Source organism: Nocardia pseudovaccinii (assembly GCF_050942345.1).
In the GTDB taxonomy this organism is placed as follows: Bacteria; Actinomycetota; Actinomycetes; order Mycobacteriales; family Mycobacteriaceae; genus Nocardia; species Nocardia pseudovaccinii.
Genome location: NZ_CP192074.1, coordinates 1,263,333 through 1,319,040, shown reverse-complemented (window position 1 = coordinate 1,319,040; position 55,708 = coordinate 1,263,333). Strand labels below are relative to the sequence as shown.

The following is a 55,708-nucleotide window of genomic DNA, read 5'->3' as shown; positions in this document are numbered from 1 at the left end:
CCGGAGACACGCACGACCGGCGCTTCCTCGTCGAACTCCTGGGCGGCCAGCAGTTCGCGGACCTCCATCTCGACGAGCTCGAGGATTTCCTCGTCGTCGACCATGTCCGACTTGTTCAGCGCGACCAGGATGTAGGGCACGCCGACCTGACGGGCGAGCAGCACGTGCTCACGGGTCTGCGGCATCGGGCCGTCGGTCGCGGCGACCACCAGAATGGCACCGTCCATCTGCGCCGCACCGGTGATCATGTTCTTGATGTAGTCGGCGTGACCCGGGGCGTCGACGTGTGCGTAGTGGCGCTTGTCCGTCTGGTACTCGACGTGGGAGATGTTGATCGTGATACCACGAGCCTTCTCCTCCGGCGCCTTGTCGATCTGATCGAACGCGAACGCCGCGTTCAGATCCGGGTACTTGTCAGCCAGCACCTTGGTGATCGCTGCGGTCAGCGTGGTCTTGCCGTGGTCGACGTGACCGATGGTGCCGATGTTGACGTGCGGCTTCGTCCGCTCGAACTTCGCCTTCGCCACTTGGTGTCCTCCTGGACTTGTTGGTGCGTGCAGTTGCAGCAGTGCGGTTTACATATTGGGGGTCGTGCATTGACTCCCGGCTGATAGGGGCAAGTCTTGCACCTGCCCCCATCGGACTTATTCGCCGGTCGCCTTGGCGATGATCTCCTTCGACACGTTGGCCGGAACCTCCGCGTACGAATCGAACACCATGGAGTAGTTCGCCCGGCCCTGGGTCTTCGACCGCAGGTCACCGATGTAACCGAACATCTCCGAGAGCGGAACCAGCGCCTTGACGACACGGGCACCACTGCGTTCCTCCATGGCCTGGATCTGGCCACGGCGGGAATTCAGGTCGCCGATCACATCGCCCATGTAATCCTCGGGCGTGATGACCTCGACCGCCATCAGCGGTTCGAGGATCACCGGACCGGCCTTACGGGCCGCTTCTTTCAGGGCCTGCGAGCCGGCGATCTTGAAGGCCATTTCCGACGAGTCGACGTCGTGGTAAGCGCCGTCGAGCAGTGTGACCTTCAGGTTCACCAGCGGGTAGCCGGCGAGCACACCGTACTGCATGGCATCCTGCGCGCCCGCGTCCACCGAAGGGATGTATTCGCGGGGCACGCGGCCACCGGAGACCTTGTTCTCGAACTCGTAGGTCGCGCCGTCCTCACCGACGAACGGCTCGAGGGCGATGATGACCTTCGCGAACTGGCCGGAGCCACCCGTCTGCTTCTTGTGGGTGAACTCGAGCTTCTCGACCGGCTTGGTGATCGTCTCGCGGTAGGCCACCTGCGGCTTGCCGACGTTCGCCTCGACCTTGAACTCGCGCCGCATACGGTCCACGAGGATGTCGAGGTGCAGCTCGCCCATGCCGCCGATGACGGTCTGGCCGGTCTCCTGGTCGAGCTTGACCGAGAAGGTCGGGTCCTCTTCGGACAGACGCTGGATCGCGGTGCCCAGCTTCTCCTGGTCGGACTTGGTCTTGGGCTCGATCGAGACCTCGATGACCGGGTCCGGGAAGGTCATGGACTCGAGCACGATCTGGTTCTGCGGATCGCACAGGGTGTCACCGGTGGTGGTGTCCTTCAAGCCGATGACCGCGTAGATATGGCCCGCGACGGCCTCGGTGACCGGGTTCTCCTTGTTGGAGTGCATCTGGAACAGCTTGCCCAGACGCTCCTTCTTACCCTTGGTCGAGTTGATGACCTGGGCGCCGGAGTCGACCTTGCCCGAGTACACGCGCACGTAGGTCAGCTTGCCGAAGAAGGGGTGCACGGCGATCTTGAACGCCAGGCCCGCGAAGGGCTCGCTGGTGTTCGCGTCGCGGTGGATGATCTCCTCTTCCTTGCCCGGGACGTGGCCGTCGGTGCCACCATCGTCCAGCGGGGTCGGCAGGTAGTCGATCACGGCGTCGAGCATGGGCTGCACGCCCTTGTTCTTGAACGCCGAACCACACAGCACCGGGTAGAGCTCGGAGTTGACCGTCATCTTGCGGATGGCGCCCTTGATCTCCTCGATCGAGAGCTCCTCGCCGCCGAAGAACTTCTCCAGCAGCGCCTCATCGGATTCGGCGACCGTCTCCATCAGTTCCTGGCGGTACTGCTCGGCCTTCTCCTTGAGGTCGGCCGGGATCTCTTCGATCTCGTACTTCTCGCCGAGCTTGGTCTCGCCCTTCCAGACCTTGGCATTCATCTCGACCAGGTCGACGATGCCCTCGAAGGTGTCCTCAGCGCCGATCGGAAGCTGGATGACCAACGGCTTGGCGCCGAGGCGGTCCTTGATGGTCTGCACGGTGAAGTAGAAGTCCGCACCGAGCTTGTCCATCTTGTTGACGAAGCAGATCCGAGGCACGTCGTACTTATCGGCCTGACGCCACACCTGCTCGGACTGCGGCTCGACGCCTTCCTTGCCGTCGAACACCGCAACGGCGCCGTCGAGCACGCGCAGCGAGCGCTCCACCTCGACGGTGAAGTCGACGTGCCCGGGGGTGTCGATGATGTTGATCTGGTTGTCGTTCCAGAAGCATGTGGTCGCCGCGGAGGTGATGGTGATACCACGCTCCTGCTCCTGCTCCATCCAGTCCATGGTGGCGGCGCCATCGTGGACTTCACCGATCTTGTAGGTGATGCCGGTGTAGAAGAGGATGCGTTCAGTTGTGGTCGTCTTGCCCGCATCAATGTGGGCCATGATGCCGATGTTGCGGACCTTGTTCAGGTCGGTGAGCACGTCCTGTGCCACGGAAATCTTCCCCGCTCGTAGCTAGTTGGGATTTTCGGGGACGACCCTGTGGTCGTCTCTATGTCAACGCCGGAAGCGGCAGGTAAGTGCCGCATTCCGACTGTGCCTCCCGACCCAGAAAACGACGGGCCGGGTAGACGTCACCAGCGGTAGTGCGCGAAGGCCCGGTTGGACTCGGCCATCTTGTGGGTGTCCTCGCGACGCTTCACCGAAGCGCCGAGGCCGTTGCTGGCATCGAGCAGCTCGTTGGCAAGACGCTCGACCATGGTCTTCTCACGGCGAGCCCGCGAGTAGTTGACCAGCCAGCGCAGCGCCAGGGTGTTGGAGCGGCCGGGACGAACCTCGACCGGCACCTGGTAGGTGGCGCCACCGACACGACGGGGCTTCACCTCGAGCGCGGGCTTGACGTTGTCCAGCGCGCGCTTGAGGGTGACGACCGGATCGGTGCCGGTCTTCTCGCGCGCCTGCTCCAGCGCGCCGTAGACGATGCGCTCGGCGGTGGACTTCTTGCCGTCCAGCAGGATCTTGTTGACCAGCTGAGTGACCAGCGGCGACCCGTAGACCGGGTCGTTGATCAGCGGACGCTTGGGTGCGGGGCCCTTGCGTGGCATATCAGCTCTTCTCCTTCTTGGCGCCGTAACGGCTGCGGGCCTGCTTGCGGTTCTTCACACCCTGGGTGTCGAGCGAGCCACGGATGATCTTGTAGCGGACACCGGGGAGGTCCTTCACACGACCACCGCGAACGAGCACCATCGAGTGCTCCTGCAGGTTGTGGCCCTCACCCGGGATATAGGCCGTGACCTCGACCGCGCTGGTCAGGCGAACGCGCGCGACCTTACGCAGCGCGGAGTTCGGCTTCTTCGGGGTCGTGGTGTACACGCGGGTGCACACGCCACGGCGCTGCGGGCTCCCCTTGAGGGCCGCGGTCTTGGTCTTGGAGACCTTGTCGCGACGACCCTTGCGGACCAGCTGGTTGATGGTTGGCATAGACCGGCTTTCCTTAATTAGTTAACGCGGTGTCTGGAACTTCATGTCTTTGTCATCGAGCTTTCACCCGCACGTCCGGCCGCGTTTCTCGCGTCCCGAGGTCGGGCGTGTCGCGCGCAAGACATATCCCGAATTCCGGGCACGCCGGAAAGGTCAGCCGCTCTCGCTGGCCTACGTTTGCGCACGAACTTGCCCGCATGCTTCCGGGCACAGCGATCCACGATACTCGTGACCGCGACACAGGGTCAAAGTGGGGTCGGTCATCACGCCCTGGGGGCCATTACCACCTGCCAGGCTACCGCGCCAGATTCAGCGTCAGCTCGACCAATTTCTGCGCGCCCGCGCACGGATCGGGATGGCCACCGGGGTGGTAGTTGATCCACCAGCCGATGATGCCGGTGTCGGCGGCGCCCGCACTCACCCCGCACGAGTCGGGATCGTTCGGACGCGTCGTCTTCAGACCGCGCCGCCCCTGCACGGTGATGTTCTCGGTGTTGTAGCCGAGCTTGTCGTTATTGGACTTCTCGTTGTTCAGCGAGCCTTCCTCGTACCAATTGAGGGTCACCATGGCGTTTCCGCCGGGCGCACCGTCCACATCCCACATGCAGACGGCTCCGTAGAACGACGCTTCGGGGAAGGCACCGTCACCTACGGCCGCACCGATCTGATCCACCGCCACCGCATCGCATTCTCGCAGCAGCTTGTCGAAATTCGTGTTGATCGTCGTGCTTCCGCTTCCCCCAACTGGGTGCGCCGTACCCTTGACCGTCTTCCCACAACCCGCTGTGGATACGGCTATCGCGAGCACGGTGAGAGCGATGACGGCGGCCCGAATGCCTGATCGTGAACTCATGCTGTCGTCCCTCATTGCAGCCGCTGCACGGTCAACTCAGCAAGCTTGCGCATTCGATCACATGGATTTCCAGATGCGGCGAAGAACCCGAACGACATAGACCATTCGAAGAAGTCGTCATCGAGTTGCACAGCGAGATCGCACACTTGACCGTTGGGCTCGAGTGCCTGGAATCCAGTGCGGCCACCGACTTCGATCTTCTCGGGGCCACGCCCCTGGGTGCTCACCCACGCTCGCTCGCGGTCGATGGGGCTCCCTCGATAAGAAGCGAAGGTGACACTGGACGAACCTTGACCAGCCGATTGCCAATTACATCCGACCGAGTTCTTGAATGCCCGCGATATCTGCGGCAGTCCCGCGATGGTGCGGACCTCGTCATCGGTGACATGGCCACACTCGCCAGCGAACGGACCCAGCGACGCGACCTTCGGTGGGGGACGCAGCGACGGACCCGATGAATCGGAGTCGCCGCCCGAACCGCATGCCGACAACACCAACGCCAAGGAGGTGCCGATGACGATTGCCGACGGGATCCGCATGCCGTGAACTCTACCCACCAGGACTCGACATGTCCGCCAGGCACGGGCTCCGACCTCGCCGGGGTTTCACCGCACGCCCGCGCCCGCTACGCTGAAACTGCTTGACTACGTTAGTCATTGGGAGGGAACCATGTTGAAGAGGTTGGCTGTTGCCGTCTTGATCGTCGCGGGGTTGTCGGGCGCCCTCGCCGGAACAGCCTCCGCCGGAGGGAACTTCCTCGGCCGCTACTACTGGCTGAACGACTGCCTCGATGCCGCGAACCGACAGCAACGGAATGGGAATCCACATGCCCATTGCGAGCCAACGGTGATCAATGGCGTAGAGGTTTACAACCTCTACGCAAATTAAAAGGCCGCCACTTCGACTGAAATCCACCGGGCCAGGGTTGGAGAAAATGCCGGGTTATCCACCGGCGAGATCTAGCGCGACAAGTATCAATTGGGGAGGATCTCACATGAAGTTCATTGCATACTCGATGCTCGCACTAGGTGTGACAGGCGCTGTCGTCGCCGGGGCTACCGGAACGGCGGCGGCGGTCGGTGGAGTTGCCGGCATCTACAACGACTACGCCACCTGCGTGAGTCAAGGGCGAGCAAAGGGGTTCACTGATTCCGGTGGTGACCGCTTCTTCTGCCAGCAACTTTCTGACGGCAGGTACGCACTCCTGATGCCCGGAGAGCCCTGATCCTCTCGCTTCGCCAGGTACCACAGCTATGGCTGCGTTCGGCACGAGGAGTGCCGAACGCAGCCATAGCCTGGAACAGTGCCTCGAGCCCTACAGATTGCCGCGCGCCGCCTGTTCGCGCTCTATCGCTTGGAAGAGTGCCTTGAAGTTGCCCTTGCCGAAACCGAGTGAGCCGTGGCGTTCGATGAGTTCGAAGAAGACGGTCGGGCGGTCGGTGAGCGGTTTGGTGAAGATCTGCAGCAGGTAGCCGTCTTCGTCGCGGTCGACCAGAATGCCGCGGCGCTGCAGCTCACGCACCGGGACGCGGACGTGGCTGATGCGAGCACGCAGTTCGGGATCGGAATAGTAGGTGTCCGGCGTTTCGAGGAATTCGACGCCCTCGCGGCGCAATACATCGACGCATTCGAGGATGTCGCTGGTGGCCAGCGCGATGTGCTGTACGCCGGGACCGCGGTAGAACTCCAGGTATTCATCGATCTGGGACCGCTTCTTACCCATCGCGGGTTCGTTGAGCGGGAACTTCACCCGGTGGTTGCCATTGGCCACCACCTTGCTCATCAGCGCCGAGTATTCGGTGGCGATATCGTCGCCGACGAATTCGGCCATATTCGTGAATCCCATGACGCGGCGGTAGAACTCGACCCACTCGTCCATCATGCCGAGCTCCACATTGCCGACGACATGGTCGATGGCCTGGAACAGCCTGGTCGGTGTGCCGACGCGGGGCTGATATCCGGAGCGGCGGGCGACATATCCGGGCAGATACGGCCCGTAGTATTCGGAGCGGTCGATCAGCGTATGCCTGGTCTCGCCGTAGGTGGCCAGGGCGGCCGAGCGGACGGTGCCGAATTCGTCTGTGTCGTCATGTGGTTCGACCAGGACCCTCGCGCCGTGCGTCCGTGCCCATTCGATGCAGCGGTCCACATCCGGGACCTCGAGCGCGATATCGACAATGCCGTCGCCGTGCCGATCGTGGTGCGCGACCAGCGGGCTGTCCGGTGCGACCGCGCCGGTGACGACGAATCTGGCCGCACCGCTGCGCAGCACATAAGCCTTGTGATCACGGTTGCCGGTCTCCGGCCCCGAGTAGGCCTCCAGCCGCATACCGAAGGCGGATTCCAGGAAGTGCGCGGTCTGGGTCGCGTTGCCGACCACCCAGACCAGCGCGTCCCAGCCGATGACCGGGAACGGATCGATGCTGTCGTCGTGATCGACCAGCCCGACCAGGCGGCGCAACTCACCGTCGGTTGGCAGCGGGCCGCTCGGTCGTTGGGCATTCCGCAGATGCTCGATGGTCATGATCCAAGGAAATCGCCGCCCCATCGGATAGGCAACATCACCGATTTCGGTTAGACACTATGGCGAAATCGGCTAGCAAGTGACCCCTGATGCTGGACAATTTGAATAGCACCACAAGTGACCCGCACCACGCCGGTCGCGCCCCGAACGGAGGCCGTCATGTCGCGCACGCCCGCGAAACTGGATGAACTCGATCTCGCCATCCTCACCGCGATGCACGAGTATCAGAAGGCGGGCATTCTCGAGCTGTCCCGGCGCACCCGGGTTGCCAGGGCCACCGTTCAGTCGCGCATCGCGCGAATGGAGGAGTCGGGCGTCATCTCCTCCTACGATCCGCAGATCGATGTCACCGCTGCGGGTTTCGATGTGCAGGCCTTCGTCACCTTGGAGATCGCACAGGGCGCGCTGGATGCGGTGGCGGCCGAACTCGACGCGATTCCCGGTGTGCTGGAGGCATATGCGACCACCGGCTCCGGCGATGTGCTGTGCCGGATCGGCGCGGATTCACATGCCGGGTTGCAGGCGGTGCTGTTGAGCATCGATCGGACGAGTTCGGTGGTGCGCTCGCACAGTGTGATCGTGCTTTCGACGGTGGTCGCGCACCGGACGCTGCCGCTGTTGCGCACGCTCACACCGACCGGAACGACGAAAGCGCCCGCCTACCGGGACAACCCGGAGCGCTGAGTCCATCTAGGCTCGTACTTCCTGTGTCACCGGAGTACGAGATTTCGATGAGCGAGCCTGCCGAATCCACCACCGCAACACCCCATGCCCGCGCCACCTGGGCGGAACTATTCTTCGACCTGGTCCTCGTCTTCGCGGTCACCCAGACCGCGCATGTGCTCGGCCACCACACCTCGATCGGCACGCTGGGCCATGCGCTGGTGCTGCTGGCGCCGCTGTGGTGGGGGTGGGTCGGGGTCACCATCCTGGTGAATACCGTGGAGGAGAACAACGCTCAGCGCCTGGTGCTGTTCGGGTCCGGGCTGTGCATCTTCCTGATGGCGGTGGCCGCGCCCGCCGCACTGGACCAACCCCGAGGGGCCGCAATGGTTTTCGCGGGTGCGCATCTATTGCTGCGGATCGTCTTGTTCGTCGCGGTCACCCGCACGAACGGGTTCGCGACCACCATCAACCCCTTCAGCATCGGATTGGTCACCGGCATAGCGATTTTCGCGAGCGCGCCGCTGCCGGAACATGCACGCATCTGGGTCTGGACCGGGGCCCTTGTGGTGCAGTTGGGCGCTCCGCTGCTGTACAGCAGGGCCGTGCGCAACCGGACGATCGGGGTTTCGCATCTCGCCGAGCGGTTCGGCCTGTTCATCATCATCGCGCTGGGCGAATCCGTGGTGGATGCGGGTGCGCAGGCGTCCTCGACCGGCCTCGATCCGGCGGTGGTGACCACGCTGGTGCTCGCCTTCATGGTCGGCCTCGGACTGTGGTGGATCTACTTCCATCGATCCGCGCGGCTGATCGAACATGCACTGTCCACCATGCCCGCACCCGGGCTGATCGTGCGAGATGTGTTGAGCTACGGGCATTTCGCACTGGTCACCGGGCTGGTGGCGGTCGCAGTCGGGCTCGGACATTCGGTCGCCGACCCCGGCCATACCGCGCACGGCGTTGCCGCAGCGCTGGCGCCGGGTGGCGCTGCGCTGTTCATGGTGGCACTGGTGGTGAATCGGTGGCGAATGCTCGGCAATGTGGCGACCACACGCGTTGTACCGGCAATCGCATTGATCGCCATCGCGCTGACCTCGTCGCTGCTGCCCGCCATCGTCGTGGTCGCGCTGACCGCGGCCGTGCTGGTAACCGCCAATATCGTCGAGCAACTGGTGGCCGCACCCGGTCGGCCGCTGCCCGCGGTGCCCATCGGACGCCGCCGTTCGCGATAACGCCCCGGTTCAGGGACGCAGATCCCCGTTCACGTCGAGGATTTCCACGCTCGGCCGCTTGTCGGCCTCCAGGAATGCGACCAGCGCGTTGGCTTCGGCGTCCACCGCCGCGTATTCCGTGCCCGACCACTTCCGGGTCGGGGTGATGCGCAGACGGGCGACACCCTTCTCCAGAAAGATCTTGTAGAAGCCCGCGAGAAAGCCGTCGACCAGGACCGGGGATACCGCCGTGGCGAATGCGCGCAAGGGTGGGGCCGTGCCGTCGGGGACGATCCTGGTTCGGTCCTGGTGCGAGAGGATCGCATTGTCGTACCAGCCGAGCAGGCGGACCGGCGCGGGCAGGTCGGGATCGGCGAGTTCGCCCTCGGCGATGTCGTAGAGGGTGCGGCCGCGCTCGTCGGTGTAGGTGCGCAGGCGGTCGCCGAGCTGTTCGACGGCGGCCTTCATGCCGGTCAGCTTCGACCAGGTCTGCATATCCATGGTGCTGGCCGGACCGAAGGCGCGCAGATAACGAAAGACCAGCTCCGCCAACGGATAGCCATATTCGAGCGGTGCCCCGAGCCAGGGTTCGACGCGGGACCAGACCGGCCTGCTGTTGTCCTTCCATCTGCCGCGCGGCGGAGTCTGCAATACGGGCAGTTGGTACAGCCAGGTCTGCAGCACCGCACCGGCATCGCGATCCGGGTAGATCGCCGCGGCCTTGGCGCGCAGGTCCGCCGCCGACATCGGCTCGTCACCGAGCGCGGCCTCGCCGTGCTCGCGCACCTCGTCCGGATCCAGCCCGACCATCGCGCCGTAGTTGAAACCCTTACGGAAGGGGACCTTTTCGAGCTCGGGTTGGATATGCGGTGCGATGCGCAGCGCATCCGGTGGCGTGACCATATGAATCGTGCCGCGCATCAAGGTGATTCGCACCAGCGAGCGATCCTCCAGTCCCGCCGAAACCGTCGCGGGATCGAAATCCGCTATGCGGCTCCACAATCCGACGAACGGCGGCGGCGAATCCTGGGCCTGCAATCCCACCAGATGGTCACACATCTCCGGCACGGTCAACGCCGAACGCTCCAGTAGATGCTGGCGTGCCAGCAAGGTCCGATTCAGTACCCGATTAGACAGCATCTGCATAGCGATTCCATGAGGGGTGGTGGTCGGGCGACGGGTGGGCCAGCTCCATGATCAGATCACGGTACCGGCGCGCACGGTTTGCCGCGCCGGACATCGAGCAGTCGGGGAATTCGCACGCGGCGGCTCATGGTCAGCGCAGGGTGACGACGACCTTGCCTGCGGCGGTGCGATTGTCGAGGGATGCCACGGCCTCGGCGGCACGGTCCAGCGGGTAGAGCACCGGTTCGGGCGGCGCGATCTTGCCCGCGGCGAGCAGGGGCTCGACCTCTTCCCACTGCTCCGTCAGGTAGCCCGGATGGGTCATCACCCATTCGCCCCATGCCGCGCCGATCACCTCGACGTTCTTGAGCAGGAGTCGATTCACCTTGACCGTCGGGATCTCACCGGCGGTGAAGCCGACCACCAGCAGACGGCCCGCCGGAGCGAGGCTGCGGATGCTGTCGGTGAACCGGTCGCCGCCGACCGGATCGAGCACGATATCCACACCGCGACCACCGGTCAGCTCCTTGACGGCCGCGAGCCAGCCGTCGGTCAGCACCACATCGGTGGCGCCGTTGGCACGTGCGACCGCCGCCTTCTCCTCGGTACTCACCACCGCGACGACCCGGCTCGCACCCAGCGCGACCGCCATCCGCAGCGTCGAGGTGCCGACGCCTCCGGCGGCACCGTGCACCAGCACGGTCTCCCCCGCGGCCAGCCTGCCGCGGTTGCGCAGGCAGAAGTGCACAGTCAGGTCGTTGAACAGGATTCCGGCCCCGGCCTGCAGAGATACGTTGTCCGGCAACCGGAAAACCATCTGCGACGGCACCACGGCAACCTCGGCGAGGGCATTGCCGAGCAACGTCAGCGCGACCACCCGATCCCCCGCCGCGACCTGCGCACCCTCCGGCGCCTCCCGCACGATCCCGGCTACCTCGCCACCGACGACGAACGGCAGCTCCGGCTTCATCTGGTACAGACCCCGCGTCATCAGCACATCCGGAAACGCCACCCCGGCCGCATGCACGTCGATGACCACACCCCCGGGATACGCCGCGGGCTCCGGAATCTCGACGACCTCGATCGCCTCCGGCCCCTCCAGCTTGCTGACCTGGGCTGCGCGCATATGCCGACCTCTCTGTCCACTCGGCGACACTCACATCATCACCGACGCACTGACTTACCTAACCACGGCCCCTCACCGCCCTGTCCACACCACCCGTTTTTGCTATGCTGACCGCGACCTGAGGTGGGGACGAAGGGGGAGTTTTCGTGGTGGAGAAGACGGACGCGGGGACCCTGCGGGTCGACGCGGGCGCGCTGCAAAAATTCGCGAAGAATCTCGGGGATGAGGCGGGCGGGGTCAAGAAACTCAATGCCGGTAACGGCTTCGACATCGCGGCAAACGCACTGCCCGGCACTCAATTCGGCACCGCGGTGCCACCGGTGACCGATGCCGTCAACCGCAGCCTGACCCGAATCGGCGAGCGCCTCGAAAAGATCGCCTCGCTCACCCACAACGCAGCGGGCGCGTTCGAAGTCGCCGAGACCGACTTCGCGAACAACCTGAAGACGATCGGCCTGCAACTGCCATGACCCTCACCCTTGATGACGTAGCCAAGTGGGAGCCCGACCACCTCGATACCGCGGGCAATAACGCGGCCAAAATTTCGACGGACCTGGATGCCGCGGTCCGCAAAGGCACCGACGACACCGCGAAATTGGGGACCGACAAGACGTGGTCGGGCGCCGCGGCCGCTGCGGCCGATGCTCGTATGGGGACCGAGCAGACCCGCGCATCGACGGTGAGCCAGGCACTGCACGATCTGCAAACCGCCTTCACCTCCCAGGTAGACAATCTGAACAATGCCAAGCGCAATGTCCTCTCGCTGCGCGACCTGGCCACCAACCCGACTTGCCCGGCCCCCGGCACGAAAACCGAGCCGGGCTTCCACGTCGCCTCGAACGGAACCGTCGATGCCAATGACCGAATCGCGTGGTACAAGGCGAATCTGAACGAGTCCGAAGCCAACCGGCTCACCGATCAGGCCACCCGCGACGCGGCATACTGGCAATCGGAGATCGTCAACGCGCTGGCACAGGCGGAATCGGTGGCCGAGCAAGCGAAAAAGCAGGTGGATCAGGCCGTCTCGAAACTCCAGAGCGCCTTCGACGGCCTGGGCGACCCGAATATCGTTGCGTCACAACCGCAGAACACCGGCACAACACCGGCCGCCACCACCTCTACCACGAGCAAGCCCAGCTATGTGACGAGCAGCCACAACGGCAGCGGTTCCGGGACGTCCTCCGGCGGTTCGTATTCCGGAGCCACCGGTGGTACGCACAACGCCACCGGGGCGATGCCGACAGGCGACGTCGCGGAATGGATCAAGAAGGCCAAGGCCAAGTTGATCGAAATGGGATACAGCCCGGATCAGATCGATGAGCGGGCCTTGGCCATGATCATCGAGCACGAGTCCGGTGGCAACCCCTTGATCGTCAACGATTGGGACAGCAATGCCGCCGCGGGCCACCCGTCGAAGGGATTGATGCAGACGATCGACAGCACCTTCAACGCATATAAGGCGCCCGGCCACGAGAATATCTACGACCCGGTCGACAACATCATCGCCGGAACTCGCTACGCCATCGACCGGTATGGCTCCCTGTCCAATGTCCCGGGCGTAGCGGCCGTCAACAGTGGTGGGGCCTACCAGGGCTACTGACCGGGATAGCACCGGCGCGGGTGCGGTGCGTGCCGGGGTGGGGATCAGCCGAAGCTCTGGTTGCTTTCGGTCAAGGCGGCGCGGAGTTCGGCGATGGCGGTGGGACCGACGCCGTGCAGCGCGGCGAGATCACGTTCGGTCCATGCGGTCAGGTCGGCCAGGCGGTGGATTCCGGCGGCAGCCAAGGCGCGTTCAGCCGGTTTGCCGAGTTTTGCGGGGAGGTCGGAGTCGGGCATGGCCCCATACTGCCCCGCGGGACCGACAACTGTGAGTAGAGGCGGCTCGACGCGAGTGTGTGACGTACGCCCCGTAAAGTCGTCTCAGAACAGCAGCGTAAGAGAACGCGGCACACCGTGCAGCGCGAGGAGCACCAGTGTCACTCGATCAGCCACTCGCCCCGCTTCCCCAGGAGGGCATGGGGTTTGCTTCGGCGTGGCCCATCCGGGCTGGCGATGTAGATCCGTACAACCGCTTGCGGTTCGACGCCGTCGCACGTTATCTGCAGGACATTGCCTGGGAACAACTGCAACAGACGAATCTGCATACGACCGATCCGAGCTGGATCGTGCGTCGTACGGTCATCGACGTCATCCGCCCGATCCTGTGGCCCGACCAGGTGCGACTGCTGCGGTGGTGTTCGAGCATGTCCACCCGGTGGACGAATATGCGGGTGCGCATCACCAGCGCGAACGGCGGATTGATCGAGACCGAGGGCTTCTGGATCAATATCAGCGAGTCCAACAATATGCCCGCCAGGATCAGCGACGAGGGCCTGTCCTACCTGGCGCAGACCACCAAGGAGCACCGCCTGCGCTGGCGGCCCTATCTCACCGACGCCACCCCGCCGGAATCGGATACCGATATGCCGTTCCCGGTGCGGGCCACCGATATCGACCAGTACAACCACGTCAACAATGCCTGTTACTGGCAGGCGGTGGAACAGTTCCTGGTCGAATACCCCAAGCTGGTCGCCGGGCCGCATCGCGCGGTGATCGAGTATGTCGCGCCGGTGCTGGCTCGTCAGCATGTCACCGTGCGCAGCCGCTACGAACCGGGCGACCGCTCCGGACGGCCGGTGTTGCGGTTGTGGTTCGTGGTCGGCGGCACCACCACGACCGTCGTGCGCATCATGCCGCTGTAAAGAAAACCGGCTCCGTTCGCTGGGAACGGAGCCGGTCGCTGTTCAGCCGCGCGCGGCCTTGAGCAGATCCTCACGGGTAGTGAGCTTGACCCGCGGCCGACCCGACGCCTTACCCGCGGACTTCTCCGCCGTATCGATCGCCTTCCAGCCCTCACGGTCGACCAGATCGGCCTGCCGCTGTCCGATCAGCGCCTTCAACGCGGCCCGATCGGCCTGTGGCACACCGAGTTTGCCCGCGGTGAAGTCGGCGAGCAGGTGCTCGACGGTCTCCTCGGAGTCGATGCGGTTGGAGCCGATGACACCGCGCGGACCGCGCTTGATCCAGCCGCTCACGTACACACCGGGCAGCGGAACACCGTCTTCGCCGATGACGCGGCCGTGCTCGTTGGGAACGACAGCGCGGCGCTCGTCGAACGGCAGATCCTTGATCGCTTCGCCCTTGTAGCCGATGGAACGCAAAACCAGTCCGGCGTCCAGGGTTTCGCTGCGATCGGTCGTGCGTGCCACCAGTTGGCCACTCTCGCTGACCAATTCGTTGTGCGCGAACTCAACCGACTCGACGTGATCGGCACCGTGCACAGCCGTCGGCGAGACCAAGTAGCGGAAGACGATCCGCTTATTGGCCGGATCGCGCCGCCCCGCCGCGTATTCCTTGGCGAGGGTGTACTTCAGCTCCAGCGACGGCTCGACCTCGGGATCGTCCAGCAGCGCCTGACTGCCCGGGTCGAGCGTCAGATCGGCCTCCTCGACGATGACATCGACGCCCTTCAGATGCGTCAGCGCCAGGAACTCCGGCGAGGTGTAGGCCGCCTGCAGCGGACCGCGCCGACCGAGCACGACGACCTCGCGGATATTGCTGCCGCGCAGCGCATCCAGGGCGTGGTCGGCGATATCGGTCTTGGCGAGTTCGTCCGGGTCCACGGTCAGCACGCGGGCGACATCCAGCGCGACATTGCCGTTGCCGACGATCACCGCGCGCTCACCGGACAGGTCGAACTTGCGATCCGCGTAGTCCGGATGCCCGTTGTACCAGGCGACGAATTCGGTCGCTGAATGGCTGCCCGGCAGATCCTCGCCCGGCACGCCCAAACGGCGGTCGGAGGACGCGCCGACGGCGTAGATGACCGCGTGGTGGTGCGCGAGCAGTTCCTCGTGGCTGATGTGCGTGCCGACCTCCACATTGAGGTAGTACTGCAGCGTCTCGCGCCGGAAGGCCGACTCGAACAGACCGGAGACCGTCTTGGTGCCCGGGTGATCGGGGGCGACGCCCGCGCGCACCAGACCCCACGGCGTAGGCAGCCGATCGAACATCTCGACCTCGACATCGCAGCGGCGCAGCAGCTCGTCGGCCGCATAACAGGCCGCGGGTCCCGCGCCGACGATCGCGACGCGCAGCGTGCCGAGTTCCTTGGGCGGACGCGCGGGCGTGACGATCGGATCGAAGTTCGATTCGAGTGGATGCCGCTGGAAGTAGGCGGCGTTGATGTCACGGAACCTGGCCAGCGACGCGGTCAGATCATCCTCGGAGAAGATGGCCTCCACCGGGCACGCGTCGACGCAGGCACCGCAGTCGATACAGGTGTCGGGGTCGATGTAGAGCATCTCGGTCGTCGCGAATTCCGGCTGGTCCGGGGTGGGACGGATGCAATCGACCGGGCACTCAGTGACGCAGCTGGCGTCGTTGCAACAACGCTGCGTGATTACGTAGGCCATATTGTGCAGATCCTCGAAAATGTACCTGGGCTATAGCCACCCAAGGGGGTCGGGAGTGGTCGGGAGCGTCATCGTCACGGTGCCGGCGGGGGTGCCCCATGAGGCGCCGTGATTGTGATGCCGCTTTCAGTTTGCCTCGAGTGTGTTCGAGGCCTCTCCTCCGGAGGGCTTACGGTATCTCCATGGTGCGGACTCTGATCCTCATGCGGCACGGTAAGTCGTCCTATCCCGACGGTATCTCCGATCACGAACGCCCGCTCGCTCCGCGTGGTCAGCGCGAGGCCGGACTTGCCGGTCAGTGGTTACGCGAGACCCAGCCGCCGATCGATGCGGTACGGTGCTCGACCGCCACCCGCACGCGGGAAACGCTGGACGCGACCGGAGTTACCGCGCCGGTGGTCTACGAGGCGGGCATCTACGAGGCGTCGCCGCGCACGCTCATCGAATTGGTCCAGCTCAGCGATGACGATGTCACGACGCTGCTGGTCGTCGGGCATGCGCCCGGAATGCCGTGGACGGCATGGGAGTTGGCGAGCAATCGCGACTCCGATCCGGCGATCGAGCTCAGCCGGAAATTCCCCACGTCGGCGCTGGCGGTGCTCGAATTCGACCGGCCGTGGGCGCAGGTGGACGAGGGCACCGGCGATCTGGTGCGCTTCCACATTCCGCGCTGATCGCGGACGGCGTCAGTGCAATAGTTTGCCGCCGACGACCACGACGACGCCGAGGACGACGAGTAGCACGAACGCGGCGAATCCGCCGAGCAGCCACCACACGACGCCGAGCGCCAGCACGAACGGCGCCACCGCGATAGCGGTGATCACGGGGCTTTCCTTGACCGTGGCCCAGGCCGAGCGGGCCCTGATCCGGTCGATGTCCTTACCTGGCATGTCACCAGGGTAGGTGCGAAAACCCGTTCTCGCCGTCGAGCGGGTGGGATGCTCTCCGGATGGATTGGAAAATCGAACTGGTCGCGATTCCGGTGACCGACGTGGACCGCGCCAAGGACTTCTACACCAAGATCGGCTTCAACGCCGACCACGACCACCGCGTCGACGAGACCCTGCGCTTCGTTCAACTGACCCCACCGGGCTCCGGCTGTTCCATCTGCATCGGTGAGGGCATCACCGACGCCGCACCGGGCAGCGTCGAAGGCATGCAGGTGGTCGTCGCGAGCGCCGAGGACGCGTACCAGCAGTTGGTCGCGGCGGGTGTGGACGCGTCGCCGGTGGTGGATATGGGCTGGGGTCTGTTCACCTTCTTCACCGACCCCGACGGCAACAAATGGGCGGTGCAGGAGCTGCCCAAGCGCGACTGACTCCGCAGCGGCACGTTGGTCGTCGTCGTGCTTGGATGCGCGGCGATGACAGTGTCCGGGCACTACCCCAGCTGATCGAGCCGAATCGTCAGCGGGCACGGCGAGTTGGTCGTGAACTCGCCCGTCACCTCGCCGTTGTCGACATATCCGAGTTCATCGGTGAGCACGAAGGCGACCAGACTCAATGGCGTAGTCAGATCGATGATCCAGTAGTGCGAGATTCCCGCCTCTGCGTACTCGCTGCGCTTGGTGACATAGTCCGTGCGCCGAGAACCAGGAGAGACGATCTCGACCACAACGTGAACAGCCGACGCGCGCAACACTCCCCCCTCGGCCTCGACCCGCTGGTACTCGGAACTGTCGACAACCACCAGATCAGGCCGACGGACTGTGGCCGGTCCCTCCGCATTGACCAGTTGCAAATCAACATCGACGTCCGGGACGGCGACGAGCTCGTCCGGCAACTGTTCGTCCACCTGGCTGAAAAGTCGGGCCCCCAGCCTCATGTGACGTGGCTTCGGCGACGGCGACATCATCAGAATCCCCTCCTGCAGTTCCCAACGCGTCTGATCGTCCTCGCCGAGTGCCTCGTACTCGGCAATCGTCAACAGCCGCCATGGCTCAGGAAGTGCCGTCACCCTCGCTCCTCAGCTCGCCCCACCCTGGTCGGCTCCAGTGTCCCACGCAAGGTACCGGCACGGCTGCAAGCAAAACCGGTGTTCGGCAGAATTGAGGCTTGCTTGGAGTGCGCTCCAGGTTATTAACGTCGGTTGTGTTCATCGAGAAGGGCGAGTGCAGTGGGTGGAGCCGTAGGTCAGGTTGTCGGTGATCAGCAAGTTGTCGATGCGGATCGGGAGAAGCCGCAGTATTCGATCGGCGAGGCCGCCGATCGGTCGGGACTGAGTCGCGACACGCTGCGCTGGTACGAGCGGATCGGGCTGATGAACTACATCGGGCGCGATCACGCCGGGAAGCGGCGGTTCAGCAACCGCGATCTGGAGTGGTTGGCACTGATCGGCAGGTTGCGCACCACCGGGATGTCGGTGGCGGACATGGTCCGCTACGCCGAATTGGTGCGGGAGGGGGAATCCACCGTGCCCGAGCGGCTGCAGATGTTCCGCAATACCCGCGCGGAGGTGCTCGCCAAGATCGACGAACTCCGTCAGACCCTGGCCGTACTCGACTACAAGATCGACCTGTACGAGGGCAAGACCACCGCCGTCAAACCGGCCGCACTCACGCAACCATGCGAAGGGATCAAATTATGAGCTCACTTCCGACCGCGGCATTGGGCGCCAGCGGCATCCAGGTGGGTGCACAAGGCTTGGGCTGCATGGGAATCAGCGATTTCTACGGTCCCTCGGACCTCACCGAATCGCGGGCGACCCTGGATCGCGCACTGGAACTCGGCGTCACCCTGTTCGACACGGCCGATATGTACGGCTCGGGTCACAACGAGGAATTCCTGAGCGATTTCGTGCGCGCCAACCGCGACCGGGTGGTCCTCGCCACCAAGTTCGGCATCGCCCGCAAGGCCGACGACCCGACCTACCGCGGCATCGACAACTCTCCCGAATACATCCGCAAGGCGGTCGATGCCAGCCTGCGCCGCCTCGGCATCGACACCATCGACCTGTACTACATGCACCGCCGCGATCCCGCGGTCCCGATCGAAGAATCGGTCGGCGCGATGGCCGAACTCGTCGCACAGGGCAAGGTGCGGGCACTCGGCCTGTCCGAGGTGACCGGTAACGAACTGCGCGCGGCCCATGCGGTGCATCCGATCGCGGCCGTGCAGTCCGAATGGTCGCTGTTCTCCAGGGATGTCGAGCGCAGCGCGGTACCCACCGCCGCCGAACTCGGCGTGACATTCGTGCCGTACTCGCCGCTGGGTCGCGGATTCCTCACCGGATCCTTCGCCGCGGCAGGCGATTTGGCGGACGGCAAGGATTTCCGGCACATGCAGCCGCGCTACTCGGGCGATAACGCCGCACACAACGCCGAATTGCTCGCCCCACTGCGCGCCATCGCGGACGAGCGCGGAATCTTGCTCGCGCAAGTGGCATTGGCGTGGGTGCACGCCCAGGCGGGTGTGCACGGACTGACGGTGGTCCCGATTCCGGGCACCCGCAGCCGCACCCGGCTCGCCGATAACGTCGCCGCCGCAACCATTTCACTCACCGCCGACGAATTGGCCACGCTGGACCCGATCGCCGACAAGGTGGCCGGCGACCGGTACGCGGATATGTCTTTCACCTCCGTCGGCCGGGAATGACCGACCACGCAGCAGATCAGGAGGCATCGGTGTCCACACTGACGCTCAATGTCCGATTCACCGCCAAGCCCGGTCACGAGACCGAACTGCGCGAGACGCTCGAGGATTTGGTCGCGCCGACACTCGCCGAGGCGGGCTGCATCGCCTATGAGCTGTATCTGCACCCGAGCGATCCGAGCCGGGTGGTGCTGCTCGAGGAGTGGGTCGACGAGGCGGCGCTCGCTACGCATTTCGAAACCCCGCATCTGAAGGAGGCGGCGGTCGTATTGAACGAGATCCTGATCGAGCCGTTCCAACTCCGGCGGTTCCACGAGGTCGCCTGATCCCCGGCGCAGCACGGTGAACCGGACCGCAGTCCGGGCATCGTGCTGCTCTACTATCCGGACCATGGAGTCCTCCGGCAGACGCGTGTTCATCGATAAGCAGACACCCGAGGCGTTTCGAGCGCTGAACACCGTGGCCAGCACGGTCCGCGCGGCCGGCGCCGCAGCCGGACTCGACCGCAGGCTGATCGAACTGATCAATGTGCGCGTCTCGCAGCTCAACGGCTGCGCCTACTGCCTGGACGTGCACCATCGCGCCGCCGTCGCGGCCGGTGCCACCGAGCGCGAACTCGCCGTGCTGTCCGCGTGGCAGCGAACCGAGCTGTACACGCCGCTGGAGCGGGCCGCGCTGGCACTTGCCGAACTCACCACCACGCTGCCGGACGAGGCCACGCTGGACCGTGAGTACGCTCTGGCACGGGAACATTTATCGGATGAGCAGGTCTCGGTGATCCTCTGGGTCGCCACCACGATCGGCGCGTTCAACCGCGTGTCGATCCTGAGCAAGCACCCGGTACGCCCGACGAAGGAGAAGTCGACCATGACCGAATCGACCCCCGGAAACAAGGTCGCTCGCAACGACGAGAAGAATCGCTACGAGGTGTTCTACGGCGGCGAACTGGCCGGGTTCGCCGACTACGAGGAGCGCGACGACGAGACGGTGTTCATCCACACCGAGATCGATGGCGCGTTTTCCGGTAAGGGCCTCGGCACCGTCTTGGCCAAGGATGCGATCGAGGATGCGATCGGCCGCGGCCGGGTGATCCGGCCGCTGTGCCCGTTCATCAAGGCCTACCTGGAGAAGCATCCGCAATACGACGAGCATGTGGTCGGCAAGGGCGTCACCCGATGAGCGATTTGGATCCGCATCCGGAGGAAGCGGTGTGCGAGGCCACACCGGGTCCCGGTCCGGTGGCGGAGCTCTATCCGGCGCGCGAGGTCCCGCTCGGCGGGGTGCGCGGCGTTTATGTGGAACGCGTACTGCCGCAACGTGATCTGCCGACCGTCGGCGCCTGGTGCTTCCTCGATCACTTCGGCTCGCCCACGGTCACCAAGACGGGTGCGTCACCGGATATCGATCCGCATCCGCATATCGGATTGCAGACGGTGACCTGGCCGTTCGACGGACGCATCCGCCACCGCGATTCGATCGGCTCCGATGTGGAGATCGAGCCGGGACAGCTGAATCTGATGACCTCCGGCCGCGGCATCGCGCATTCCGAATACGGCGTCGCGGGGGCGCACGCCGGGCACGGACTGCAGCTGTGGATCGCGTTGCCCGGCAACAGCCTCGGGATCGATCCGCATTTCGAACAGCATCGTGAGCTGCCGGTCTACGAGGCACCAGGGGTGCGAGCGATCGTGCTGATCGGCACGTTCGCCGGACTCACCTCGCCCGCCAAGGCGTACACACCGATCGTCGGGGCGGATGTGCGAATCGAACCGGGCACCGACACCGCCATCGCCCTGGATCCCGATTTCGAGCACGCACTGATGGTGATCGAGGGCGGCGTCACAGCCGATGGCACCGAAATCGCCGCCGGCCCACTGCTCTACCTGGGCACCGGACGCGACCAGTTGCGGCTCAGCAGCGCCGAGGGCTCGCATTTCGCGCTCATCGGCGGCGAGCCGTTCGGCGAGGAATTGGTGATGTGGTGGAACTTCGTCGGCCGCAGCCACGAGGACATCGTCGAGGCCCGAAACGATTGGGAGAAAAACGTTGTCGAGCGTTTCGCCGATATCGCGGGCCACACACCGGAACAGCGCATTCCGGCCCCGCCCCTGCCCGGTCTGCATCTGAAGCCCCGCAAACGTCGCATGGGTTCGGCCAGGACCTGAATCCGAAGCACCACAAAACAATCGGGACTTTCTCTAATGCGTTGGGATTCGGGAAGGAAACCCTTCAACATCCGATCACGAAACGGTATCTTCGTTCGGAACAAACCGGACATTCCGCGCCGGTGGTCGGATGAAAGAGCAGGATGAGGATCTCCAGAATCACCGCGACGGCACTGCTTGCACTCGCGGCCAGCACGATCGGCACCGGCGTCGTACACGCGGAACCCGCACCGCCCGTACCGAATTCGACCGCCGACGTACCACTCGACCTGCAGGGCTTCTTCCAGCACATCGGCTATCACGTCGCGGCGACCGAGAACCGCCACGCCGTGGTGACGACAATTTCCGAGGGCCGCTGGGACCTGGTTCGCGACAACAAGGTCATCTCGCTGACCGATCCCAACGGACAGGTGGTCGCCGCGCTGCCGACCGCAGTGAAGATCGCCGGACATCGGATCGATCTGGTACCGGTCATCGATGAGGCGGGCACCAGGCTCTCGCTCACGCCGATCAGCACGACCGACGATCCGGTGCGCGAGGTGAGCACCGAGCAGCGCTTCTTCGATCAGGTCGAGAAGTCCATGCCGCAGGTGCTGACCGGTGCCGCGATCGGTGCGGCCATCGGATTCGTCCTCGGCTTCCCGCTCGGTCTTTTCGTCTTCGACTTCGTCACCGTCCCGGTCATGACCGTGGTCGGCGGGGCCATCGGTGCGTTCGCCGGTCTGTCCGCCGGTGGTGGTGAACCGGCCGTTCAGGCGGCGATGGATTACTTCGATCTCAATCCCTGAGCGAGCCGATATCGTCGTGCGGCAGCAGGCGCTGGGTCCCGATGACGCGCAATAGATCCAGCTTCTCCGCAGCATCGGTACCCGGACGCGGCATATAGACCAGTAGCCGCTGTGCCGCGTTCGGGGTCAGCAGGGTTTCGCAGACCGTATCGATCGCGCCCACCTCGGGGTGCAGGATCCGCTTGATATCCGAAGTCCGCACCGCCACTTCGTGTTCGTGCCACAGCTGCTCGAATTCCGTACTCGCGGCACGCAATCGGCTCACGAATTCGGTGACGTCGGCATCGCCGGATCGGCGCGCGGCGGTGGCGCGCAGATCGGCGACGTGGTTGCGGCCCAGCCGATCCCAGTCGTCCTCTGGGAACAGCGATCGCCCCTGCGGGTCGGTGAACCAGCGCCAGGCGTAGAACCGGTCCCAGCCACGCCGATTCGCGTGGTCGCCGACCAGCAGGGTGTGCATCCGGTTCTGCACCAGCACCTCGCCGAGGTCGGTGATGACGGTGGCCGCGGTGTCGTCGAGCTTGGCCAGCACATGCATGATCCCCGGAGCGACATGCTTATCGGCCACCTCGCGCCCAGGCGGTGCGTGATCGCACAGGTGGTAGAGATGGTCGCGCTCGTCATTGCTGAAACGCAGCGCCCGCGCCAGCGCGGCCAGCACCTGGGTGGAGGGCCGCGGGCCCCGGGACTGTTCGAGACGGGTGTAGTAGTCGGTGGACATCCCCGCCAGCATTGCCACCTCATCCCGGCGCAGGCCGGGCGTGCGCCGGCGCACGCCCGGTGGCAGCCCGACATCCGCGGGCGTCAACTGTTCGCGACGCCTGCGCAGGAAATCGGCCAGTTCGGATCGGTCCATGTCACCACTGTCCCGCAATACCCGCCGCCGAGCCAGGGATCGCCGGTCCCCCGATAAGCGATCTCTGCCGCAACCCTTCAGCAGGGGTCAGGCTTATCCCATGACGACATCGAAGATCACCACCAAGCTCGGCGACACCGGCCCGGCGGTCGGCCGCATCGGACTCGGCGCCATGGGCATGTCCGGCATGTACGGCACCGCTGACGACGCCGAATCGATTGCCACCATCCACGCCGCATTGGACTCAGGCGCCAACCTCATCGATACCGGCGATTTCTACGGCGCCGGTCACAACGAGATGCTGATCGGCAAGGCCATTGCCGAGCGTCCCCGCGAGGATGTGGTGCTCAGCGTGAAGTTCGGTGCACTGCGCGGGCCGGGCGGTACTTGGGGCGGCTCCGACAATCGACCCGTCGCGCTGCGCAACTTCCTCACTTACAGCCTGCAGCGCCTCGGCGTGGATTACATCGATATCTACCGGCCCGCGCGCTTGGACCCGAATGTCCCGATCGAGGAGACGATCGGCGCCATGGCCGAACTCGTCGAGGCGGGCTATATCCGGCACATCGGCCTGTCCGAGGTCGGCGTCGACACCATTCGCCGGGCCGCCGCCGTGCACCCGATCGCCGATCTGCAGATCGAATATTCGCTGATCTCCCGTGGGATCGAGGCTGAAATCCTGCCCGCGGTAAGGGAACTCGGCATCGGCATCACGGCCTATGGTGTGCTGTCGCGTGGTCTGCTCAGCGATTCGGTTCGCCCGGGTGTGACCTTCGCGCCGACCGACTTCCGCGCCCACAGCCCGCGCTTCCAGGGTGAAAATCTCGACCAGAACCTGAAATTGGTCGACGCTCTCGCGAATATCGCTGCGGAGAAGGACGTTTCGGTCGCACAACTGGCCATTGCCTGGGTGCTGACCCGGGGCACGGATATCGTGCCGATCCTCGGCGCGCGCACTCGTCAACGCTGGTCGGAATCCCTTGGGGCCGTGGATATCCAGCTCAACGCCGATGAACTGGCGACCATCGAGGCCGCGGTGCCCGCGGATCAGATCGCGGGCGAGCGTTATGCGCAAGCGCAGATGGCGCTGCTGGACAGCGAGCGCTGACGCGGTTTACGGGAGGGCGCGCGCTCAGGCACCCTCCCGACCGGGTCGATCGATCACATCCGCCGTGGCCGAATAACCGCCGTGAATGCCGATGCGGCAACGGACTTACCGGTGCTGTCGGTGATATCCACCGGCACCTCCAGCTCGACATCGACCCGCGCCGCGATATCGGCGCGGACCTTTTCCAGGGTTTCGGCGGTCAACTCGGAGGTCGCGAGAAACGGACCCGCCTCGCCCTTGGCCCGCGCCAGATATTCGATCCGGCCGTCGCGGGCGACGATGAACGTCTCACCCATGAGATCGACGATGCCCGAGATCGACGCGCCCATCGCCGCCGTCTCGGCCAGGCCGAACAGCACCGCGGCATGCAGATCACCGTTGTGGTTGAGATGTTCGGGCTTCGGCGCGATCGTCACGACATTGCGGCCCGCGCTGAACTCCACTCCTTCGATACCGGCGAACTGGATAAATCCCAGCTTCTGAAATCCGGCCATCACCAGATCGCCCATGGCCGCGTCGTCCATCGCATCTCCCACTGAACTGAAACGTGTTCTAATTTCATACCTCGGCGGGATAGCGGCTGTCCACCGGGTCAGGAAGAAGAGTGGGTGAGTGTGACGACCAGGTAGCCGAGTCCGAGTACCACGCACAGCACATTCGCCACCATGGCTCCGATTGCCCAGCCTCGCGCCTTCTTGGACGCGTCGATCGCGCCCGCGACGTCGCCCGCGATCCACTTCGAATGCACCTGGGTACCGAAGACGATCGCGACCAGCCCGACCGCCGTTCCCACCAGGCAGGTCAGCGTGCCGATAATCGTGGCGACGACCGCGAAGCCCAGATGTGCCGGTGGTTCGAACTGGGGCTGGGCAGGCGGGTAGCCATAGCCGGGCTGTTGTCCATACGTCATGGGTGGGGATCCCGTCTCGAAGTCGGCGGCCGGGCCCGGCATTTCGGGCTGTACCAGCCTACGAACACAACCTTGCACCGTGGCCGACGATCGCGCGATCGGCTCGGCTTGGGCACAATTGACATCGGTGGCATGTCTATCGCGATTGGATAATGCATGACGGCGTTGGCGCGGAAAGCGGCGGAAAAGCCGATGTGTCTGCGGCCGATCGGGCGGTAGGGCCGATGTACGACCCGACCTCCGATATCGATCGGATCATCGCGCAGCAGGTGGGTTGGTCCACGGCCGACGACCATCTGCTGTACACCTGCGGTGTCATCGACTTCCTGCTGCACGACCGGCTTGCGGAACTGCCGACCCGAGCCACCATGGTCCGGACCGAATCCGATGAAATATGCCTGGCCGAGGGCCCTGCCGTCTGGTTTCAGTGGCGGGCGGTCGGGGACGGAACCTGGAATCGCAACAGCGTGACGGCTGTCGGCACGCTGTCCTTCGTGGCGGCGGCCCATCTCGGCAATGCCATGGCGAACCGCTCGCGACGCCGCCAGGCCGAGGCCGGATTGCGCCCGCGCTGGGTGGCCGAACGCCCCGGCTCGGTAATGGTTTCGGACCGGCGGATGTACTGCTACAACGCCGATCATTCGTTCTCGGTGCATTGGTCGGGTCTGGAAATGGTGGATATGCCCGGCCCCGACCGGCTGATCTGCCGTTATCCGGACCGAAACGGCAATCCACATCTCCTCCAAGTCCAAAGCCCATGGGCCGTACTGATTTTCGCACTGGCGGCACACACTCAGTTCCCGAGCCACCCGCTCTTGCAATCGGGTAACTGGCTACCGGCGGGGTTCGAGGAAAAGTGCCACATCGCAGGCAAAACCTGCCCGCGAGTACGTCATCGGTGATATGCCCTTGGCAGCCGGTAGCCGCGTTCGGCGAGGATGGCGCGCAGCAGGTCCGGGCGGTTGGTGATCAGGCCGTCCACGCCGAGATCGATCAGCGCGGTCATGGTGGGGCGATCGTCGACCGTCCATGGCACCACCGTCATGCCGCGCTCATGTGCGGCGCGGACCAGTTCGGCGGTCGTGAATGCCGCGTAACCCGGATCCCGCACCGTGCCGTCCTGCGGACTGCCATGTACCGGTGACAGCACATTCGCGCCGAAAGACGCTGCGGCCGCGACGTATTTCTCCGGCAATGTGCCAGGGAAGTCATCTCGTCTCCGCCAGCTCGAAAGGGAATGGCGCCCTTAGCAAGAGGTAGCGGGTCGTCCAGCAGATCGAGCAGCGCCAATCGGACCCGAACGCGAAGTACGTCGGGCAGTTCGTGAACTTGTTGCTCGGCTCGGGGGCTAACCTCAATCAGAACTCTACGGCCGGTCAAAGATGTCGTCCCGTTGCAAGTCCTCACGAGTCAGGGTTCGAAATGTGCCGGGATCGGCGGCGAACTGGGCCATTCCGTCGCAGATCTGTGCGGCAACCTCGGTTCTGCGCTGCTCGGCACGCAAGCGGCGCAGTTCCTCGCGTTCAGCTTTGAGCTGCTGGTACTCGCTGAGGCTCACGATCACCTCGACGACCCCGTCGGGACCCGTGATGACACGATGCGGGTCACCGGCTGGTAGCGGGCTAGCGGGCGGCATCTGCCCATAGTAGGCGAATCTGCGTCCACCGCCCTGATCCCGAGCACAGCGGATAGCAGCTGGACGACGCAAAACGGCCCCCGCTCCAGGAGGGAGCGGGGGCCGAATGCTGTTAGCAGGGTCAGCGGTAGTCGCTGAAACCGTAATCGTCGAGCGGGACCGCGGCACCGGTGGTGGTGCCGAAGCTGTCGGGGCTGTAGTAGGTGTCGTCGTAGGACGGCACCGCGTACGCCGCGGCACGAGCCTCTTCGGTCGGCTGGACCTGGATGTTGCGGTAGCGGTTGATACCGGTACCGGCCGGGATCAGCTTGCCGATGATCACGTTTTCCTTGAGGCCGATGAGCTTGTCCGAGCGGCAGTTGATGGCCGCGTCGGTCAGGACTCGGGTGGTCTCCTGGAAGGATGCCGCCGACAGCCACGAATCGGTCGCGAGCGACGCCTTCGTGATACCCATCAGCACCGGGCGCCCCGCCGCGGGCTCATTGCCCTCGGCGACGACACGACGGTTGGAGGCCTCGAACTCGGAACGCTCGGTGAGCGAACCGGGCAGGAACTCCGTGGCACCCGAATCGATGATCGTCACGCGACGCAGCATCTGACGCACGATGACCTCGATGTGCTTGTCGTGAATCGACACACCCTGCGAGCGGTAGACCTCCTGGACCTCGTGGACCAGGTGGATCTGCACCTGACGGGGGCCCATCACGCGCAGCACCTCGTGCGGATCCGCCGCGCCTTCCAGCAGCTGCTGGCCGACCTCGACGTGGTCACCGTCGGAGAGCAGACGCTCGGTGCCGTCGTCGTGCTTGAACACACGCAGACGCTGACGCTTCGAGAGCTTGTCGTAGACAACCTCTTCGCCACCGTCATCCGGGATGATGGTGATCTTGTAGAAGCGATCGTCGTCCTCGAGCCGCACCCGACCCGAGACCTCCGCGATCGGCGCCTTGCCCTTGGGCACACGAGCCTCGAAGAGCTCCTGCACACGGGGCAGACCGCCGGTGATGTCGTCGCCCGCGACACCACCCTGGTGGAAGGTACGCATGGTCAGCTGGGTACCGGGCTCACCGATGGACTGCGCGGCGACGATACCGACGGCCTCACCGATGTCGACCAGCTTGCCGGTCGCCATCGAGCGGCCGTAGCAGGTCGCGCAGACGCCGGTGCCGGTGGTGCAGGTCAGCACGGAGCGAACCTTCACATCGGTGATACCCGCGTCGAGCAGCGCCTCGATGGCCGGGTCGCCGAGATCGGCGCCCTTACCCACCACGACGTTGCCCTTGGCATCCAGCGCGTCCGCCGCGAGGGTACGGGCGTAGGCACTGGTCTCCACGTGCGCGTCCCGGATCAGCGAGCCGTCGAGCTGCTTCTCCGCGATCGGCACCAGGATGCCGCGCTCGGTGCCACAGTCGTGCTCGCGCACGATGACGTCCTGCGAGACGTCCACCAGACGACGGGTCAGGTAACCCGAGTCGGCGGTACGAAGCGCGGTGTCGGCCAGACCCTTACGAGCACCGTGGGTGTTGATGAAGTACTCCAGCACCGTCAGGCCCTCACGGAAGGAGGACTTGATCGGCCGCGGGATGAACTCACCCTTCGGGTTGGTAACCAGGCCCTTCATACCGGCGAGGGTACGAGTCTGGGTGAAGTTACCGGTCGCGCCCGAGTCGACGATCGTGATGATCGGGTTGTCGGCCGGGTAGTGCGAACGCAGCGCCTTACCGACCTCTTCGGTCGCTTCCTGCCAGATCTTGACCAGGGCGTTGTTGCGCTCCTGGTGATCGAGCGCACCACGCTGGTACTTCTTCTCGATCTGATCGGACTGCGCCTCGTAGCGCTCCATGATCTCGGTCTTCTCCGGCGGAACGAGCACGTCCGACATCGAGACCGTCACGCCGGAACGGGTGGCCCAGTAGAAGCCCGCGTCCTTCAGCTTGTCGACGGTCTGCGCGACCACGATCATCGGGTAGCGCTCGGCCAGATCGTTGATGATCGTGGCCTGACGCTTCTTCGGCATCTGCTCGTTGATGAACGCGTAGTCCGCCGGGAGCAGCTCGTTGAACAGCACGCGACCGAGGGTGGTCTCGGCGATCCACGCGTCGCCGCGGTTCCAGCCGTCCGGGAACTGCTCCGCCTCGATTGCCTTCGGCGGGCGCTGGTCGGTGAGACGCACCTTGATCAGCGAACGCACGGTGAGCTCAGCGCGGTCCACCGCCATCTGCGCCTCGGCGGGCGAGGAGTACACGCCCTGCTCCGGTGCGTCCTTGGTGGCCGCCTGGTACTCGCCCTTCGCGCCCTCTTCCAGGCGGGTCAGGTAGTACAGACCGGTCACCATGTCCAGACGCGGCATGGCCAGCGGACGACCCGAAGCAGGCGACAGGATGTTGTTCGAGGACAGCATCAGGATGCGGGCCTCGGCCTGCGCCTCCGCGGACAGCGGCAGGTGCACGGCCATCTGGTCACCGTCGAAGTCGGCGTTGAACGCCTCACAGACGAGCGGGTGCAGCTGGATGGCCTTACCCTCCACCAGCTGCGGCTCGAAGGCCTGGATGCCGAGGCGGTGCAGGGTGGGCGCACGGTTCAGCAGCACCGGGTGTTCGGCGATGACCTCTTCGAGGACATCCCACACCTGGGGACGCTGCCGCTCGACCATCCGCTTGGCGGACTTGATGTTCTGCGCGTGGTTCAGATCGACCAGACGCTTCATCACGAACGGCTTGAACAGCTCCAGCGCCATCAGCTTGGGCAGACCGCACTGGTGCAGCTTCAGCTGCGGACCGACGACGATGACCGAACGGCCCGAGTAGTCGACGCGCTTGCCGAGCAGGTTCTGACGGAAACGACCCTGCTTACCCTTGAGCAGATCGCTCAGCGACTTCAGCGGGCGGTTACCCGGTCCGGTGACCGGGCGGCCGCGGCGGCCGTTGTCGAAGAGTGCGTCCACGGACTCCTGCAGCATCCGCTTCTCGTTGTTGACGATGATCTCGGGCGCGCCAAGATCGATCAGTCGCTTGAGGCGGTTGTTGCGGTTGATCACGCGGCGGTACAGGTCGTTCAGGTCGGAGGTGGCGAAGCGGCCACCGTCGAGCTGAACCATCGGGCGCAGCTCCGGCGGGATCACCGGAACGGCGTCGAGCACCATGCCCATGGGCGAGTTGCCGTTGGCCTGGAAGGCCGCGACAACCTTGAGCCGCTTGAGCGCGCGCAGCTTCTTCTGGCCCTTACCGCTGCGGATGGTCTCGCGCAGCGATTCGGCCTCGGCGTCGATGTCGAAGTTCTCCATCAGCTTCTGGATGGACTCCGCACCCATGGCGCCGGTGAAGTACTCGCCGTAGCGGTCGATCAGCTCGCGGTAGAGCACCTCATCGACGATGAGCTGCTTGACCGAGAGCTTGGTGAAGGTGCTCCAGATCTCGTCGAGCCGGTCCAGCTCGCGCTGGGCGCGGTCGCGCAGCTGACGCATCTCGCGCTCGCCGCCGTCCTTGACCTTGCGGCGGACATCGGACTTGGCGCCCTCGGCCTCGAGCTCGGCCAGATCGGCCTCGAGCTTCTGGGCGCGGGCCTCGAGATCGGCGTCGCGCTGATCGGCGACGGCCTTCTTCTCGACCTCCATCTCGGCCTCGAGCGTGGAGAGCTCGTTGTGACGCAGCTCCTCGTCGACGCCGACGATGACGTAGGCGGCGAAGTAGATGATCTTTTCCAGATCCTTCGGCGCCAGGTCGAGCAGGTATCCGAGGCGCGAAGGCACGCCCTTGAAGTACCAGATGTGGGTAACCGGAGCGGCCAGCTCGATGTGGCCCATCCGCTCACGGCGCACCTTGGCGCGAGTCACCTCGACGCCACAGCGCTCACAGATGATGCCCTTGAAGCGGACGCGCTTGTACTTACCGCAGTAGCATTCCCAGTCCCGGGTCGGACCGAAGATCTTCTCGCAGAACAGGCCGTCCTTCTCCGGCTTGAGCGTGCGGTAGTTGATGGTCTCCGGCTTCTTCACCTCGCCGTAGGACCACTGGCGGATGTCTTCGGCGGTGGCCAGACCGATCCGGAGTTCATCGAAGAAGTTGACGTCTAGCACGTAACTTCCTTTCCCCTATTCGGGTCGAATTCGAGCAAAAAGTTCACTAGTTGGTCGAGCGCGGAGGCCGGATGTCGTCGGCGTGCACGCCATCCGGCCCTACCGCCTAGTTCGCCAGATCGTCGACGGTCGCGGCTTCGTTCCTGGACAGGTTGATGCCCAGGTTCGCGGCCGCGCGCTCCAGATCCTCATCATCGCCGTCGCGCATCTCGATCGCCGCGCCATCCGAAGACAGCACCTCGACGTTGAGGCACAGCGACTGGAGCTCCTTCAGGAGCACCTTGAACGACTCCGGAATGCCCGGCTCCGGAATGTTCTCGCCCTTGACGATCGCCTCGTACACCTTCACGCGACCGACCACGTCGTCGGACTTGATGGTGAGCAGCTCCTGCAGCGTGTAAGCGGCGCCGTAGGCCTGCATGGCCCAGCACTCCATCTCACCGAAGCGCTGACCACCGAACTGCGCCTTACCACCGAGCGGCTGCTGGGTGATCATCGAGTACGGACCGGTCGAACGGGCGTGAATCTTGTCGTCGACCAGGTGGTGCAGCTTCAGGATGTACATGTAGCCGACGGCCACCGGGTACGGGAACGGCTCACCGGAACGTCCGTCGAACAGCGTCGCTTTGCCGTTGTCGTCGACCATGCGCTCACCGTCGCGGTTCGGCAGGGTCGAGGCGAGCAGACCGGTCAGCTCCTCTTCACGAGCGCCGTCGAACACCGGGGTGGCGATGTTGGACTCGGCCGGGGCCGCCAGCATCTCCTCCGGCAGCGCCCTTGCCCAGTCCGGACGGGAACCGTCCGAGGCACCGACATCCCATCCCGCCTTGCCGATCCACCCGAGGTGGGTCTCCAAGATCTGGCCGATGTTCATACGACGCGGCACACCGTGGGTGTTCAGGATGATGTCCACCGGGGTGCCATCCGGCATGAACGGCATGTCCTCGGTGGGGAGGATCTTGCCGATGACACCCTTGTTGCCGTGGCGACCGGCCAGCTTGTCGCCGTCCTGGATCTTGCGCTTCTGCGCCACGTACACCCGGACCAGCTCGTTGACGCCCGGAGGCAGATCGTCGTCGTCCTCGCGCGAGAACACACGGATGCCGATGACCTTGCCGGACTCACCGTGCGGCACCTTCAGCGAGGTGTCGCGCACCTCGCGCGCCTTCTCACCGAAGATCGCGCGCAGCAGCCGCTCCTCCGGGGTCAGCTCGGTCTCACCCTTCGGGGTGACCTTGCCGACCAGGATGTCGCCGTCACGAACCTCGGCGCCGATGCGCACGATGCCGCGCTCGTCCAGGTCCGCGAGGACCTCGTCGGAGACGTTCGGGATGTCCCGGGTGATCTCCTCGGCACCGAGCTTGGTGTCGCGGGCGTCGATTTCGTGCTCCTCGATGTGGATCGAGGTGAGCACGTCCTCTTCGACGAGGCGCTGCGACAGGATGATCGCGTCCTCGTAGTTGTGGCCTTCCCACGGCATGATCGCCACCAGCAGGTTCTTGCCGAGCGCCATCTCACCGTTCTCGGTGCAGGGACCATCGGCGAGCACCTGACCGGACTCGACGCGCTGACCCTCGTCCACGATCGGCCGCTGGTTCGCGCAGGTGCCCTGGTTCGAACGGGCGAACTTGCGCATCCGGTAGCTCTTGCGGGTGCCGTCGTCGGCCATCACAGTGACGTAATCGGCCGAAACCTCTTCCACCACACCGGACTTCTCGTTCACCACGACGTCACCGGCGTCGACCGCGGCGCGCAGCTCCATACCGGTACCCACGATCGGGGATTCGGAACGGATCAGCGGCACGGCCTGGCGCTGCATGTTCGCACCCATGAGGGCACGGTTGGCGTCGTCGTGCTCGAGGAACGGAATCATCGCGGTCGCGACCGAAACCATCTGGCGCGGCGAAACATCCATGTAGTCGACCTCGGAGGCGGGGACGAGTTCGTTCTCGTCGTTGCCCCGGCGGCAGAGCACGCGCTCCTCGAGGAAGCGGCCGTCGGCGTCGACCGGCGAGTTGGCCTGCGCACGGACGTGGCGGTCCTCTTCGTCGGCGGTGAGGTACTTGACCTCATCGGTGACCTTGCCGTCGACCACCTTGCGGTACGGCGTCTCGATGAAGCCGAACGGGTTGACCCGCGCGTACACCGACAGCGAACCGATCAGGCCGATGTTCGGGCCTTCCGGGGTCTCGATCGGGCACATGCGGCCGTAATGCGAGGTGTGCACGTCGCGGACTTCCAGACCGGCGCGCTCACGGGACAGACCACCCGGGCCGAGCGCCGAGAGGCGACGCTTGTGGGTCAGACCCGACAGCGGGTTGTTCTGGTCCATGAACTGCGACAGCTGCGAAGTTCCGAAGAACTCCTTGATCGCGGCCACGACGGGACGGATGTTGATCAGGGTCTGGGGTGTGATGGCCTCGACGTCCTGGGTGGTCATCCGCTCGCGGACCACGCGCTCCATGCGGGACAGGCCGACCCGGATCTGGTTCTGGATCAGCTCGCCGACGGTGCGCAGGCGACGGTTGCCGAAGTGGTCGATGTCGTCGACCTCGACCGGCACCTCTTCGCCGCCCGGCGCGGTCATCGCCCGATCACCAGCGTGCAGACGCACCAGGTACTCGATCGTGCTGACGATGTCTTCCTTGGTGAGCACCGATGCGGTGATCGGCTCGCCCAGGTGGATGCCGAGCTTCTTGTTGATCTTGTAGCGACCGACGCGCGCCAGGTCGTAGCGCTTCTCCTTGAAGAACAGGTTCTCCAGCAGGGTCTGCGCGGACTCCTTGGTCGGCGGCTCGCCCGGACGCAGCTTGCGGTAGATGTCCAGCAACGCCTCGTCCTGACCGGCGGTGTTGTCCTTCTCCAGGGTCGACATCATGATCTCGGAGAAGCCGAAGCGCTCGACGATCTCCTCGGTGGTCCAACCCAGTGCCTTCAGCAGCACGGTGACCGGCTGACGACGCTTGCGGTCGATGCGCACACCGACGGTGTCGCGCTTGTCGACATCGAACTCCAGCCAAGCGCCACGCGACGGAATGACCCGCACGCTGTGCAGATCCTTCTCGGTGCCCTTGTCGACGCTGTGATCGAAGTACACACCCGGCGAACGCACCAGCTGCGAGACGACGACGCGCTCGGTGCCGTTGATGATGAACGTGCCCTTATCGGTCATCATCGGGAAATCACCCATGAAGACCGTCTGGCTCTTGATCTCACCGGTGTTGTTGTTGATGAACTCGGCGGTCACGAACAACGGCGCCGCGTAGGTCATGTCCTTGTCTTTGCACTCGTCGATGGAGGCCTTGACCTCCTCGAAACGAGGATCAGAGAAAGAAAGGGACATCGACCCGGAGAAGTCCTCGATCGGCGAGAGCTCCTCGAGCACCTCCTCCAGACCGCCTGTTAGTCCGCCGTCGCCGCGAGCCGCGGCTTTCTCACGCCACGAGGGCGAGCCGATCAACCATGCAAATGAGTCGGTCTGTAGATCGAGAAGTCCGGGCACCTCCAAGGGTTCACGGATCTTCGCGAAAGACACCCGCAACGGGGCTCCGGGGATTCCGGCAACTGCCTTGGTCTGGGTGGAGACTGCCAAGATGCGTCCTTCCAGCACCTCACGCGCGTCGCGTGGTGGTCCGCGACCGTCGCTTGTCTGCTACGAATTCCGCTGGATACAACCCGAACGAAACCCGAACAGGCAACAACGGAAGTAACACCGGAAGGTGGAACTTACGTGTGCAAATCGAGGTATGGACAGGAGGCAGCCAGCGCAACGTCCAACCGTACACCCATACGCAAGGTGGTGTCAAAGTACCACCCGAACAAGCCTCCGTGTGGCGGCACGCCGTGACCGTTATGGCCGCATTCCGGGTCCGAATCGCTGGCTGCGTCGGGAGCCACGGGGCGCGAGAAGCCACTGTGACAGCTGCCGCTGTTGTGAATAGCGTGACGTGTCCGGCGAAACTCGTCAAGTGGCGGGCCCGACCCGGTGATCAGCCAGATCCCCTGCCCCGCTGGGCTTATGCCGCCGAAATCACTGGTCGACGATGGCCGCGGCCAGCCACTTGCCGTCCACCTTCTGCATTTTCAGCACGATCGGACCGGAGGCGCTCTGCTGGGCGACGCCGTTCTTGTTCGCGCTGACCACGAAGTTCACCAGCAGCTCGGCCCTGTCCTCGGTGAGCAAGGTCACCCCGATCGGGTCGGCGAGGGCATCGGCGCTGGTCTGCGCCTGTTTCAGGGCGGCGAGATTGGTATCGGCGTACTTGTCGAAATCGGCGAGCATCTGCCCGGTGACGACACCGTGCACCGCATCCTTGTAGCCGTCGAGCTTGTTCACGTCATAGGCGTAGATGGTCTTCAACGCGTGCGACGCGGCCGCGGTCACCTCTTCGGTGGCCTTGGTGTCCACGTAGGCCTCGTTGGAATCGTCGATGCCGGGACGGAACGCCGCGACCGCGGCGAAGGCCCCCAGCAGCACAGCGACAAGGAGAAGGGCCGCGACCACGCCCCACCCCGCGCCCGGACGCAACCGCTGCGACCACGGCCGCGACGGCTCCGCGGGCTGCGGAGCAGGCCCGACCGGTTCCGCGCTACCGGCGACCTTCGTCCGGCGCTTCGGGGTCGCTTCGTCGGCCGCCCGAGTGCTGCGGCGCGTGCTGACGGCCCCGGTGTTCGCCGCCGTGCGGCCGACGGTGGGACGGTTGCGGGGAGTGACCCGATTGACTGGTCGACGAGATGCCATGACGGGTTCTCCTACGATCCGGGCTTGGGCGCGGGTGTCGCACCGGGCTGTGCCGCAGTCGGCTGATTCAGCGGGATCGGCTGACTCAACGGACTCGCCTTCTCGGCCTTCCAGACCTCACCCTGCTTGACCAGATCAAGGGCCCAGGTCTGACGGTAGGAGTACGGCGCGACATCCGGGACGGTCCTGGTGGTCTGCAGCACGATGAGCGCGGAGGCGTGGTCGCGCTCGGAGTTCAGCGCGGTCAGCGACGACCCGACGACCTTGGACTCCAGCTTGGTCTTGGCCTGCGTGGCCTGCTCGCGGAACTGCTCCTGGGTCTTGGTGGCGTCGTCGAGCAGCGATCCGGTCATCGACGACTGGATCAGCTTGATCGAACCCTCGACATCATTGGGATCCAGCGACATCAGGTTGATCGCGGCCTGCCTGGCATCGGCGAGCGCGGTATCGCGCGCCTCGACGCGCGGACCGTCGGTGAAGAAGGCCGCGCGCACCCAGCCGGTGCCGAACCAGACCGCGGCGATCAACGCGACCACCAACGCGGCGGCCGCCACCAGGGTGACCGCGAGTCGTCCGCGGGGTGCGTCCGCGGGCGCGACCGCCGGGCGCACGGGATCCGATGCCGTCGCGTCATGCGCTGCGGCATCAGCTTCCGTGGAATCGGAGCCGGTTACCGGCGTTTCCTTGGACATGTCGATGCTCACAGCCAGACACCCTAACTATTGTTACTGCGGCGTAGCCGCGTAGGTCCTGTTCACCGCTTGGGCGTGACCCCCAACAGGGTGGCCATCTGCACGGCGATCGGGTTCAGATTCAGCTTCTCGGGATCGGTCTTGGGGTTGGCATCCCAGGGCTGCACAATGCTCGGATCCGCCAGATCGGCGCGCATTCCGCCGCGCACCGCGGTCGGATTACCGAACGGCACAGTGCATTTCGCGTCCTTGTTGAACGGGAACTCGTCGCGGGTGTCGTCGAAGTCCGGATTCTCCCGCTTCATCTGGTCGAGGATCGCCTTGGTGCCCTCATAGCCCTGGGTGCACGCGGGCGGGTTGTTCGCCTCCAGCACCAGGCCGAAGTGGCTGGTGCCGTCGCCGGGCGCGGTGGACGACGCGCCGATGGACAGCCCCGGCAGCATCTGCAGCAGCGGACGCAGCGCGTAGAACTTCGGCGAGATGGTCAACAGCAGCTGACGCAGGTTGGTCAGATCCTCGGTGAGCGCGCCGCCGCTCTCGTTCAGCAGCGCGGTGATCTGCTGGCCGGCATCGGTGCCGGTGCCGATGAGCCGCCGGATATCCGGATCGCTCGAGCGCAGTTGAGCGGTGAGTAGGTCGAGGCCCTGGCTGAACTGCCGGATGTAGCCCGACTGCTCGGCTTGGGTGCCCAGTGCGATCCGACCGTCGCGGATCAACTGGATCGTCTGCGGCAGGCTGTCGTTGAACGTGGCGGTGAACTTGTTCAGCGAATCGACGAAGACCTTGAGGTCGTCGCCCTTGCCGTCGAAGGCCTTGCCGAGTTCGGTGACGGTGGTGTTGAGCGCGGTGAGATCCACCGAGCGAGTGAAGGTGTCCACGCTCTGGACCAGTTGCTCGACCGAAATCGGAGTCGTCGCCGAGGTGATGACCGAACCGTCGCGCAGATACGGGCCCTTATCGGAATCGGGCTGCAGATCGAGGTACTGCTCACCGATGGCCGAACGGTTGGCGATCACCGCCTTGGCCGACTCCGGAATCTTCGGCCCACTCGAATCGAGCACCAGGCGGAGAGCCACACCCTTGTCGGTGAGTTCGAGACTGCCGACCCGGCCGACCGGGACGCCGCGGTAGGTCACCTCGGCGCCCTTGTAGATGCCGCCGGTCTGCTTGGCGTCGACCCTCACGTTGTACTCGCCGATGCCGAGCATGTGATCGAGCCGAACGTATTTGGCGCCGACGAAAACCACGCCGAGCACCGCGATCACGGCGAACGCGACCAGCTGGTAGCGCACCAGACGGGTCATCGCTGACCACCTCCGATCTGGTCGAGAATCGCCCCGAGCGGATTGGCGGGCAGCTGCGGCAGGCCAGCGGGGTAGCGCGGAATATTGGGTGGCAGCGGCAGCAGCGATACCGTCGGCCAACCCGGGCGCGGACCATTGCCGCCGTAATACGGGTTGGTCGGATTCACCGGCACCTCGGGGCCGTAGGGCGGCGGGATGTACACCGGATCTCCCTTGCCGACACCGAGGTTGCTGAGCGTGACGCCGATCTGCTGATCCACCGAGAGCCAGGTATTCACCTGACCACCGAAGGTGCCCTCCAGCGTCGAGTCCGGGAATGGATAGGTCGGTATCAGCGGCAGCGCGGTGACCAGATCCGGTGCGGCCTTGCCGAGTTCCTGCAGCGTCGGACGCAGTGAGGTCAGATCCTTGATCAGATCGTCCTTCGAGTGGTTCAACACGTCGAAACCGGCCTGACCCACCCGATCCAACTGCGCCAACAGCGAAATCAGTTGTGGCCGTTGCTCGTTCAGGATCTTGATGCCCTGCGGCAACTCATCGATGATCTTGCTGATCTGATCGGTCTGGGTGCTCACCCGACCGCTCAGCGTGGCGAGTCCGTCGATGGCCCTTGTGATGTCGTCGACCTGCTCGTTCAGCCCGCCGATCAGGGTATTGGCCTGATCCAGCAGCGAGCGCACGCGCTCCTCACGGCCGCCGAGCGTCTTGTTCAGCTCCGTGACGATGGGTTGCAGCTGCGCGACGCCGCCACCGTTGAGCAGCAACGACAGCGCACCGAGCACCTGCTCGATCTCGGTCGCGTGCCTGGTGTGGTCGGCCGGGATGACCGAACCATTGGCGAGTTTCTTGCTGTCGGGTTCCTCGGCCGGCTTGGACAGTTCGATGAACTTCTCGCCGAGCAGATTCGACTGCCGCACCTCGGCCCGCGCATTGGCGGGCAGGTCGACCGAGGAGTTCACCAGCGCGCGCACGCTGGCCGTCCAACCGTCCGGAGCCAGGGCGATTTTCTCGACGCGGCCGACCGCCACGCCCTCGACCTTGATCGCGGACTGCGGCACCAGATCGAGCACATCGTCGAACCGGATATCGATGGTCATCGGGTGGTCGCCGACATCGGCGCCACCGGGCAGCGGCACCGCGTAGATACCCTCGGACGAGCACGAAGTCACCAGGACCGTGCTCATGCCCACCACCAGCACCGCGCTGGCCACGGAACGGATTCGCCTGTTCATCGCTGGCCACCTCCCTGCGAGGGCGGAAGTTGATCGGACGGTGTACCGGGAACCGTGCCCGGCACCGGGTCGCGCTGCTGGTTGTCATTGCTGAGGATGCCGAACGGCAGGATCAGCGTCGGCGTCTTCACACCGGCGGTGATCTGATCGGTGATCTCCTTGCAGTGATCCAGAATCGGGCGCATCTGTTTGCCGAGCGCCTCGAACTTCGGATCACCCGGCATCAGCTTGCTCAGATCCAGCATCTTGCACACCGCACCGAACGGATCCTGCAGATCGGTGAAGTTGGCGCGCATATCGAGAGTGCCGGATTCGGCGTTGTGGATATTGATCAGATTGCTCAGCGCCAGCGGCAGCACCGGCAGTGCCGCGGCCAGATCGTCACGCTGCTTGGCCAGCGTCGCGGTGAGCGTGGTCAGGCCCTGGGCATTCTGCTGGATCAGATCCCGGTTCTCGTCGATGAATCGGGCGACATCGCCGAGTGCGACCGACAGCAGGTTCAGCGCCGCGCCAAGATCCTGGCGTTCCCCCGCGAGGAAGGTCGACAGATCCGCGAGCTGGGCATTGAATTGCCGCACCTGCTGGTCGTTCTGGGCCAGCATGGTGACGAAGGTCTGCAGATTCTTGACGGTGTCGAAGATATCGCCGCGGGCGTCGCCCAGGTACCGCGCCGCGCGCGAGAGCTGAGTGATGCTGTTGGCCAACGCCTCTCCGTTGCCCGCCAGATTCGCGGCCGAGGTGCGCACCAGTTGGTTCACCGCGCCCTGGGCGTTGGCGCCGTTGGGGCCCAACGCATCCGAGAGTTCGGTGATGCTCTTGTACAGCTGATCGACCTCGACCGGGGTGACCGTGCGATCGCGCGGAATGGTCGCGTTGCGGGCCATTTTCGGTCCGCCGGTGTAGGCCGGGGTCAGCTGGATGTAGCGGTCGGACACGATCGACGGCGTGATCTGCGCGGCCTTGGCATCGGCGGGCACGTCGATGCTGCGGTCGACGCTCATCACCACCTTGACCTGTTCGCCTTGCGGCTCGACGGAATCCACCTTGCCCACCGGCACACCGAGGATGCGCACATCCGAACCCTCGTAGATGCCCACGGAGCGGTCGAAGTACGCGGTGATCTTGGTCGTGGTCATCCGGTCGAAAACCCACCAGAGGGCGCCTGCCAGGACCAGCGCCACGATCACGCCGATCGCGATGGTCGCCTTGGTGCCGCGGCGCGAGGTCCGCAGCGCGGTGATCGGCTCCTTACGAGGCCAGTTCACCCCCATGTCAGTTACCTCCCATGGTGCGCACCGGCGGCCGATCGCCCGGAATCTCCGGCAGACCGGGCGGGAGCAGGTTCACGATCACCGCGTCGAACCAGCGCCCGGTACCGAGCACATTCGCGTAGAGGCCGTAGAACGGCGCCGCGAGTTCCAGCGTCTTGGAAATGTTCTGCTGATTCTTGTTCAGCAGGTCGATGGAGGCCGCGAGGTTGGTCAATGCCGGCCCCATCTGCTTCTCGTTATCGGCGACCAGCGCGCTCAGTTCGGCCGACACCGTCTTCGCGCCGGTGAGCAGCTGTGCGATGGACTGCTGGCGAATGTTCAACTCGGCCAGCAACTGTCCGCCGTTGGCAAGCAGGCGCTCGAACTGCTGATTGCGGTCGGCGAGCACACCGGTGGTCTGCCTGGTCGCCGCGAACAGCTTCTTGAGCTCCTCATCGCGCTTGCCGAGCGTCTCCGAGAGCCGAGCCACGCCGTCGATGGAGTTGCGGATCTCCGGCGGGGTGGTCTCGAACGCCTCCGAGAGCACCCGCATGCTGGTCGCCAGCTGTGCGGTGTCGATCTGGTCGATGTTCTTGGCCGCATCGCTGAACGCGTCCACCACGTCGTACGGAGATACCGTGCGCGACAACGGAATCACCTTGCTCGGATCGGCGGGCTCGGAGCCCTTCGGATCCAGCGCCAGGTACTTCTGGCCGAGCACGGTCTTGATCTGGATGGAGGCGGTGGTCTCGTTGCCGACCCACGCGTCCTGGGTACGGAAGTCGACGAGCACCTTATTGCCGTCGAGCCGGACATCCGATACCGCACCGACCTTCACACCGGCGATGCGAACCTCATTGCCCTTCTTGAGGCCCGCGGCCTCGGAGAACTGCGCGGTGTACTTGGTGCCGGCGCCGATGATCGGCAACTTGTCCAGGAAGAACGCGGAGATCGTCACGAGCAGCACCATGGCCAGGCCGAGCACACCCAGGAACGCGGGGCTGCGCTTGCCGAGCAGGATCCGGTCGTCCATCAGTGACCACCCTTCCCCTGGCACCGCGGCGCGGCATTGGTGTAGAGCGGCTGGTTGACCGTCGGCAACCCGGCAGGGAGGTTGAGCTGCGGCGCATCTACCGCGCCCGGTCCGACCACGATGTCGATACCGCACAGATAGAACTGGAACCAGGAGCCGTAACTGCCGGCGCGGCCGAGCTTCTCCATCTTGATCGGCAGATTCGTCAGCGCCGTATTCACTTCGTCCTTGCGCTCGTCGAGAGTGCCGGTGAGCTGGCTGAGCCCGGCGATCGAACCCTGCAGCGTCGGGCGGGTCGGCACCAGCAGATCCGCGGTGGCCGAGGTCAGATTGGCGAGCGAGGTGACCGAGCTGCCGATGGTGTCGCGTTCGGCGGCCAGTCCGCTGACCAGTGCCTCGGTATTGACGATCAGCTGATCGAACTGGCCCTCGCGTTCGTTGACCGCATTGAGTACGGCCGTCAGGTTGCGCACCAGATCACCGATGACCGCGTCCTTGTCGGCGATCTTGTTGGTCAGGTTCGCAGTGGTCGCCACCAGATCGTGGATGGTGCCCTGCTCCCCTTGGAAGACCTGGATGATCTCGTAGGACAGCTTGTTCACGTCATCGGCGGTCAGTGTCTGGAACAGCGGACGGAAGCCGTTGAACAGTGTGGTCAGGTTCAGTGCGGGCCTGGTGTGCTCGAGCCCGATGGTCGCACCCTTGTTGAGTTTGCGGCCTTGCTCGCCCGTGCCCTGGTCCAGCGCGATATAGCGCTGGCCGACCAGGTTGCGGTACTTGATGGTCGCCGTCGTGGACGCGGGCAGCCAATCGCGGTCGGTCAGTTCGAATCCGACCTCGGCCTGGCGCTTGTCCACGATCTTTACGCTGGTGACCTTGCCGACCCGGACACCGGCGATGCGCACCTCGTCACCTTTATTGAGCGAGGTGACATCGGAGAAGCGCGCCGTGAACGCGGTGCCGCCGCCGGTGTAGTTGGCGATCGAGAGCCCGAGGATCGTCGTCGCCAACAGCGTGACGACGACGAAGATGACGAGTTTGGTCAGCGGCCCGCCGAGGCCGCGCATCGCTTCCTTCATCGCACGCTCACCTCGCTGCCACGGAATGCGGGTGCACCGATCCTGGTGACCCAGCTGGGCACCTGGTCGGGCGAAACACCGTTCGCCGCACCGTAGATCGTGCCGAGAGTCTGCTGTTCGGCGGGCGAACCGGCCGTGGTCGGCACATTCGCGGCCGGGTACATGCCGAACTGCGGCACCGGTAGCTTGCCGCTGTCCTGGTCACCCGGATTGCGGCTCGGCACCTGGTAGGAACCATCGTTGATCGGTCCGCCGGTGTACTGACCCGGATCGGTGAAGACCGGGTATTCCGGCAGGCACCAAGGCCCGCGGGTGTCCAGCCAGCGCGGCTCGTCCTGGTTGGGCAGGTACTTGCCGCGGGTGTTGGTCAGCTCGATGGTGACTCGCGAGCCGGGCCGCTTGGTGCCCATACCCATGAGCTGGTCGATGCGCGGCTTCATCTTGGCGAAGTTCGCTATTGCGCAGGTGTAGGTCGGCGAGTAGGTCGCCAGCTGTTCCAGCGCGGGCCGCGAGTCGGCGGCCACATCGATGATGTTGTCGCGGTTGGCGATCAGGAAGTCCGCGGTGGTGGCCGCGGTCGGATTCAGCGTGGCCAGCAGGGTGTCGATCTGCGGACGACGCTGCACGATGGTCGCGTTGGTGGTGCGCAGGTTGTCGAATGCGTCGACCAGCTGCGGCAGCGCATCGGAGTAGGTGGCGGCCACATCGGCGAAGCTCACCAGATCCTGCTTGAGATCCGGCATGACCCCGTTGACCTCACGGAAGATGTGATCCAACTTCTCCACCGTCTCACCGAGCGCCAGACCCTGACCCGAAAGCGCTTGGGACAGTGCGCCGAGCGTCGAGGCGAGATCCTGGGGCGGAATCGCCTGCAGCAGTGGCAGCACATCGTCGAGCAGCTTGCTGATCTCGATGGCATTGCCACTGGTGTCCTGATGCAGGGTCACCCCCTCGGTCAGGTGCTGCTTACTCGGCTCGTCCGGGATGACCAGATCCACATACCGCTCGCCGAACAGCGTCTTCGGCAGCAGCCGGGCCGTCGCATTGACCGGAATCTGCTCGGCCTTACCGGGATCGATCGCGAGGTCGAGGGTCACCTTGCCGCCCTCGGACCGGCTGGACCTGACCTCGCCGACATTGACGCCGCGCACCTTCACATCGGCATTGCGGGTCAACGCATTTCCCACGCTGTCGGTGATCAGTTCGACCCGGACGGTATCGACGAACGCCTTGTTGTAGATCGCGACCGTGGTGACCAGGAATAGTGCGCAGACCACGAAGAATGCGATACCGAGCAGCCGGACGCGCAATTTCTCGGTCGCGCGCCACATCTGCACGTGATTACTCATGACGGCACCTCACTGCCGCTCCCATTTCGATGATCCGCGTGCTCATCCGGCAACCCGCACTGTCGTAGTAGTTCCCCAGATTGCGAGGCTCAGGAAGAAATCGAGCACATTCACGAGCACGATCGCCGCGCGCACCGCGCGACCCACCGCGACGCCGACACCGGCCGGTCCGCCGGTGGCATTGAAGCCGTAATAGCAATGCACCATGATGATTACGAATGCGAAGACCAATACTTTGACGAATGAATACAAGACGTCTTCTGGTGGCAGGAACAGACTGAAATAGTGGTCGTAGGAACCACTGGATTGTCCGTTGAACCAGATGCTGATCATTCGCGACGCCAGGAATGTGCCCAGCAGGCCCACGATGTAGAGCGGGATGACCGCGAGGAAGCCCGCGATCACCCGGGTGGTGACCAGGAACGGCACACCCGGCACCGCCATCACCTCGAGCGCATCGATCTCCTCGGAGATCCGCATAGCGCCCAGCTGGGCGGTGAAACCACAACCCACCGTCGCCGATAGCGCGAGCGCCGCGACCAGCGGCGCGATCTCGCGGGTGTTGATGTACGCGGTGAGGAAGCCGGTCAGCACCGAGCTGCCGAGCGAATCCAACGCCTTGAAGCCCTGCAGGCCGACGACGACGCCGACCGAGCCGGACATGAACACGATGACACCGATGGTGCCGCCGATGACAGCCAGCGCACCACTGCCGAAGGTCACCTCGGCGAGCAGCCGCATGACCTCCTTGCGGTAGTGCACCGCGGTGCGCGGAATCCAGGCGATGGCCTTGGAATAGAACGACATCTGATCGCCGGCGCGATCGACGACATTCACCGGCATGCGCGCGATCTCACGGACCCGGCGGGCGGATTTCGCCAGGACCGGGGGACGGTACGAGGTGGCCACGGGTCAGGCGCCCTTGGCGGGGACGACCTGCAAATACACCAGTGTCAGGATCAAGTTCACGAAGAACAGAACCATGAAGGTGATAACCACGGATTGGTTCACCGCGTCTCCGACTCCTTTCGGGCCCCCTTTGGGATGCAACCCCTTGTACGCGGCGATCACGCCTGCGATCAGACCGAATACCAAGGCCTTGATCTCGCCGATCCACAGGTCCGGCAGTTGGGCCAGCGCGGAGAACGAAGCGAGGTAGGCGCCGGGCGTACCGCCCTGCAACCCGACATTGAAGAAATAGCCGCCGGCGATGCCGACCACCGATACCAGACCGTTGAGCAGCAGCGCGACCAGCATCATGCCGAGTACGCGCGGCACCACGAGCTTCTGCACCGGATCGACGCCGAGCACCTCGAGTGCGTCGATCTCCTCACGGATGGTGCGCGAGCCGAGATCGGCGGCTACCGCCGATCCGGCCGCGCCCGCGATGATCAACGCGGTGACAACGGGGGCGGCCTGCTGGACAGTAGCCAGGACGCTGGTTGCGCCGGTAAACGATTCGGCGCCTAGTTGTTTGATCAGAGAGCCGGTCTGCAGCGCGACAACCGCACCGAACGGGATGGCAACCAGTGCGCTCGGCAAGATCGAGACACTCGCGATGAACCACGACTGCTCGATGAATTCGCGCAACTGGAAAGGCCGTTTGAACGTCTTGCGCATAACGTCGATGAACAGCGCAAAGATGTTGCCGGCCTGGCCAAACCCCGACTCCATTGGAGTCCGCAATCGCGCCAGGGTGGAATTCACGATCGCAGATGTTACCCGTTAGTTGTGTTGTGGCGCACGGTAGTGTCGAATGACCCACCCTCGTATCCGCCCAGCTCGCTGTTCTGGTACGCCATCACCTGCGTGTCGTCGTTCTGCTCAAGTGACTCACGGATAGCCGCCTGGGCCGCATGCGGCAGGGTGTGCATGATTTCGCGGACGCGCGCCTGACGGCGAAGCACCGCCTGACGCACCGGCATGCCCGGAGTGGCCCGCATCTGCGGGATGATGCCCTCGACCTCTTCGGCGCCACCGTGATGGTGCCCGGCATCCACGAGGGCCTGCTCGCGGGCCATCTGCGCCTCGTCCTTCTCCTCCGACATACCGATCGGACCGATCATCCGACCGTTGAGGAACTGCTTGACCACCGGCTCCTCCGAGGTCAGCAACACCTCACGCGGACCGAACATCACCAGCGAGCGACGGAACAGCATCCCGATGTTGTCGGGCACGGTGCGCGCCAGGTTGATGTTGTGGGTCACGATCAGGATCGTCGCGTCGATCTGAGCGTTGATATCGATCAACAGCTGCGACAGATACGAGGTACGCACCGGGTCCAGACCCGAGTCGGGCTCGTCGACCAGGATGATCTGCGGATCCAGCACCAGCGCGCGAGCCAGACCGGCACGCTTGCGCATACCACCGGAGATCTCACCGGGCAGCTTGCCCTCGGCACCGAGCAGACCGGTCAGCTCGAGCTTCTCCATCACGATCTTCTTGATGTCCGATTCGGACTTCTTCGTGTGCTCACGCAACGGGAACGCCACATTGTCGAACAGATTCATCGACCCGAACAACGCGCCGTCCTGGAACAGCACACCGAACAGCTTGCGGATTTCGTAGAGCTCCTTATTGGAGCAGGTGGTGATATCGGTGCCGTCGATGAAGATCGAACCACGCTCCGGACGCAGCAGACCGATCAGCGACTTCAAAAAGACGGACTTACCGGTACCCGAGGGGCCGAGCAGCGCGCTGACCTCACCCGAGGGCAGCGTCAGTGAGACGTCCTGCCAAATTCGCTGTGAACCGAAGGACTTGGTAACACCCTCGGTCCTGACCTCGACGCCCACGCCAACCTCCACAAATTCTCAGCGAGCCACCCACCGGCGAACCGCGCTATTCGGTATCACGGTGTGTCGCATCACAGTGGGTGCGGTCACTGTAACCCATGAGCATGACGCGGCACACCCTTACCTGACCGAAGAGTAACCCCGAATCACTCGCAATATTCGCATTACCGTCGCACGCGTCATGACAACGCAAACGGGCGGCCCCCGATGGGGACCGCCCGTTCGGCGAGTTACTCGCGAATTACTTCACGGAGACCTTGGCGCCGGCCTCTTCCAGCTTCGCCTTGGCAGCCTCGGCGGCGTCCTTGGCGACCTTCTCCAGGATCGGCTTCGGGGCGCTCTCGACGAGGTCCTTGGCTTCCTTCAGGCCCAGGCCCGAGACGATCTCACGGACCACCTTGATGACCTGGATCTTCTTGTCGCCGGCACCCTCGAGGATGACGTCGAACTCGTCCTGCTCCTCGGCGGCCTCGGCCGGAGCGGCAGCGCCACCGACGGCGGCGACGGCGACCGGAGCAGCCGCGGTGACCTCGAACTTCTCCTCGAACTTCTTGACGAAGTCCGAAAGCTCGAGCAGGGTCATGTTGCCGAAGGTCTCGAGCAGTTCGTCAACGTTGGCCATTGTTGTTTCCTTTCGGTAGTTGGTTGTCTATGTGGGCGAAGCGCACGCGATCCACCCGCACGGGGTGTTACTCGGCGGCAGCTCCGCCTTCTTCGGCCTGCTTCTTCTCCTGCAGCGCGGCGGCCAGGCGGGCCACCTGCGAGGCGGGAGCGTTGAACAGACCGGCAGCCTTCGCCAGGTTGCCCTTCATCGCGCCGGCCAGCTTGGCCAGCAGCACCTCGCGGGACTCCAGGTCGGCGATCTTCTCGACCTCGGCAACGGACAGCGCGGCGCCGTCCATGTACCCGCCCTTGATGATGAGCGCCTTGTTCTCCTTGGCGAAGGTCTTGATGGCCTTCGCTGCGTCGACCGGCTCGCCCTTGATGAAGGCGATGGCGGTCGGTCCGACGAACAAGTCGTCCAGGCCAACGACGCCCGCTTCCGCGGCCGCCCGCTTGACCAGGGTGTTCTTGGCGACGGAGTAGGTAGCGCCTTCGCCGAGCGCGCGACGCAGATCGGTGAGCTTACCGACCGACAGACCACGGTATTCCGTGATGACGGTGGCCGACGAGCTCTTGAACTGCTCCGTGATCTCCTCGACCGCGGTGACCTTCTCGGGTTTTGCCATACTTCGCCTCCTCTCTGGATGTCGGTTCGTATTCGAACTGCCGAGTACCAGGGGCCAGCGAAAAGCAAACGCCCCGAACGCAGAGCGTTCCGGGGCGCAGTAGGTGATCGACCCGGGCATTGCCCAGATCGAATCCCAGCCTCGGTCCTCCCTGCGTGGGCCGCCGGCTCGATGCCGGACCTTCGACCACGCCCGAATGGGCGCAGCGACCAACGGTCTTCGGTAGAACGGATTGGGTAGTCATCGAACTCGTCGATTACTTCGGTCCAGAGTAGCCGAACCCGCCCCCATCTGCCAAAACGGCTGCGAACGGAACCCTTCTGCGCCCGAATTGTTGTGGCACAGCTCACAATTCGACCCACTATGTGTCGGACGTCGCGGCAATAATGTGTTACCAAGAGTGACAGTTACTGTTTGACTACCGAACTATGGCAACCTCCATAGTCGATCCACCGGTGCTGTTGGAACGACGCACCAGGCGCTTCATCGCTCTTGCCGTCATCTGTCTGGCAGAGCTGCTGGTCGTCCTCGACAACACCATCGTGAATGTGGCCCTGCCCTCCATCGGAGTGGAATTGGCCACCGGCGTCAGCGGCCTGCAATGGGTCGTCGATGCGTACACCCTGACCTTCGCCGGACTATTGCTTGCCTTCGGCAACCTCGGCGACCGCTACGGACGCCGCCGCGTCATGATGATCGGCCTGGTCGGCATGGCCGTCATGTCGATCGGCGGGGCGCTGTCGGACTCCATGGGCAGTGTCATCGCCGCCCGCGCCGCGATGGGAGTCTTCGCCGCGGCCGTCTTCCCCGCGACGCTGGCGCTGATCATCAATATCTTCACCGATAAGCGCGAGCGCGCCCTGGCCATCGCCGCCTGGACAGCCATGGCCGGCTTCGCCATCGCGATCGGCCCGATCTCGGGAGGCTGGCTGCTGGAACACTTTTCGTGGCATTCGGTCTTCTGGATCAATGTGCCGGTGGCGCTGATCGCCCTGGCCGCCACCTTGATCTGGGTGCCCGAATCACGATCCGTCCAGGTGGGGCGGCTCGATCTGCCGGGTATCGGATTGTCGGTCATCGGCATCACCGCACTGGTATGGGCAATCATCGAAGCGCCGCGCTACGGCTGGCTTTCCACGACCACACTCGGCGTCGGCGCACTCGGCGTCACACTGCTCGCGGCGTTCATCACGTGGGAATTACGCACCGGCGCACCGATTCTCGATATGCGGCTGTTCCGCAATCGCCGATTCTCCATGCCCGCCTTGGCGATTGCGGTCGGCTACTTCTCGATGTTCGGATTCCTGTTCCTTATTACTCAGTACTTCCAAGGGGTGCGGGAGTACACGCCGCTCGAATTCGGTATCGCCTCACTGCCGTTCGCGTTCTCCGTGGCGATCGGCGCACCGATCGCGACGCTCATGGCGACCCGCATCGGCACCACGCCGGTGATCGTATTCGGGTTGTTGCTCACCGGGGCCGGGCTGTATCTCGGCGGGCAGGTCACGGTGGACAGCAGTTATGTCATCGGTGTGCTGCCGTCCATGGTTTCGATGGCGCTCGGCCTGGCCATCGTGCAGGGACCGGCCACCGAATCGATCATGTCGGCACTGCCACTGGACGAAGCGGGCGCAGGGTCGGCGGTCAACGACACCACCCGCGAAATCGGCGGCACCCTCGGCGTCGCGGTGCTCGGCTCGATTGTGGCCTCGTACTACACGACTCGCATCGCCGCGCGCATCGATGCGGTGCCGACAGGGCTGATGAGCGAGAACGAGAAGAGCCTGGTGAAGGCCAGTCCGCTCAGCGTGCTCGAAATGCGCAAGCGCCCGCTGGCGCCGTTCTTCGAAAGCCAGCGCGAAAACCTCATCGTCGCAATGAAAACCGCGGCACTGCAGGGTTCGCATGCGGCATCACTGGTCGCGGCAGGTGCGGTGGTGGTGTGCGCCGTCATCGTCGCCATCGTCCTGCCATGGGGTGCCCAACAGAGCGAGTCCGTCCTGTTGGGCTGGCGCAAGCCGGATTGACCGTCGCGGCGACGAGGTCAGACGCGCGCGGCCTGCCGGACCAGGAGGTCGAGGGCTGCCAGCGCCCCCGTTCGGAATTCTGGGGTGGTGACCAGGCCGTTCGCATCGACGGCATCGCGTGCGACGGGAAGGCGAGCGCAGGTCGCCGGATCGACGATCGCGCCGACATAGCCGAGCACCGTTGTCAGGCTCGCGGCCGCACCTTCGCCACGCCCCTGCGCGGCGACATTGAGGAAGGCGGTCGGCTTTTCGTAGAGGTCGGCGGCGCCGACGGTCCAATCGAGCAGGTTCTTGAAACTGCCGGGCAGCGTGCCCGCGTACTCCGGGGTGCAGAGCAGGACCGCGTCAGCGCGGGACATATGTTCGTGCAGTGCGACAACCGAGGGATGTCCGGTCCCGTCGTCATCCGGACTGAAGGCGGGGAGTTCGGATAGGCCGTCGTACCAGAAGGTTTCGACCCCCTCCGGGGCGATCGCCGCAACGGTGCGCAATGCGGCGGTATTCGTCGAAGCACTGCGCGTACTTCCGGAGATGAGCAGAACAGCGGTCACCTCAGTGGCAACGATCGCCGCACGCGAATTAGTCCGGCGACAAAGCAAAGGGCGGGAACGCGATTCGCGTTCCCGCCCTTGTGTGCTGGGGTGCTACTTACGCATCCTCGTCGAGGAGGTTGCGGGTGCGGTTCGGGTCCACCGGGATGCCCGGTCCGGTGTTCGTCGAGACCGTCACCTTCTTGACGTAGCGGCCCTTGGCGGTCGACGGCTTGGCACGCAGGATTTCGTCCAGCGCGGCACCGTAGTTCTCCACCAGCTTGGCATCGTCGAAGGACGCCTTGCCGATGACGAAGTGCAGGTTGGCCTGCTTGTCGACGCGGAAGTTGATCTTGCCGCCCTTGATGTCGTTGACGGCCTTGGTCACATCGTTGGTGACCGTGCCCGTCTTCGGGTTCGGCATCAGGCCGCGCGGGCCGAGGACACGCGCGATCCGGCCGACCTTGGCCATCTGGTCCGGGGTGGCGATCGCGGCGTCGAAGTCCAGCCAGCCGCCCTGGATCCGCTCGATCAGATCCTCGGCGCCGACGGCGTCCGCACCGGCGGACTCGGCCTCGGCGGCCTTCTCACCGGCCGCGAACACGATGACGCGGGCGGTCTTACCGGTGCCGTGCGGCAGGTTGACCGTGCCGCGAACCATCTGGTCGGCCTTGCGGGGATCCACACCGAGACGAACGGCGACCTCGACGGTCGCGTCGGTCTTGGTGGTTGCGGTCTCCTTCGCCAGTCGCGCGGCGGCCAGCGGGGAGTAGAGCTGAGTGCGATCGACCTTCTCGGCCGCGGCGAGATACGCCTTGCTTCGTTTTGCCATGATTTTCTGTCCTTAATGTGGTTCAGAAGTGGTTATCGGGTCTGGCCGACCCTCCCACCGGGATTGCGAGTGCGAACTCACGCCTCGACGGTGATACCCATCGAACGCGCGGTACCCGCGATGATCTTGGCCGCCTGGTCGATGTCCTTGGCGTTCAGATCTTCCTGCTTGGTCTTGGCGATCTCCCGGACCTGGTCCATGGTGACCTTCGCGACCTTGGTCTTGTGCGGCTCGGCCGAGCCCTTCTGCACACCGGCGGCCTTGAGCAGCAGCTTGGCGGCGGGCGGGGTCTTCAGCTTGAAGTCGAAGGTCCGGTCCTCGTACACCGAGATCTCGACCGGAATGACGTTGCCACGCTGCGACTCGGTCGCGGCGTTGTACGCCTTGCAGAACTCCATGATGTTGACGCCGTGCTGACCGAGCGCGGGGCCGACCGGAGGGGCCGGGTTCGCCTGGCCGGCCTGGATCTGAAGCTTGATGATCCCGGCGAGCTTCTTCTTCTTGGGGGGCATCTTTCTTTCCTAGGGTTTTTGTGTCCTTGCTCTTTGCAAGATTCGGGGGTCCTAGATCTTCGCGACCTGAGTGAACGCCAGCTCGACCGGAGTCTCGCGACCGAAGATCGACACGAGCACCTTGAGCTTCTGCTGCTCGGCATTGACCTCGGAAATGCTGGCGGGCAGCGTCGCGAACGGGCCGTCCATCACGGTCACCGACTCGCCGACCTCGAAGTCGACCTCGATGACCGGCTTGGGCGCGATATCGGTGGCGGTCGAAGCCGCGGCGGCGGCCTCGGCAGCGGGCTTCTTCTGCTGCTGCGCGGCCGGGACCAGGAACTTCACCACGTCGTCGATGGAAAGCGGCGACGGCCGCGAGGTGGCGCCGACGAAACCGGTCACACCGGGGGTGTTGCGCACCGCGCCCCACGACTCGTCGTTGAGTTCCATCCGGACCAGGATGTAACCGGGCAGCACCTTGCGGTTGACGTGCTTGCGCTGACCGTTCTTGATCTCGGTGACCTCTTCGGTCGGCACCTCGACCTGGAAGATGTAATCCTCGAGGTCCAGGTTCTGCACGCGGGTCTCGAGGTTGGCCTTCACCTTGTTCTCGTAACCGGCGTACGAGTGGATTACGTACCAATCGCCGGGGGCGCGCCGCAGCGCGGCCTTCATCTCGGCAACCGGATCGGCGGGTTCGGCATCGACAGGAGCGGCCTCGACAACTTCGGCGTCAGCGGCGTCGGATTCGTCGACAACAGCTTCCTCGACGCCCGCGGACTCCTCGACGGTCTGCACCGCTTCGTCGACCGGGAACTCGTCGGTTGTGTCGTTCTCCGGGGTGCTCACTGGGGCACTCGCTTCCTGTGTCGTCACGTACATCCTTTGCGTACCGGGCCTGGCGCGCTGTAACGCGCCGGCTCGGGGTCGGCTACCGGCGTCGGCGGCGATCAGCTAGCCGAACAGCCAGTTGACACCCTTGATGAACGCCAGATCCAACCCGCTGATGAACGCGACCATGAAAATCACGAACACCAGAACAACGCTCGTATAGGTGACCATCTGCTTCCGGTTGGGCCAGATCACCTTGCGCAGTTCCGCGACTACTTCGCGCAGGAACTTGATCAAACGCTTGAACGGGTTACCCGTCTTCTTGCGTTCGGCCCGATCGGTCTTCTTGGCTGCCTTGCCCGATGTGGGCCGATCGATCGTGGCGACCGAGCCCGAATCGGCATTGCGACTGCGCCGCGCGGACCGCTTACCGCTCGGCCGAGCCACCGCGGCGGTGTCGTCGTCCTCGGCATGCGCGCCGTGGCGATTATCCCGCTCGTCGCTCACGCCGTCGCCTCGCTACGCTCGGCGCCGCCGTGCGCGATGCGCGCTGTGCCAATGGCTCGCTCGCTACGCTCGCTCACGTCGATCCTTTCGTCGCTGGCATCCAGGGCAGGGGCGACAGGACTTGAACCTGCAACCTGCGGTTTTGGAGACCGCTGCTCTGCCAGTTGAGCTACGCCCCTTCGGTTGGACGATCCAGCTGTCCAACCACTGTTCTGTGTTCAGTTGTCGTTCTTCCACCTGGTGTCACACAACACGCGCGCCACTCCGGCAGTTGCCGGCCCCGTCGGCGAATCCTTGCGGACTCACCTGGAACCAGCCCTTGCAGAGCAGCGCGCAGCGGCTGGTGACCCCAGAAATCTGAGTGTACGTTACCGCCTGCGGCATTTGCCAATCAGGGTCGCTCGACCAGGTCAGGCCAGTTGGACCGTCGCGGTGGCGCGTCCGAAGATCTTCTTGCCCGCCGACTTCGCCACGATGGCGACGACCGCGGTCCGGGTCTCCGGATCCACCGACTTCACCTTACCCGTGAACTCGACCTCCGCAGGCTCCTCGGAGCCCACGTAGACCGGGCTGGTGAAGCGGACGTTGTACTCCTTGACCGCGCCGGGATCGCCGAGCCAGGAGCTGACGAAACCGCCGCCGAGGCCCATGGTGAGCATGCCGTGCGCGACCACGTTGTCCAGGCCGACCAGCTTGACGACCTCGTCACTCCAGTGGATCGGATTCGCGTCGCCGGAGACGCCCGCGTAGTTCACCAGATCGCCGCGGGTCAGCCGGACGGTGCGCGGGGGCAGCTCGGCGCCGACAGCGACGTCCTCGAATTTGATCGCGTGCTTGCTCGGCACGATCGCGGGCACCACGGGCGCGGGCGCCGCGAGTGCATCGGTGGCCGCCCCGGTGCGCGGATGGTGGCTCGGTGCGTCCTCGCCGATGCCGTGCATGAGCACATTGCGGACCGCGCCCTGCAGGTTCGGATCGATATCGCCGCCGCTGCGGCCGATCAGCGTGGTGTAGGTGGTGAGCACCACCTCGTCCTGCGCGGTGACGATGTTCTTGGTGACGATGATGTCGCCGCCGAAGGCCTGCCGGAACGAGTGCAGGTAGACATCGCAGACCAGCTGGTCGCCGACCTTGATCGGCCGGCGGAATTCCAGGATCTGATCGGTCTGCATGATCTGGCTCAGGTCGTAGCCCGTGACGATCTGCTCGAAGAGTTTGCGCTGAGCCAGAATTCCGACCAGGGAGATGAAGGTGACCGGGGCGAGCAGGCTGTCGTAGCCGTACTCCTGCGCGGCGTCCTCATCCCAGTGCACCGGGTGGTAATCCTGCACGGCGCGGGCGTATTCACGCACCTTCTCGCGGCCGACCTCGTAGTAGTCGTCGACGCGGTAGTGATGACCGACCATCGCCGCGGCGTGCGCCGCGGGGTCGAGTTCTTCGTCCGCTGCGACCGCTTCGTCTGTACCGGTGTTGATTGTCACGGGAGGACTGTACCTATCTGACCCCGAGCCCCGGAGTCGACGGAGCGTTCAACCACCGCACTCGAGTCGGAAAACACGTCAGGGCCGGACATATGTCCGGCCCTCGCAAGTGTCACGACCCGAGAATCCGGGACGAACCCGGAAGCCAATCAACGCGGCAGCGGCACGCGTGGTGGACTAGCGGGATTCGCGGTGCGCCCGGTGGGTACCACAGTTCGGGCAGAACTTCTTCAGCTCCAGCCGATCCGGGTCGTTGCGCCGGTTCTTCTTGGTGATGTAGTTGCGGTGCTTGCACTGCTCGCAGGCCAAGGTGATCTTTGGCCGGACATCGGTGGACTTCGCGGCCACGATATTCCTTCTTTCGGGTCAACCAGATGGTCTGATCGGTCTTTGGTAGCGATGGCCGGACTTGAACCGGCGACACAACGATTATGAGTCGTTTGCTCTACCGACTGAGCTACACCGCCACGGGGTCGCATTGCTCGGTGATGCCGCGCCCAACCTTGGAGATGCCGAGTCGGTCACCACCGGCAATCCGGCGAGCCCCCTAACGGAATCGAACCGTTGACCTTTTCCTTACCATGGAAACGCTCTGCCGACTGAGCTAAGGGGGCATGACTAGCTCCGCACCGTGACCAACGTTCAGGACTCCGGCGCGGCGAAGTCTTGAACGAGGTTACACACTCACCGGTCGCACCTCCAAACCGGGTGGTCAGAGCGGCTTTTGCGGCCACACGCGGCGGCCGCGACGACGCCGCCTACCGATAATTGACGAACTGCAGCGCGATGCCGAAGTCCTCACCCTTCAACAATGCGATCACCGCCTGCAGATCGTCGCGCTTCTTACTGGAGACGCGTAGTTCGTCACCCTGGATCTGCGCCTTGATGCCCTTGGGCCCCTCGTCGCGGATCTTCTTGGAAATTTTCTTCGCATGCTCGGCGTCGATGCCCTGCACCAGCGTGCCGGTGATTTTGTAGGTCTTGCCGGAGGCCGCGGGCTCGCCGGCATCGAAGGCCTTGAGCGAGATATCGCGGCGAATCAGCTTTTCCTTGAATACGTCGAGCGCCGCCTTGACCCGCTCTTCGGCCTCGGCACTGAGCACGATCTTGTCCTCACCGGACCATTCGATACTCGCGCCGGTGCCACGGAAGTCGTAGCGGGTGTTCAGCTCCTTCTCCGCCTGATGCAGCGCGTTGTCGACCTCCTGACGGTCGACCTTGCTGACAACATCGAAAGACGAATCGGCCACACTTCGCTCCTGTCCTGGCGGTCCAACGGGTCCCAGCTGACCCTTTCGAGCGACCTGCAAGCAGTCGCCGGCGACCAGATGATCCGGTCACCGTCAGTTCTACCCCGGAGCGCGACCGTAGTCCCGTCGCATGGCCGATGGCCAGCCGGTTTGCATTCAGGGTGCAGGTTCGTTGTAAGCTGCTCTGCGCGTCGAGAAGCGCGACGGCAGGTTGCCCGAGCGGCCAATGGGAGC

The 55,708-nt window shown here is 64.6% G+C and carries 59 protein-coding genes, 4 tRNA genes and 1 pseudogene (2 of these 64 only partly in view); 20 read left to right on the top strand and 44 right to left on the bottom strand.

What is annotated here, in order from left to right:
* The 6 genes from tuf to ACQPZ2_RS06170 all read right to left on the bottom strand — a co-directional run.
* Positions 1–527, bottom strand: the start of a protein-coding gene (gene tuf, locus ACQPZ2_RS06195) for an elongation factor Tu (RefSeq protein ID WP_433524677.1). The gene continues 664 nt to the left of window position 1, outside the view; the window shows 527 of its 1,191 coding nt (coding positions 1–527); its start codon is at positions 525–527; its stop codon lies off the left edge, out of view.
* A gap of 117 nt (positions 528–644) precedes the next feature.
* Complete coding sequence (gene fusA / locus ACQPZ2_RS06190; RefSeq protein WP_433524676.1) at positions 645–2,747, bottom strand: elongation factor G; 2,103 nt, start codon at positions 2,745–2,747, stop codon at positions 645–647.
* A gap of 140 nt (positions 2,748–2,887) precedes the next feature.
* Positions 2,888–3,358 (bottom strand): 30S ribosomal protein S7, encoded by a 471-nt coding sequence (rpsG, locus tag ACQPZ2_RS06185; RefSeq protein ID WP_040739280.1) that lies wholly within the window; start codon positions 3,356–3,358, stop codon positions 2,888–2,890.
* A 1-nt stretch (position 3,359) separates the two neighbouring features.
* Positions 3,360–3,734: a 30S ribosomal protein S12 gene (gene rpsL / locus ACQPZ2_RS06180; RefSeq protein ID WP_019049359.1), complete on the bottom strand. Its 375-nt coding sequence runs from the start codon at positions 3,732–3,734 to the stop codon at positions 3,360–3,362.
* Positions 3,735–4,029: 295 nt separating this feature from the next.
* Positions 4,030–4,587 carry a DUF3558 domain-containing protein gene (locus ACQPZ2_RS06175; protein ID WP_433524675.1) on the bottom strand — a complete coding sequence of 186 codons (558 nt, stop codon included), beginning with the start codon at positions 4,585–4,587 and terminating at the stop codon, positions 4,030–4,032.
* A gap of 11 nt (positions 4,588–4,598) precedes the next feature.
* Entirely contained in the window at positions 4,599–5,126 is a 528-nt protein-coding gene (locus ACQPZ2_RS06170; protein WP_433524674.1) for a DUF3558 domain-containing protein, read from the bottom strand.
* 130 nt (positions 5,127–5,256) lie between these two features.
* Here ACQPZ2_RS06170 and ACQPZ2_RS06165 point away from each other — a divergent pair, with 130 nt between their 5' ends.
* Positions 5,257–5,475, top strand: a complete 219-nt coding sequence (locus ACQPZ2_RS06165) for a hypothetical protein (protein ID WP_433524673.1) — start codon at positions 5,257–5,259, stop codon at positions 5,473–5,475.
* A 106-nt stretch (positions 5,476–5,581) separates the two neighbouring features.
* Positions 5,582–5,812 (top strand): hypothetical protein, encoded by a 231-nt coding sequence (locus ACQPZ2_RS06160; RefSeq protein ID WP_433524672.1) that lies wholly within the window; start codon positions 5,582–5,584, stop codon positions 5,810–5,812.
* Positions 5,813–5,902: 90 nt separating this feature from the next.
* On the opposite strand, the gene hppD is transcribed toward ACQPZ2_RS06160, so the two are convergent.
* Complete coding sequence (gene hppD / locus ACQPZ2_RS06155) at positions 5,903–7,111, bottom strand: 4-hydroxyphenylpyruvate dioxygenase (protein WP_433524671.1); 1,209 nt, start codon at positions 7,109–7,111, stop codon at positions 5,903–5,905.
* 159 nt (positions 7,112–7,270) lie between these two features.
* On the opposite strand from hppD, the gene ACQPZ2_RS06150 reads away from it, so the two are divergent.
* Positions 7,271–7,795 (top strand): Lrp/AsnC family transcriptional regulator, encoded by a 525-nt coding sequence (locus tag ACQPZ2_RS06150; protein ID WP_063047414.1) that lies wholly within the window; start codon positions 7,271–7,273, stop codon positions 7,793–7,795.
* 47 nt (positions 7,796–7,842) lie between these two features.
* Complete coding sequence (locus ACQPZ2_RS06145) at positions 7,843–9,006, top strand: low temperature requirement protein A (protein ID WP_433524670.1); 1,164 nt, start codon at positions 7,843–7,845, stop codon at positions 9,004–9,006.
* 9 nt (positions 9,007–9,015) lie between these two features.
* On the opposite strand, the gene ACQPZ2_RS06140 is transcribed toward ACQPZ2_RS06145, so the two are convergent.
* Together ACQPZ2_RS06140 and ACQPZ2_RS06135 are read right to left on the bottom strand one after the other, a co-directional pair.
* The gene (locus ACQPZ2_RS06140; RefSeq protein WP_433527337.1) at positions 9,016–10,125 is read right to left on the bottom strand and encodes a winged helix DNA-binding domain-containing protein; all 1,110 of its coding nucleotides are present in this window, start codon (positions 10,123–10,125) and stop codon (positions 9,016–9,018) included.
* Positions 10,126–10,261: 136 nt separating this feature from the next.
* A complete protein-coding gene (locus ACQPZ2_RS06135) occupies positions 10,262–11,236 on the bottom strand; it encodes an NADPH:quinone oxidoreductase family protein (RefSeq protein ID WP_433524669.1) in 975 nt (324 codons plus the stop codon).
* Between the two features lie 146 nt (positions 11,237–11,382).
* Between ACQPZ2_RS06135 and ACQPZ2_RS06130 the strand changes: the two genes are divergently transcribed.
* Together ACQPZ2_RS06130 and ACQPZ2_RS06125 are read left to right on the top strand one after the other, a co-directional pair.
* Positions 11,383–11,706: a type VII secretion target gene (locus ACQPZ2_RS06130; protein ID WP_433524668.1), complete on the top strand. Its 324-nt coding sequence runs from the start codon at positions 11,383–11,385 to the stop codon at positions 11,704–11,706.
* Positions 11,703–12,836 (top strand): transglycosylase SLT domain-containing protein, encoded by a 1,134-nt coding sequence (locus ACQPZ2_RS06125; protein WP_433524667.1) that lies wholly within the window; start codon positions 11,703–11,705, stop codon positions 12,834–12,836. Before ACQPZ2_RS06130 ends, ACQPZ2_RS06125 begins: the two co-directional genes overlap by 4 nt.
* 44 nt (positions 12,837–12,880) lie before the next feature.
* On the opposite strand, the gene ACQPZ2_RS06120 is transcribed toward ACQPZ2_RS06125, so the two are convergent.
* Positions 12,881–13,072, bottom strand: a complete 192-nt coding sequence (locus ACQPZ2_RS06120) for a DNA-binding protein (protein ID WP_433524666.1) — start codon at positions 13,070–13,072, stop codon at positions 12,881–12,883.
* Between the two features lie 137 nt (positions 13,073–13,209).
* Here ACQPZ2_RS06120 and ACQPZ2_RS06115 point away from each other — a divergent pair, with 137 nt between their 5' ends.
* On the top strand, positions 13,210–13,977 hold the full coding sequence (locus ACQPZ2_RS06115) for an acyl-[acyl-carrier-protein] thioesterase (protein ID WP_063047405.1): 768 nt from the start codon (positions 13,210–13,212) through the stop codon (positions 13,975–13,977).
* Between the two features lie 42 nt (positions 13,978–14,019).
* On the opposite strand, the gene ACQPZ2_RS06110 is transcribed toward ACQPZ2_RS06115, so the two are convergent.
* Positions 14,020–15,690 (bottom strand): FAD-dependent oxidoreductase, encoded by a 1,671-nt coding sequence (locus ACQPZ2_RS06110; protein WP_433524665.1) that lies wholly within the window; start codon positions 15,688–15,690, stop codon positions 14,020–14,022.
* Positions 15,691–15,872: 182 nt separating this feature from the next.
* Between ACQPZ2_RS06110 and ACQPZ2_RS06105 the strand changes: the two genes are divergently transcribed.
* Positions 15,873–16,364, top strand: a complete 492-nt coding sequence (locus tag ACQPZ2_RS06105) for a SixA phosphatase family protein (RefSeq protein ID WP_433524664.1) — start codon at positions 15,873–15,875, stop codon at positions 16,362–16,364.
* Between the two features lie 12 nt (positions 16,365–16,376).
* On the opposite strand, the gene ACQPZ2_RS06100 is transcribed toward ACQPZ2_RS06105, so the two are convergent.
* Positions 16,377–16,580: a hypothetical protein gene (locus tag ACQPZ2_RS06100; RefSeq protein WP_062983850.1), complete on the bottom strand. Its 204-nt coding sequence runs from the start codon at positions 16,578–16,580 to the stop codon at positions 16,377–16,379.
* Positions 16,581–16,639: 59 nt separating this feature from the next.
* Here ACQPZ2_RS06100 and ACQPZ2_RS06095 point away from each other — a divergent pair, with 59 nt between their 5' ends.
* Complete coding sequence (locus ACQPZ2_RS06095) at positions 16,640–17,008, top strand: glyoxalase superfamily protein (protein ID WP_063047402.1); 369 nt, start codon at positions 16,640–16,642, stop codon at positions 17,006–17,008.
* A 62-nt stretch (positions 17,009–17,070) separates the two neighbouring features.
* On the opposite strand, the gene ACQPZ2_RS06090 is transcribed toward ACQPZ2_RS06095, so the two are convergent.
* Complete coding sequence (locus ACQPZ2_RS06090) at positions 17,071–17,646, bottom strand: Uma2 family endonuclease (protein ID WP_433524663.1); 576 nt, start codon at positions 17,644–17,646, stop codon at positions 17,071–17,073.
* Between the two features lie 159 nt (positions 17,647–17,805).
* On the opposite strand from ACQPZ2_RS06090, the gene ACQPZ2_RS06085 reads away from it, so the two are divergent.
* The 7 genes and pseudogenes from ACQPZ2_RS06085 to ACQPZ2_RS06055 all read left to right on the top strand — a co-directional run bounded on the left by ACQPZ2_RS06085 (position 17,806) and on the right by ACQPZ2_RS06055 (position 22,233).
* Positions 17,806–18,276: a MerR family transcriptional regulator gene (locus tag ACQPZ2_RS06085; protein ID WP_433524662.1), complete on the top strand. Its 471-nt coding sequence runs from the start codon at positions 17,806–17,808 to the stop codon at positions 18,274–18,276.
* A complete protein-coding gene (locus ACQPZ2_RS06080; protein WP_433524661.1) occupies positions 18,273–19,283 on the top strand; it encodes an aldo/keto reductase in 1,011 nt (336 codons plus the stop codon). Before ACQPZ2_RS06085 ends, ACQPZ2_RS06080 begins: the two co-directional genes overlap by 4 nt.
* Before the next feature lie 29 nt (positions 19,284–19,312).
* Entirely contained in the window at positions 19,313–19,606 is a 294-nt protein-coding gene (locus ACQPZ2_RS06075; protein WP_327093977.1) for a putative quinol monooxygenase, read from the top strand.
* Positions 19,607–19,670: 64 nt separating this feature from the next.
* Positions 19,671–20,129, top strand: a pseudogene (locus tag ACQPZ2_RS06070) (carboxymuconolactone decarboxylase family protein); the annotation flags it as partial.
* 18 nt (positions 20,130–20,147) lie between these two features.
* Positions 20,148–20,459 carry a GNAT family N-acetyltransferase gene (locus ACQPZ2_RS06065; RefSeq protein WP_433527336.1) on the top strand — a complete coding sequence of 104 codons (312 nt, stop codon included), beginning with the start codon at positions 20,148–20,150 and terminating at the stop codon, positions 20,457–20,459.
* Complete coding sequence (locus ACQPZ2_RS06060; RefSeq protein ID WP_433524660.1) at positions 20,456–21,445, top strand: pirin family protein; 990 nt, start codon at positions 20,456–20,458, stop codon at positions 21,443–21,445. The genes ACQPZ2_RS06065 and ACQPZ2_RS06060 overlap by 4 nt, the downstream gene beginning before the upstream one ends.
* Positions 21,446–21,588: 143 nt before the next feature.
* Complete coding sequence (locus tag ACQPZ2_RS06055; RefSeq protein ID WP_433524659.1) at positions 21,589–22,233, top strand: hypothetical protein; 645 nt, start codon at positions 21,589–21,591, stop codon at positions 22,231–22,233.
* On the opposite strand, the gene ACQPZ2_RS06050 is transcribed toward ACQPZ2_RS06055, so the two are convergent.
* Positions 22,223–23,089, bottom strand: a complete 867-nt coding sequence (locus ACQPZ2_RS06050; protein ID WP_433524658.1) for a helix-turn-helix transcriptional regulator — start codon at positions 23,087–23,089, stop codon at positions 22,223–22,225. The two genes, ACQPZ2_RS06055 and ACQPZ2_RS06050, sit on opposite strands and share 11 nt — an antisense overlap.
* Positions 23,090–23,189: 100 nt before the next feature.
* Between ACQPZ2_RS06050 and ACQPZ2_RS06045 the strand changes: the two genes are divergently transcribed.
* A complete protein-coding gene (locus ACQPZ2_RS06045; RefSeq protein WP_433524657.1) occupies positions 23,190–24,197 on the top strand; it encodes an aldo/keto reductase in 1,008 nt (335 codons plus the stop codon).
* A 53-nt stretch (positions 24,198–24,250) separates the two neighbouring features.
* On the opposite strand, the gene ACQPZ2_RS06040 is transcribed toward ACQPZ2_RS06045, so the two are convergent.
* Together ACQPZ2_RS06040 and ACQPZ2_RS06035 are read right to left on the bottom strand one after the other, a co-directional pair.
* The gene (locus tag ACQPZ2_RS06040) at positions 24,251–24,721 is read right to left on the bottom strand and encodes a PaaI family thioesterase (protein WP_433524656.1); all 471 of its coding nucleotides are present in this window, start codon (positions 24,719–24,721) and stop codon (positions 24,251–24,253) included.
* A gap of 68 nt (positions 24,722–24,789) precedes the next feature.
* Positions 24,790–25,107: a CD225/dispanin family protein gene (locus tag ACQPZ2_RS06035; protein ID WP_169814680.1), complete on the bottom strand. Its 318-nt coding sequence runs from the start codon at positions 25,105–25,107 to the stop codon at positions 24,790–24,792.
* A gap of 152 nt (positions 25,108–25,259) precedes the next feature.
* Here ACQPZ2_RS06035 and ACQPZ2_RS06030 point away from each other — a divergent pair, with 152 nt between their 5' ends.
* A complete protein-coding gene (locus ACQPZ2_RS06030; protein ID WP_433524655.1) occupies positions 25,260–26,009 on the top strand; it encodes a hypothetical protein in 750 nt (249 codons plus the stop codon).
* On the opposite strand, the gene ACQPZ2_RS06025 is transcribed toward ACQPZ2_RS06030, so the two are convergent.
* From ACQPZ2_RS06025 to rplJ, 17 genes are all read right to left on the bottom strand, one after another.
* A complete protein-coding gene (locus ACQPZ2_RS06025) occupies positions 26,000–26,302 on the bottom strand; it encodes a glycerophosphodiester phosphodiesterase (protein ID WP_433524654.1) in 303 nt (100 codons plus the stop codon). The two genes, ACQPZ2_RS06030 and ACQPZ2_RS06025, sit on opposite strands and share 10 nt — an antisense overlap.
* A gap of 171 nt (positions 26,303–26,473) precedes the next feature.
* Positions 26,474–26,743 carry a hypothetical protein gene (locus ACQPZ2_RS06020; protein WP_433524653.1) on the bottom strand — a complete coding sequence of 90 codons (270 nt, stop codon included), beginning with the start codon at positions 26,741–26,743 and terminating at the stop codon, positions 26,474–26,476.
* A gap of 121 nt (positions 26,744–26,864) precedes the next feature.
* The gene (locus ACQPZ2_RS06015; protein WP_433524652.1) at positions 26,865–30,818 is read right to left on the bottom strand and encodes a DNA-directed RNA polymerase subunit beta'; all 3,954 of its coding nucleotides are present in this window, start codon (positions 30,816–30,818) and stop codon (positions 26,865–26,867) included.
* A 106-nt stretch (positions 30,819–30,924) separates the two neighbouring features.
* Positions 30,925–34,428, bottom strand: a complete 3,504-nt coding sequence (locus ACQPZ2_RS06010) for a DNA-directed RNA polymerase subunit beta (RefSeq protein WP_433524651.1) — start codon at positions 34,426–34,428, stop codon at positions 30,925–30,927.
* A gap of 420 nt (positions 34,429–34,848) precedes the next feature.
* Complete coding sequence (locus ACQPZ2_RS06005) at positions 34,849–35,559, bottom strand: hypothetical protein (RefSeq protein WP_433524650.1); 711 nt, start codon at positions 35,557–35,559, stop codon at positions 34,849–34,851.
* Between the two features lie 11 nt (positions 35,560–35,570).
* A complete protein-coding gene (locus tag ACQPZ2_RS06000) occupies positions 35,571–36,263 on the bottom strand; it encodes a hypothetical protein (protein WP_433524649.1) in 693 nt (230 codons plus the stop codon).
* A gap of 50 nt (positions 36,264–36,313) precedes the next feature.
* On the bottom strand, positions 36,314–37,555 hold the full coding sequence (locus ACQPZ2_RS05995; protein WP_433524648.1) for an MCE family protein: 1,242 nt from the start codon (positions 37,553–37,555) through the stop codon (positions 36,314–36,316).
* Positions 37,552–38,787, bottom strand: a complete 1,236-nt coding sequence (locus ACQPZ2_RS05990; RefSeq protein WP_433524647.1) for an MCE family protein — start codon at positions 38,785–38,787, stop codon at positions 37,552–37,554. The genes ACQPZ2_RS05995 and ACQPZ2_RS05990 overlap by 4 nt, the downstream gene beginning before the upstream one ends.
* Positions 38,784–40,058 carry an MCE family protein gene (locus tag ACQPZ2_RS05985; protein WP_433524646.1) on the bottom strand — a complete coding sequence of 425 codons (1,275 nt, stop codon included), beginning with the start codon at positions 40,056–40,058 and terminating at the stop codon, positions 38,784–38,786. Before ACQPZ2_RS05985 ends, ACQPZ2_RS05990 begins: the two co-directional genes overlap by 4 nt.
* Before the next feature lies 1 nt (position 40,059).
* Complete coding sequence (locus tag ACQPZ2_RS05980; protein ID WP_433524645.1) at positions 40,060–41,070, bottom strand: MCE family protein; 1,011 nt, start codon at positions 41,068–41,070, stop codon at positions 40,060–40,062.
* A complete protein-coding gene (locus ACQPZ2_RS05975) occupies positions 41,070–42,137 on the bottom strand; it encodes an MCE family protein (RefSeq protein ID WP_433527335.1) in 1,068 nt (355 codons plus the stop codon). Before ACQPZ2_RS05975 ends, ACQPZ2_RS05980 begins: the two co-directional genes overlap by 1 nt.
* An 8-nt stretch (positions 42,138–42,145) precedes the next feature.
* Positions 42,146–43,498 carry an MCE family protein gene (locus ACQPZ2_RS05970; RefSeq protein WP_433524644.1) on the bottom strand — a complete coding sequence of 451 codons (1,353 nt, stop codon included), beginning with the start codon at positions 43,496–43,498 and terminating at the stop codon, positions 42,146–42,148.
* Positions 43,499–43,540: 42 nt separating this feature from the next.
* Positions 43,541–44,341 (bottom strand): MlaE family ABC transporter permease, encoded by an 801-nt coding sequence (locus tag ACQPZ2_RS05965; RefSeq protein ID WP_063045471.1) that lies wholly within the window; start codon positions 44,339–44,341, stop codon positions 43,541–43,543.
* 69 nt (positions 44,342–44,410) lie between these two features.
* Positions 44,411–45,172, bottom strand: coding sequence for an MlaE family ABC transporter permease (locus tag ACQPZ2_RS05960; protein WP_063045457.1), 762 nt, complete (start codon positions 45,170–45,172; stop codon positions 44,411–44,413).
* Between the two features lie 44 nt (positions 45,173–45,216).
* Positions 45,217–46,293 carry an ABC transporter ATP-binding protein gene (locus tag ACQPZ2_RS05955; protein ID WP_174566289.1) on the bottom strand — a complete coding sequence of 359 codons (1,077 nt, stop codon included), beginning with the start codon at positions 46,291–46,293 and terminating at the stop codon, positions 45,217–45,219.
* 241 nt (positions 46,294–46,534) lie between these two features.
* Positions 46,535–46,915 carry a 50S ribosomal protein L7/L12 gene (rplL, locus tag ACQPZ2_RS05950; protein WP_040696004.1) on the bottom strand — a complete coding sequence of 127 codons (381 nt, stop codon included), beginning with the start codon at positions 46,913–46,915 and terminating at the stop codon, positions 46,535–46,537.
* Positions 46,916–46,982: 67 nt separating this feature from the next.
* Positions 46,983–47,522 carry a 50S ribosomal protein L10 gene (gene rplJ / locus ACQPZ2_RS05945; RefSeq protein ID WP_040696007.1) on the bottom strand — a complete coding sequence of 180 codons (540 nt, stop codon included), beginning with the start codon at positions 47,520–47,522 and terminating at the stop codon, positions 46,983–46,985.
* 428 nt (positions 47,523–47,950) lie between these two features.
* Between rplJ and ACQPZ2_RS05940 the strand changes: the two genes are divergently transcribed.
* Positions 47,951–49,549 carry an MFS transporter gene (locus ACQPZ2_RS05940; protein ID WP_433524643.1) on the top strand — a complete coding sequence of 533 codons (1,599 nt, stop codon included), beginning with the start codon at positions 47,951–47,953 and terminating at the stop codon, positions 49,547–49,549.
* Between the two features lie 17 nt (positions 49,550–49,566).
* On the opposite strand, the gene ACQPZ2_RS05935 is transcribed toward ACQPZ2_RS05940, so the two are convergent.
* From ACQPZ2_RS05935 to ACQPZ2_RS05885, 11 genes are all read right to left on the bottom strand, one after another.
* Entirely contained in the window at positions 49,567–50,100 is a 534-nt protein-coding gene (locus ACQPZ2_RS05935) for an NADPH-dependent FMN reductase (protein WP_433524642.1), read from the bottom strand.
* A gap of 97 nt (positions 50,101–50,197) precedes the next feature.
* The gene (gene rplA / locus ACQPZ2_RS05930) at positions 50,198–50,911 is read right to left on the bottom strand and encodes a 50S ribosomal protein L1 (RefSeq protein WP_063045450.1); all 714 of its coding nucleotides are present in this window, start codon (positions 50,909–50,911) and stop codon (positions 50,198–50,200) included.
* A 77-nt stretch (positions 50,912–50,988) separates the two neighbouring features.
* Positions 50,989–51,423, bottom strand: coding sequence for a 50S ribosomal protein L11 (gene rplK, locus ACQPZ2_RS05925; RefSeq protein ID WP_040696015.1), 435 nt, complete (start codon positions 51,421–51,423; stop codon positions 50,989–50,991).
* A gap of 51 nt (positions 51,424–51,474) precedes the next feature.
* The gene (nusG, locus tag ACQPZ2_RS05920; RefSeq protein ID WP_063045469.1) at positions 51,475–52,254 is read right to left on the bottom strand and encodes a transcription termination/antitermination protein NusG; all 780 of its coding nucleotides are present in this window, start codon (positions 52,252–52,254) and stop codon (positions 51,475–51,477) included.
* Positions 52,255–52,359: 105 nt separating this feature from the next.
* Positions 52,360–52,743, bottom strand: coding sequence for a preprotein translocase subunit SecE (secE, locus tag ACQPZ2_RS05915; RefSeq protein WP_040696019.1), 384 nt, complete (start codon positions 52,741–52,743; stop codon positions 52,360–52,362).
* Between the two features lie 106 nt (positions 52,744–52,849).
* Positions 52,850–52,922 (bottom strand) — tRNA-Trp (locus tag ACQPZ2_RS05910).
* 231 nt (positions 52,923–53,153) lie between these two features.
* The gene (locus ACQPZ2_RS05905) at positions 53,154–54,218 is read right to left on the bottom strand and encodes a fused (3R)-hydroxyacyl-ACP dehydratase subunits HadA/HadB (protein WP_433527334.1); all 1,065 of its coding nucleotides are present in this window, start codon (positions 54,216–54,218) and stop codon (positions 53,154–53,156) included.
* 183 nt (positions 54,219–54,401) lie between these two features.
* Positions 54,402–54,572: a 50S ribosomal protein L33 gene (rpmG, locus tag ACQPZ2_RS05900; protein WP_011211653.1), complete on the bottom strand. Its 171-nt coding sequence runs from the start codon at positions 54,570–54,572 to the stop codon at positions 54,402–54,404.
* Positions 54,573–54,615: 43 nt separating this feature from the next.
* Positions 54,616–54,691 (bottom strand) — tRNA-Met (locus tag ACQPZ2_RS05895).
* Between the two features lie 74 nt (positions 54,692–54,765).
* Positions 54,766–54,838: transfer RNA gene (locus ACQPZ2_RS05890), tRNA-Thr, on the bottom strand.
* A gap of 144 nt (positions 54,839–54,982) precedes the next feature.
* Positions 54,983–55,474, bottom strand: a complete 492-nt coding sequence (locus ACQPZ2_RS05885; protein WP_433524641.1) for a YajQ family cyclic di-GMP-binding protein — start codon at positions 55,472–55,474, stop codon at positions 54,983–54,985.
* A gap of 205 nt (positions 55,475–55,679) precedes the next feature.
* On the opposite strand from ACQPZ2_RS05885, the gene ACQPZ2_RS05880 reads away from it, so the two are divergent.
* Positions 55,680–55,708 (top strand) — tRNA-Tyr (locus ACQPZ2_RS05880); it runs 54 nt beyond the window's last position.

Coding starts and splice junctions, on each gene's coding strand:
- rpsG (WP_040739280.1), bottom strand. CDS start 3,358: ATGCCACGCAAGGGCCCCGCACCCAAGCGTCCGCTGATCAACGACCCG.
- rpsL (WP_019049359.1), bottom strand. CDS start 3,734: ATGCCAACCATCAACCAGCTGGTCCGCAAGGGTCGTCGCGACAAGGTC.
- ACQPZ2_RS06175 (WP_433524675.1), bottom strand. CDS start 4,587: ATGAGTTCACGATCAGGCATTCGGGCCGCCGTCATCGCTCTCACCGTG.
- ACQPZ2_RS06170 (WP_433524674.1), bottom strand. CDS start 5,126: ATGCGGATCCCGTCGGCAATCGTCATCGGCACCTCCTTGGCGTTGGTG.
- ACQPZ2_RS06165 (WP_433524673.1), top strand. CDS start 5,257: ATGTTGAAGAGGTTGGCTGTTGCCGTCTTGATCGTCGCGGGGTTGTCG.
- ACQPZ2_RS06160 (WP_433524672.1), top strand. CDS start 5,582: ATGAAGTTCATTGCATACTCGATGCTCGCACTAGGTGTGACAGGCGCT.
- hppD (WP_433524671.1), bottom strand. CDS start 7,111: ATGACCATCGAGCATCTGCGGAATGCCCAACGACCGAGCGGCCCGCTG.
- ACQPZ2_RS06150 (WP_063047414.1), top strand. CDS start 7,271: ATGTCGCGCACGCCCGCGAAACTGGATGAACTCGATCTCGCCATCCTC.
- ACQPZ2_RS06145 (WP_433524670.1), top strand. CDS start 7,843: ATGAGCGAGCCTGCCGAATCCACCACCGCAACACCCCATGCCCGCGCC.
- ACQPZ2_RS06140 (WP_433527337.1), bottom strand. CDS start 10,125: ATGCTGTCTAATCGGGTACTGAATCGGACCTTGCTGGCACGCCAGCAT.
- ACQPZ2_RS06135 (WP_433524669.1), bottom strand. CDS start 11,236: ATGCGCGCAGCCCAGGTCAGCAAGCTGGAGGGGCCGGAGGCGATCGAG.
- ACQPZ2_RS06125 (WP_433524667.1), top strand. CDS start 11,703: ATGACCCTCACCCTTGATGACGTAGCCAAGTGGGAGCCCGACCACCTC.
- ACQPZ2_RS06120 (WP_433524666.1), bottom strand. CDS start 13,072: ATGCCCGACTCCGACCTCCCCGCAAAACTCGGCAAACCGGCTGAACGC.
- ACQPZ2_RS06110 (WP_433524665.1), bottom strand. CDS start 15,690: ATGGCCTACGTAATCACGCAGCGTTGTTGCAACGACGCCAGCTGCGTC.
- ACQPZ2_RS06105 (WP_433524664.1), top strand. CDS start 15,873: ATGGTGCGGACTCTGATCCTCATGCGGCACGGTAAGTCGTCCTATCCC.
- ACQPZ2_RS06100 (WP_062983850.1), bottom strand. CDS start 16,580: ATGCCAGGTAAGGACATCGACCGGATCAGGGCCCGCTCGGCCTGGGCC.
- ACQPZ2_RS06095 (WP_063047402.1), top strand. CDS start 16,640: ATGGATTGGAAAATCGAACTGGTCGCGATTCCGGTGACCGACGTGGAC.
- ACQPZ2_RS06080 (WP_433524661.1), top strand. CDS start 18,273: ATGAGCTCACTTCCGACCGCGGCATTGGGCGCCAGCGGCATCCAGGTG.
- ACQPZ2_RS06065 (WP_433527336.1), top strand. CDS start 20,148: ATGACCGAATCGACCCCCGGAAACAAGGTCGCTCGCAACGACGAGAAG.
- ACQPZ2_RS06060 (WP_433524660.1), top strand. CDS start 20,456: ATGAGCGATTTGGATCCGCATCCGGAGGAAGCGGTGTGCGAGGCCACA.
- ACQPZ2_RS06055 (WP_433524659.1), top strand. CDS start 21,589: ATGAGGATCTCCAGAATCACCGCGACGGCACTGCTTGCACTCGCGGCC.
- ACQPZ2_RS06050 (WP_433524658.1), bottom strand. CDS start 23,089: ATGGACCGATCCGAACTGGCCGATTTCCTGCGCAGGCGTCGCGAACAG.
- ACQPZ2_RS06045 (WP_433524657.1), top strand. CDS start 23,190: ATGACGACATCGAAGATCACCACCAAGCTCGGCGACACCGGCCCGGCG.
- ACQPZ2_RS06040 (WP_433524656.1), bottom strand. CDS start 24,721: ATGGACGACGCGGCCATGGGCGATCTGGTGATGGCCGGATTTCAGAAG.
- ACQPZ2_RS06035 (WP_169814680.1), bottom strand. CDS start 25,107: ATGACGTATGGACAACAGCCCGGCTATGGCTACCCGCCTGCCCAGCCC.
- ACQPZ2_RS06030 (WP_433524655.1), top strand. CDS start 25,260: ATGCATGACGGCGTTGGCGCGGAAAGCGGCGGAAAAGCCGATGTGTCT.
- ACQPZ2_RS06020 (WP_433524653.1), bottom strand. CDS start 26,743: ATGCCGCCCGCTAGCCCGCTACCAGCCGGTGACCCGCATCGTGTCATC.
- ACQPZ2_RS06005 (WP_433524650.1), bottom strand. CDS start 35,559: ATGGCATCTCGTCGACCAGTCAATCGGGTCACTCCCCGCAACCGTCCC.
- ACQPZ2_RS05995 (WP_433524648.1), bottom strand. CDS start 37,555: ATGACCCGTCTGGTGCGCTACCAGCTGGTCGCGTTCGCCGTGATCGCG.
- ACQPZ2_RS05990 (WP_433524647.1), bottom strand. CDS start 38,787: ATGAACAGGCGAATCCGTTCCGTGGCCAGCGCGGTGCTGGTGGTGGGC.
- ACQPZ2_RS05985 (WP_433524646.1), bottom strand. CDS start 40,058: ATGGGGGTGAACTGGCCTCGTAAGGAGCCGATCACCGCGCTGCGGACC.
- ACQPZ2_RS05980 (WP_433524645.1), bottom strand. CDS start 41,070: ATGGACGACCGGATCCTGCTCGGCAAGCGCAGCCCCGCGTTCCTGGGT.
- ACQPZ2_RS05975 (WP_433527335.1), bottom strand. CDS start 42,137: ATGCGCGGCCTCGGCGGGCCGCTGACCAAACTCGTCATCTTCGTCGTC.
- ACQPZ2_RS05970 (WP_433524644.1), bottom strand. CDS start 43,498: ATGAGTAATCACGTGCAGATGTGGCGCGCGACCGAGAAATTGCGCGTC.
- ACQPZ2_RS05965 (WP_063045471.1), bottom strand. CDS start 44,341: ATGCCGGTGAATGTCGTCGATCGCGCCGGCGATCAGATGTCGTTCTAT.
- ACQPZ2_RS05960 (WP_063045457.1), bottom strand. CDS start 45,172: ATGGAGTCGGGGTTTGGCCAGGCCGGCAACATCTTTGCGCTGTTCATC.
- rplL (WP_040696004.1), bottom strand. CDS start 46,915: ATGGCCAACGTTGACGAACTGCTCGAGACCTTCGGCAACATGACCCTG.
- rplJ (WP_040696007.1), bottom strand. CDS start 47,522: ATGGCAAAACCCGAGAAGGTCACCGCGGTCGAGGAGATCACGGAGCAG.
- ACQPZ2_RS05940 (WP_433524643.1), top strand. CDS start 47,951: ATGGCAACCTCCATAGTCGATCCACCGGTGCTGTTGGAACGACGCACC.
- rplA (WP_063045450.1), bottom strand. CDS start 50,911: ATGGCAAAACGAAGCAAGGCGTATCTCGCCGCGGCCGAGAAGGTCGAT.
- rplK (WP_040696015.1), bottom strand. CDS start 51,423: ATGCCCCCCAAGAAGAAGAAGCTCGCCGGGATCATCAAGCTTCAGATC.